The 55,275-nt window shown below is 66.6% G+C and carries 58 protein-coding genes and 1 tRNA gene (1 of these 59 only partly in view); 33 read left to right on the forward strand and 26 right to left on the reverse strand.

Annotated features, from left to right (window positions below; genetic code table 11):
• The 7 genes from glnA to FJ386_04345 all read left to right on the forward strand — a co-directional run.
• On the forward strand, positions 1-121 hold a 121-nt coding region (glnA, locus tag FJ386_04315), incomplete at its 5' end, for a glutamine synthetase (GenBank protein MBM3875930.1).
• 201 nt (positions 122-322) lie between these two features.
• A tRNA-Met gene (locus FJ386_04320) sits at positions 323-395 on the forward strand.
• 24 nt (positions 396-419) lie between these two features.
• A complete protein-coding gene (locus FJ386_04325; protein MBM3875931.1) occupies positions 420-1,196 on the forward strand; it encodes an ABC transporter permease in 777 nt (258 codons plus the stop codon).
• Complete coding sequence (locus tag FJ386_04330) at positions 1,193-1,945, forward strand: ABC transporter ATP-binding protein (GenBank protein ID MBM3875932.1); 753 nt, start codon at positions 1,193-1,195, stop codon at positions 1,943-1,945. Before FJ386_04325 ends, FJ386_04330 begins: the two co-directional genes overlap by 4 nt.
• Positions 1,942-3,111 carry an MCE family protein gene (locus FJ386_04335; protein ID MBM3875933.1) on the forward strand — a complete coding sequence of 390 codons (1,170 nt, stop codon included), beginning with the start codon at positions 1,942-1,944 and terminating at the stop codon, positions 3,109-3,111. The genes FJ386_04330 and FJ386_04335 overlap by 4 nt, the downstream gene beginning before the upstream one ends.
• Before the next feature lies 1 nt (position 3,112).
• Positions 3,113-4,159 carry a TRAM domain-containing protein gene (locus FJ386_04340; GenBank protein ID MBM3875934.1) on the forward strand — a complete coding sequence of 349 codons (1,047 nt, stop codon included), beginning with the start codon at positions 3,113-3,115 and terminating at the stop codon, positions 4,157-4,159.
• On the forward strand, positions 4,156-4,377 hold the full coding sequence (locus FJ386_04345; protein MBM3875935.1) for a DUF2007 domain-containing protein: 222 nt from the start codon (positions 4,156-4,158) through the stop codon (positions 4,375-4,377). Before FJ386_04340 ends, FJ386_04345 begins: the two co-directional genes overlap by 4 nt.
• A 15-nt stretch (positions 4,378-4,392) precedes the next feature.
• On the opposite strand, the gene FJ386_04350 is transcribed toward FJ386_04345, so the two are convergent.
• Complete coding sequence (locus tag FJ386_04350) at positions 4,393-6,132, reverse strand: tetratricopeptide repeat protein (protein ID MBM3875936.1); 1,740 nt, start codon at positions 6,130-6,132, stop codon at positions 4,393-4,395.
• A gap of 30 nt (positions 6,133-6,162) precedes the next feature.
• Between FJ386_04350 and FJ386_04355 the strand changes: the two genes are divergently transcribed.
• The gene (locus tag FJ386_04355) at positions 6,163-7,242 is read left to right on the forward strand and encodes a DUF362 domain-containing protein (GenBank protein MBM3875937.1); all 1,080 of its coding nucleotides are present in this window, start codon (positions 6,163-6,165) and stop codon (positions 7,240-7,242) included.
• Positions 7,243-7,251: 9 nt separating this feature from the next.
• Here FJ386_04355 and FJ386_04360 read toward each other — a convergent pair whose 3' ends face one another.
• Positions 7,252-8,583 (reverse strand): divalent metal cation transporter, encoded by a 1,332-nt coding sequence (locus FJ386_04360; protein MBM3875938.1) that lies wholly within the window; start codon positions 8,581-8,583, stop codon positions 7,252-7,254.
• 52 nt (positions 8,584-8,635) lie between these two features.
• On the reverse strand, positions 8,636-9,964 hold the full coding sequence (locus FJ386_04365) for an N-acetylgalactosamine-6-sulfatase (protein MBM3875939.1): 1,329 nt from the start codon (positions 9,962-9,964) through the stop codon (positions 8,636-8,638).
• Positions 9,965-10,182: 218 nt separating this feature from the next.
• On the opposite strand from FJ386_04365, the gene FJ386_04370 reads away from it, so the two are divergent.
• From FJ386_04370 to FJ386_04385, 4 genes are all read left to right on the forward strand, one after another.
• The gene (locus FJ386_04370) at positions 10,183-10,590 is read left to right on the forward strand and encodes a response regulator (GenBank protein MBM3875940.1); all 408 of its coding nucleotides are present in this window, start codon (positions 10,183-10,185) and stop codon (positions 10,588-10,590) included.
• Between the two features lie 28 nt (positions 10,591-10,618).
• Positions 10,619-11,431 carry a heme peroxidase gene (locus FJ386_04375; GenBank protein MBM3875941.1) on the forward strand — a complete coding sequence of 271 codons (813 nt, stop codon included), beginning with the start codon at positions 10,619-10,621 and terminating at the stop codon, positions 11,429-11,431.
• A gap of 47 nt (positions 11,432-11,478) precedes the next feature.
• Positions 11,479-11,691 (forward strand): cold-shock protein, encoded by a 213-nt coding sequence (locus FJ386_04380; GenBank protein MBM3875942.1) that lies wholly within the window; start codon positions 11,479-11,481, stop codon positions 11,689-11,691.
• 371 nt (positions 11,692-12,062) lie between these two features.
• The gene (locus tag FJ386_04385; GenBank protein MBM3875943.1) at positions 12,063-12,743 is read left to right on the forward strand and encodes an efflux RND transporter periplasmic adaptor subunit; all 681 of its coding nucleotides are present in this window, start codon (positions 12,063-12,065) and stop codon (positions 12,741-12,743) included.
• 282 nt (positions 12,744-13,025) lie between these two features.
• Here the strand turns inward: FJ386_04385 and thiS are convergent, their stop codons facing one another.
• The 4 genes from thiS to FJ386_04405 all read right to left on the reverse strand — a co-directional run bounded on the left by thiS (position 13,026) and on the right by FJ386_04405 (position 15,994).
• The gene (gene thiS / locus FJ386_04390) at positions 13,026-13,250 is read right to left on the reverse strand and encodes a sulfur carrier protein ThiS (GenBank protein ID MBM3875944.1); all 225 of its coding nucleotides are present in this window, start codon (positions 13,248-13,250) and stop codon (positions 13,026-13,028) included.
• The gene (locus tag FJ386_04395) at positions 13,247-14,428 is read right to left on the reverse strand and encodes a protein DA1 (protein ID MBM3875945.1); all 1,182 of its coding nucleotides are present in this window, start codon (positions 14,426-14,428) and stop codon (positions 13,247-13,249) included. The genes thiS and FJ386_04395 overlap by 4 nt, the downstream gene beginning before the upstream one ends.
• 10 nt (positions 14,429-14,438) lie before the next feature.
• Positions 14,439-15,635, reverse strand: a complete 1,197-nt coding sequence (thiH, locus tag FJ386_04400) for a 2-iminoacetate synthase ThiH (GenBank protein ID MBM3875946.1) — start codon at positions 15,633-15,635, stop codon at positions 14,439-14,441.
• Positions 15,636-15,733: 98 nt separating this feature from the next.
• Complete coding sequence (locus FJ386_04405; GenBank protein MBM3875947.1) at positions 15,734-15,994, reverse strand: hypothetical protein; 261 nt, start codon at positions 15,992-15,994, stop codon at positions 15,734-15,736.
• Between the two features lie 27 nt (positions 15,995-16,021).
• Between FJ386_04405 and FJ386_04410 the strand changes: the two genes are divergently transcribed.
• The gene (locus FJ386_04410; GenBank protein MBM3875948.1) at positions 16,022-16,504 is read left to right on the forward strand and encodes a MogA/MoaB family molybdenum cofactor biosynthesis protein; all 483 of its coding nucleotides are present in this window, start codon (positions 16,022-16,024) and stop codon (positions 16,502-16,504) included.
• 84 nt (positions 16,505-16,588) lie between these two features.
• Positions 16,589-16,933: a hypothetical protein gene (locus tag FJ386_04415; protein MBM3875949.1), complete on the forward strand. Its 345-nt coding sequence runs from the start codon at positions 16,589-16,591 to the stop codon at positions 16,931-16,933.
• Positions 16,934-17,011: 78 nt separating this feature from the next.
• On the opposite strand, the gene FJ386_04420 is transcribed toward FJ386_04415, so the two are convergent.
• Together FJ386_04420 and FJ386_04425 are read right to left on the reverse strand one after the other, a co-directional pair.
• Positions 17,012-18,325 (reverse strand): 4Fe-4S dicluster domain-containing protein, encoded by a 1,314-nt coding sequence (locus FJ386_04420; protein MBM3875950.1) that lies wholly within the window; start codon positions 18,323-18,325, stop codon positions 17,012-17,014.
• Positions 18,325-19,365 carry an FAD-binding oxidoreductase gene (locus tag FJ386_04425; GenBank protein MBM3875951.1) on the reverse strand — a complete coding sequence of 347 codons (1,041 nt, stop codon included), beginning with the start codon at positions 19,363-19,365 and terminating at the stop codon, positions 18,325-18,327. The genes FJ386_04420 and FJ386_04425 overlap by 1 nt, the downstream gene beginning before the upstream one ends.
• 86 nt (positions 19,366-19,451) lie before the next feature.
• On the opposite strand from FJ386_04425, the gene FJ386_04430 reads away from it, so the two are divergent.
• Positions 19,452-19,667: a hypothetical protein gene (locus FJ386_04430; protein MBM3875952.1), complete on the forward strand. Its 216-nt coding sequence runs from the start codon at positions 19,452-19,454 to the stop codon at positions 19,665-19,667.
• On the opposite strand, the gene FJ386_04435 is transcribed toward FJ386_04430, so the two are convergent.
• Both FJ386_04435 and FJ386_04440 read right to left on the reverse strand, forming a co-directional pair.
• On the reverse strand, positions 19,660-20,142 hold the full coding sequence (locus FJ386_04435) for a DUF4864 domain-containing protein (GenBank protein ID MBM3875953.1): 483 nt from the start codon (positions 20,140-20,142) through the stop codon (positions 19,660-19,662). The two genes, FJ386_04430 and FJ386_04435, sit on opposite strands and share 8 nt — an antisense overlap.
• 12 nt (positions 20,143-20,154) lie before the next feature.
• Positions 20,155-20,748: a hypothetical protein gene (locus FJ386_04440; protein ID MBM3875954.1), complete on the reverse strand. Its 594-nt coding sequence runs from the start codon at positions 20,746-20,748 to the stop codon at positions 20,155-20,157.
• A 365-nt stretch (positions 20,749-21,113) separates the two neighbouring features.
• Between FJ386_04440 and FJ386_04445 the strand changes: the two genes are divergently transcribed.
• Positions 21,114-21,314, forward strand: a complete 201-nt coding sequence (locus FJ386_04445; protein ID MBM3875955.1) for a hypothetical protein — start codon at positions 21,114-21,116, stop codon at positions 21,312-21,314.
• Between the two features lie 19 nt (positions 21,315-21,333).
• The gene (locus tag FJ386_04450) at positions 21,334-22,236 is read left to right on the forward strand and encodes a prepilin-type N-terminal cleavage/methylation domain-containing protein (GenBank protein MBM3875956.1); all 903 of its coding nucleotides are present in this window, start codon (positions 21,334-21,336) and stop codon (positions 22,234-22,236) included.
• Positions 22,237-22,266: 30 nt separating this feature from the next.
• Here the strand turns inward: FJ386_04450 and FJ386_04455 are convergent, their stop codons facing one another.
• A complete protein-coding gene (locus tag FJ386_04455) occupies positions 22,267-22,677 on the reverse strand; it encodes a hypothetical protein (protein ID MBM3875957.1) in 411 nt (136 codons plus the stop codon).
• Positions 22,678-22,681: 4 nt separating this feature from the next.
• A complete protein-coding gene (gene mntR / locus FJ386_04460; GenBank protein MBM3875958.1) occupies positions 22,682-23,113 on the reverse strand; it encodes a transcriptional regulator MntR in 432 nt (143 codons plus the stop codon).
• Positions 23,114-23,613: 500 nt separating this feature from the next.
• Here mntR and FJ386_04465 point away from each other — a divergent pair, with 500 nt between their 5' ends.
• Together FJ386_04465 and FJ386_04470 are read left to right on the forward strand one after the other, a co-directional pair.
• Positions 23,614-24,318 (forward strand): prepilin-type N-terminal cleavage/methylation domain-containing protein, encoded by a 705-nt coding sequence (locus FJ386_04465; GenBank protein ID MBM3875959.1) that lies wholly within the window; start codon positions 23,614-23,616, stop codon positions 24,316-24,318.
• Between the two features lie 127 nt (positions 24,319-24,445).
• The gene (locus tag FJ386_04470) at positions 24,446-25,252 is read left to right on the forward strand and encodes a type II secretion system protein (protein MBM3875960.1); all 807 of its coding nucleotides are present in this window, start codon (positions 24,446-24,448) and stop codon (positions 25,250-25,252) included.
• Positions 25,253-25,273: 21 nt separating this feature from the next.
• Here the strand turns inward: FJ386_04470 and FJ386_04475 are convergent, their stop codons facing one another.
• Together FJ386_04475 and FJ386_04480 are read right to left on the reverse strand one after the other, a co-directional pair.
• Complete coding sequence (locus tag FJ386_04475; protein ID MBM3875961.1) at positions 25,274-25,666, reverse strand: hypothetical protein; 393 nt, start codon at positions 25,664-25,666, stop codon at positions 25,274-25,276.
• Between the two features lie 19 nt (positions 25,667-25,685).
• Complete coding sequence (locus FJ386_04480) at positions 25,686-27,020, reverse strand: twin-arginine translocation signal domain-containing protein (GenBank protein ID MBM3875962.1); 1,335 nt, start codon at positions 27,018-27,020, stop codon at positions 25,686-25,688.
• A 239-nt stretch (positions 27,021-27,259) separates the two neighbouring features.
• On the opposite strand from FJ386_04480, the gene FJ386_04485 reads away from it, so the two are divergent.
• Positions 27,260-28,279 (forward strand): DUF3500 domain-containing protein, encoded by a 1,020-nt coding sequence (locus FJ386_04485; protein ID MBM3875963.1) that lies wholly within the window; start codon positions 27,260-27,262, stop codon positions 28,277-28,279.
• 242 nt (positions 28,280-28,521) lie between these two features.
• Complete coding sequence (locus FJ386_04490) at positions 28,522-29,202, forward strand: class I SAM-dependent methyltransferase (GenBank protein MBM3875964.1); 681 nt, start codon at positions 28,522-28,524, stop codon at positions 29,200-29,202.
• 692 nt (positions 29,203-29,894) lie between these two features.
• Here FJ386_04490 and FJ386_04495 read toward each other — a convergent pair.
• Positions 29,895-31,313 carry an arylsulfatase gene (locus FJ386_04495; GenBank protein MBM3875965.1) on the reverse strand — a complete coding sequence of 473 codons (1,419 nt, stop codon included), beginning with the start codon at positions 31,311-31,313 and terminating at the stop codon, positions 29,895-29,897.
• A 77-nt stretch (positions 31,314-31,390) separates the two neighbouring features.
• Here FJ386_04495 and FJ386_04500 point away from each other — a divergent pair, with 77 nt between their 5' ends.
• On the forward strand, positions 31,391-32,188 hold the full coding sequence (locus FJ386_04500; GenBank protein ID MBM3875966.1) for a hypothetical protein: 798 nt from the start codon (positions 31,391-31,393) through the stop codon (positions 32,186-32,188).
• 12 nt (positions 32,189-32,200) lie between these two features.
• On the opposite strand, the gene FJ386_04505 is transcribed toward FJ386_04500, so the two are convergent.
• Together FJ386_04505 and FJ386_04510 are read right to left on the reverse strand one after the other, a co-directional pair.
• Complete coding sequence (locus FJ386_04505) at positions 32,201-33,637, reverse strand: YihY/virulence factor BrkB family protein (protein MBM3875967.1); 1,437 nt, start codon at positions 33,635-33,637, stop codon at positions 32,201-32,203.
• A 64-nt stretch (positions 33,638-33,701) separates the two neighbouring features.
• Complete coding sequence (locus FJ386_04510; GenBank protein ID MBM3875968.1) at positions 33,702-35,279, reverse strand: IMP dehydrogenase; 1,578 nt, start codon at positions 35,277-35,279, stop codon at positions 33,702-33,704.
• On the opposite strand from FJ386_04510, the gene purL reads away from it, so the two are divergent.
• From purL to FJ386_04550, 8 genes are all read left to right on the forward strand, one after another.
• On the forward strand, positions 35,278-37,926 hold the full coding sequence (gene purL / locus FJ386_04515; protein ID MBM3875969.1) for a phosphoribosylformylglycinamidine synthase subunit PurL: 2,649 nt from the start codon (positions 35,278-35,280) through the stop codon (positions 37,924-37,926). The genes FJ386_04510 and purL overlap by 2 nt on opposite strands.
• On the forward strand, positions 37,926-39,389 hold the full coding sequence (locus FJ386_04520) for an amidophosphoribosyltransferase (GenBank protein ID MBM3875970.1): 1,464 nt from the start codon (positions 37,926-37,928) through the stop codon (positions 39,387-39,389). Before purL ends, FJ386_04520 begins: the two co-directional genes overlap by 1 nt.
• Positions 39,390-39,470: 81 nt before the next feature.
• Complete coding sequence (locus FJ386_04525) at positions 39,471-40,535, forward strand: phosphoribosylformylglycinamidine cyclo-ligase (protein MBM3875971.1); 1,065 nt, start codon at positions 39,471-39,473, stop codon at positions 40,533-40,535.
• Positions 40,536-40,547: 12 nt separating this feature from the next.
• The gene (locus tag FJ386_04530; protein ID MBM3875972.1) at positions 40,548-41,036 is read left to right on the forward strand and encodes a hypothetical protein; all 489 of its coding nucleotides are present in this window, start codon (positions 40,548-40,550) and stop codon (positions 41,034-41,036) included.
• A gap of 83 nt (positions 41,037-41,119) precedes the next feature.
• On the forward strand, positions 41,120-42,412 hold the full coding sequence (gene purD / locus FJ386_04535) for a phosphoribosylamine--glycine ligase (protein ID MBM3875973.1): 1,293 nt from the start codon (positions 41,120-41,122) through the stop codon (positions 42,410-42,412).
• On the forward strand, positions 42,409-43,464 hold the full coding sequence (locus FJ386_04540; GenBank protein ID MBM3875974.1) for a hypothetical protein: 1,056 nt from the start codon (positions 42,409-42,411) through the stop codon (positions 43,462-43,464). Before purD ends, FJ386_04540 begins: the two co-directional genes overlap by 4 nt.
• 89 nt (positions 43,465-43,553) lie before the next feature.
• A complete protein-coding gene (locus FJ386_04545; protein MBM3875975.1) occupies positions 43,554-44,246 on the forward strand; it encodes a hypothetical protein in 693 nt (230 codons plus the stop codon).
• Entirely contained in the window at positions 44,243-44,698 is a 456-nt protein-coding gene (locus FJ386_04550) for a DUF1844 domain-containing protein (GenBank protein ID MBM3875976.1), read from the forward strand. Before FJ386_04545 ends, FJ386_04550 begins: the two co-directional genes overlap by 4 nt.
• A gap of 33 nt (positions 44,699-44,731) precedes the next feature.
• Here FJ386_04550 and FJ386_04555 read toward each other — a convergent pair whose 3' ends face one another.
• From FJ386_04555 to FJ386_04585, 7 genes are all read right to left on the reverse strand, one after another.
• Positions 44,732-45,538: an undecaprenyl-diphosphate phosphatase gene (locus tag FJ386_04555; protein ID MBM3875977.1), complete on the reverse strand. Its 807-nt coding sequence runs from the start codon at positions 45,536-45,538 to the stop codon at positions 44,732-44,734.
• A 177-nt stretch (positions 45,539-45,715) separates the two neighbouring features.
• Positions 45,716-47,191 carry a Gfo/Idh/MocA family oxidoreductase gene (locus tag FJ386_04560; protein MBM3875978.1) on the reverse strand — a complete coding sequence of 492 codons (1,476 nt, stop codon included), beginning with the start codon at positions 47,189-47,191 and terminating at the stop codon, positions 45,716-45,718.
• A gap of 265 nt (positions 47,192-47,456) precedes the next feature.
• Entirely contained in the window at positions 47,457-48,731 is a 1,275-nt protein-coding gene (locus FJ386_04565; GenBank protein MBM3875979.1) for an FtsX-like permease family protein, read from the reverse strand.
• A 4-nt stretch (positions 48,732-48,735) separates the two neighbouring features.
• Positions 48,736-49,959, reverse strand: a complete 1,224-nt coding sequence (locus FJ386_04570; GenBank protein MBM3875980.1) for an FtsX-like permease family protein — start codon at positions 49,957-49,959, stop codon at positions 48,736-48,738.
• Positions 49,956-50,615, reverse strand: a complete 660-nt coding sequence (locus FJ386_04575) for an ABC transporter ATP-binding protein (GenBank protein ID MBM3875981.1) — start codon at positions 50,613-50,615, stop codon at positions 49,956-49,958. The genes FJ386_04570 and FJ386_04575 overlap by 4 nt, the downstream gene beginning before the upstream one ends.
• Before the next feature lie 85 nt (positions 50,616-50,700).
• Complete coding sequence (locus tag FJ386_04580) at positions 50,701-51,990, reverse strand: efflux RND transporter periplasmic adaptor subunit (protein ID MBM3875982.1); 1,290 nt, start codon at positions 51,988-51,990, stop codon at positions 50,701-50,703.
• A 37-nt stretch (positions 51,991-52,027) separates the two neighbouring features.
• Positions 52,028-52,852, reverse strand: a complete 825-nt coding sequence (locus FJ386_04585) for a YIP1 family protein (protein ID MBM3875983.1) — start codon at positions 52,850-52,852, stop codon at positions 52,028-52,030.
• Positions 52,853-52,974: 122 nt separating this feature from the next.
• On the opposite strand from FJ386_04585, the gene FJ386_04590 reads away from it, so the two are divergent.
• Positions 52,975-53,439, forward strand: coding sequence for an adenylyltransferase/cytidyltransferase family protein (locus FJ386_04590; GenBank protein ID MBM3875984.1), 465 nt, complete (start codon positions 52,975-52,977; stop codon positions 53,437-53,439).
• Positions 53,440-53,445: 6 nt separating this feature from the next.
• Here the strand turns inward: FJ386_04590 and thrH are convergent, their stop codons facing one another.
• On the reverse strand, positions 53,446-54,027 hold the full coding sequence (thrH, locus tag FJ386_04595; GenBank protein MBM3875985.1) for a bifunctional phosphoserine phosphatase/homoserine phosphotransferase ThrH: 582 nt from the start codon (positions 54,025-54,027) through the stop codon (positions 53,446-53,448).
• 195 nt (positions 54,028-54,222) lie between these two features.
• Between thrH and FJ386_04600 the strand changes: the two genes are divergently transcribed.
• Together FJ386_04600 and FJ386_04605 are read left to right on the forward strand one after the other, a co-directional pair.
• Positions 54,223-55,104, forward strand: coding sequence for a prephenate dehydrogenase/arogenate dehydrogenase family protein (locus FJ386_04600; protein ID MBM3875986.1), 882 nt, complete (start codon positions 54,223-54,225; stop codon positions 55,102-55,104).
• Between the two features lie 15 nt (positions 55,105-55,119).
• Positions 55,120-55,275, forward strand: partial view of an O-antigen ligase family protein gene (locus FJ386_04605; protein MBM3875987.1) — the beginning only. Its footprint extends 1,380 nt past the window's final position; 156 of the gene's 1,536 nt are visible here — the first part of the coding sequence; its start codon is at positions 55,120-55,122; its stop codon lies beyond the right edge, outside the window.

A 55,275-nucleotide genomic window follows, 5' to 3' on the forward strand; every position in this document is an offset into this window, starting at 1 on the left:
CAAGGGCGACGTGTTCACCAAGGACTTCATCGAGATGTGGATCGGCCACAAGCGCAAGGAACACGACGCCATCCGCCTGCGCCCCCATCCCTACGAGTTCTTCCTCTACTACGACGTGTAAAACAAACGACCTTCAGGGCGGCCTCCCCGGCCGCCTTCGGTAACCAACGGCGCGGACCGCAAGGTTCGCGCCGTTTTTGCATTGGACGAGCACTGAGACTCGCGCACGCCCCACAATCCGCTTGCCGCCACCGCGACGCAGCGCATAGTTCCTGCGGTGGCTCCTGGCGCAGTCGGTGCCGGCGCGGGCCGCATCCCACACGGGCCCATAGCTCAGCGGTCAGAGCAGGCGACTCATAATCGCTTGGTCACTGGTTCAAATCCAGTTGGGCCCACGCCGCGCCGGCGCTTCTCTCCGGATGAACAACATCGCCCAATGGGTCGGCAACTGGCTGCGCGGGCTCGGCAGCATCACACTGCTCGCGGTCGAAGTCGTGCGCTCGCTCGGCACGCTGCGGTCCGCGGGCCGTGAGTTCCTCGACCAGCTCTATTTCATCGGCGTCAAGTCCCAGTCCGTGGTGCTCATCACGGGCGCGTTCACCGGCATGGTGCTTGCCGCGAACACCTACTTCCAGTTCGCCAAGGTCGGCATGGAGAGCGCCACGCTCGCCGTGGTCGGCGTGTCGATGTGCGGCGAACTCGGTCCCGTGCTCACGGCGTTGATGGTTGCCGGGCGCGTCGGCGCGGCGATGGCCGCGCAACTCGGCACGATGAAGGTGACCGAGCAGATCGACGCGTTGCGAACGCTTGCGACGCACCCGGTGGATTACCTCGTGGTGCCGCGCCTGGTGGCCACGTTGCTGGCGATGCCGCTGCTCACCGCCGAGGCCATTGCGCTCGGCATCGCGGCGGCATTCGTCGTCGGGACCTACCTGCTGCAGATCGAGCCTGCGTTCCTGTGGTGGAACCTCCTGCGCCGGACCGACGTGTCGGATGTCGTGATGGGGCTGATCAAGGCGGGCATCTTCGGCGGCGCGATCGCGTTGATCAGCTGCCAGAAAGGCCTGCACTGCGGCGAGGGCGCCGAGGGCGTCGGCCGCGCGACCACGGAGGCGGTCGTGTATTCCTCGATCACCATCCTCGTGAGCAACTTCTTCCTCACGCTCCTGCTGACCAAGCTGCTGGCGCTGTTATGATCGAGGTGCGTTCACTGCGGAAGTCCTTCGGCGCGCATCGCGTGCTTGACGGCGTGAGCCTGCGCATCGAGCCGGGCGAGTCGGTCGTCATCATCGGCCGGAGCGGCTGCGGGAAGAGCATCCTCCTCAAGCACCTGATCGGCCTGCTGCAACCGGAGGCGGGCGAGGTGCTCGTGGGCGGCGAGAACATCTCGCGCCTGGGCGAGCGCGACTTGCTGCGCGTGCGGCGCAAGTTCGGGATGCTCTTTCAGGGCGCGGCGCTGTTCGACTCGCTGTCGGTCGAGGACAACGTGGGCTTCCTGCTCCGGCGCGAGGGCAACCACACCGCGGGCGAGATTGCGCAGCGCGTGGCCGAGGCGCTCGACATGGTCGAACTCGCCGGCACGCAGCGCAAGAAACCCGGCGAGCTTTCCGGCGGCATGCGCAAGCGCGTCGGCCTCGCGCGCGCGATTGTTTACCGGCCGGAGATTGTGCTATATGACGAGCCGACGACCGGGCTCGACCCCGTGGTGAGCGACAGCATCGACAAGCTGATCGTGCGCGTCTGCGAGCGGCTCAAGGTCACGTCCGTGGTGGTCACGCACGACATGCGCAGCGTGCGCACCGTGGCGCACCGCGTCCTGATGCTGCACCAGGGCCGTGTTTACACCGAGGGCGCGCCGGACGATTTGTTCAACGCCACGGACCCGCTCGTGAAGCAGTTCGTCGAGGGCGTCTCGGATCCGAAGGAACCCGTGTTCCAGTCATGAGCAACCAACGCACTGAAATCAAGGTCGGCCTGTTCGTCGTGATCGGCCTCGTTGCGCTCGTCGCGCTGGTGATCAACTTCACCAAGGGCGTGACCGCCTTCCGCCCGACCTACACGCTCACGCTCGAGACGGCGAACGTCGGCGGGCTCAAGCGCAACGCGCCCGTGCTGCTCGCCGGCGTCGAGGTGGGCAAGGTGCAGGGCTACGACCTGAGCCCCGACAACAAGTCCGTGCGCGTCGCGCTGCGCATCTTCTCCAACTACTCGATCCACACGGACGCCAAGTTCACCATCGAGGCGTCGGGCTTCATCGGAGACCAGTTCGTGTCCATCGCGCCGATGAAGAACCTCGGCCCCTTCCTCAAGGACGGCGACGTGGTCCGCGCCGAGACCCCCTTCAACATGCAGGACGCCGCCCGCACCGTGCTCGTGACGATCGGCAAGGTGGACCGCGCGGTCGAGACGTTGCAGGGCGCCGTCGCCCGCGTGGACCGCACGGTGCTGTCGGATGAAAGCCTGACCAACGCGAGCGCGGCCGTGGTGAACTTCCGGCGGCTGTCCGACCAGATTCGCACGCTCGCCGACGACGCCACGACGCTTGTGAAGAAAGCCGACGCTGCGGTGGGACGCGTGGACCTCCTGCTCGTCACGAACGCCGCGCCCGCCAGCGGCGCCGTCAGCAACTTGTTGATGTTCTCAACCCAACTCAATAAGGTGGCCACCGAACTTGAGGCACTGCTCACCACCAACCGCATGGACGTCGCCGACGCCATCCGCAACTTCCGCACCGCCACCGCACAAGTCACCAACCTCATGGCCGACCTCAACGCCGGCAAGGGCGTCGCGGGCGTGCTGCTCAAGGACGAGCGGGGTGCGGCGGATTTGCAGCGGTTTCTCGCCACGCTTCCCGCGCTCGGGAGCAACGCCAACACCGTCCTCACCAATCTGAGCGTCCTCGCCACCAACGCCGGCACGGTGTTCGTGAGCGCCAACCAGATGTTTGACCGCAGCGGCCGCGTGGTGGATGACGCCGGCGTGCTCATCAGCAACCTCAACCGCTACGGGCTGTTTTATGGGTTCCTCGTGAAGCCCAAGGCCGCGAAGACCAACGCGCCCGCGCGCGCGGCACCCCTGTTCATCCCGCGCGAGAAATCCAGCCTCGACTAGCATGTCACTTTGGGCCATCCGCATCTTCTTCCTCGGGCTCTGCACGCTCGGCGGCTATGCCGTGAGCCAGGTGACCCCCGACCTGCTCGGGGCGGGCGCGTGGTGGACGCTCGCGGGCTTCGGACTCGGCGGGCTGCTCATCGCGGTGGACGAGATGCTCAAGGGGTTTTCGCTTCGCGCGTTTTCCGCGGCCACGGTCGGCCTCGTGCTTGGCTCGCTCATCGCGTGGATGATCGAGCGCTCGCAGCTGTTCCGCTACGTGCAGGATGAATCCACGATGTGGCTCATCCGGCTGATGCTGTTCGTCAGCTTCGGCTACATCGGCATGGTCATGGCCATGCGCAGCAACAAGGAGGACTTCGCGCTGATCATTCCCTACATCCGCTTCCAGTCCCACACCAAGCCCCACAACACCCTGCTGCTCGACACGAGCGTGATCATTGACGGCCGCATCGCCGACCTCATCGAGTCCGGCTTCGTCGAGGGCACCGTCATTGTGCCGCGGTTTGTCCTGCGGGAATTGCAACAGGTCGCCGACAGCGCCGACATGGTCAAGCGCGGCCGCGGCCGGCGCGGGCTCGACATCCTCGCACGGCTCCAGCGCAGCCCGCGCACCGAGGTGAAAATCCACGAGGCCGACCCCACCGGCGAAACCGAGGTGGACGCCAAGCTACTGCACCTTGCCAAGCTCCTCGATGCGCGCCTCTACACGAACGACTACAATCTCGGCAAAATCGCCGAACTGCAGGGCGTGCACCACGTCTCCATCACCGCGCTTGCCGCCGCGCTCAAGCCCGTGATCCTTCCCGGCGAAACGCTCTCGCTCCGCGTGAACCGCGAGGGCAAGGACAAGGGACAGGGCATCGGATACTTGAGCGATGGCACGATGGTCGTGATAAACAATGGTTCGCCCCACGTGGGCCAGCAGGTCGAGGTGCAGGTCGGAAGCCTCCTTCACAACGCGACGGGCGTGATGATCTTCGCCGACATCAAGGCCGCGCCGCCGGCGAATCCGCCAAGAACCCCCGCCGAACGGAGCCCGGCGTGAAACTCGTCACGGTGTTCACCGCGTTCAATCCCGCCGAGGCCCAGCTCGTGCGCTCACGCCTCGAAGCCGCTGGAATCCCCGCGCTCGTCGCGAGCGAACTCTCCGCGCTCAGCACCGAGGGCTACGCGATGGCCGTCGGGGGCGTCCACGTGCAGGTGCCGGAGGACGAAGCGGCGGACGCGCGCGAACTTCTCAGCGCGCCGCCCGAATCGGAATAGCGGCACGACCTGCGCTCACTGCGGATTGGCGCGAAGCCAGAACCGGATGTCCGTGCCCATCGGATGCTGCGGATTCAGATCGAGCACCCGCTGGTAATGCCGCCGCGCCGCGCCGATGAGGCCGAGCCGTTTCGCGTAGACGTTCGCGAGCGCCAGATGCGCGCTGCCTTCGTCCGGATAATCCGTCAGCACCCGCTCGAGCTCGGACGCGGCGTCGCGATAGTAACCGGCCTTCTCGAGCGTGAGCGCGAAATTATACCGTGCGTTCAGCGAGGCAGGCTGCAACGCGAGCGCGATCTCGCAGGCATAGAGCGCGCGCGGCAACTGGTTCACGTTGCCGGCCATCAGTGCGAGATAGTGATGCGCTTCCGCGAAGGACGGGTCGGCCTGCACCACCTTCTCGTAATGCACGAGCGCCTCGGCCCAGCGGCGGCGATCGCGCTCCAATTCCGCCTGGGCGTAGTGCGCCTGGGCGGTGGCCCGGTTTCCCGCCGGCGGCGGCGATGGATTTCGATAGGCGTAACGCGGGATTGCTCCGGATGGCGTCTCCACAGCGACGACCGCGGGCACGGAGACCACGGACTTCGGCGGCCCGGGCGGCGGCGGCAGAACGCCCACCGGATTGGTCGCAGCGGGCGGCGCCGGGCTCGGTTGCTTTGCTGCGCTCGCAACCTTGGACTTCGTCGCGTCATTCGTCACGGGCCGTGGTGTCGGCGGGGAGTCCACGATGACCGGGGCGGGCGGTGTCACTGCCGGCGGCGCGACGACCTTCGGATTGAACGGCGGCAGTTCGCCGGGCCGGGTCTTCGCCGGCGCAGGATTCGCCGAGGCCACCAGCACCGTGCCGGTGCTCGCGACTGGTTTCGGCGCGGGAATGTTGGTCTCAACAGTCGGGGTCAAGCGGGGCGTGACGGCGACCACCGCCGTGGGCGGGTTGGTTGCCGCGGACGGCGGCGGGCGCGCCGCGACGACCTTCGGCGGCGGATTCAATTCGGCGTCGAGCGCGCGGGCGAGTTGGTCGACAGCGTCGCGATAGGGAACGCCGGGCATCGCCGCGTAATCGCGATACTTTTGCAGGGCGAGCGGGCGATACTCGGGCTGGCGCGGAGCGATGTGCTGGTGCGTGACGACCGCGAGATTCAGCGCGGCGGGCGCGAAAGCCGGCTGGAGCTGGTTCGCGGTGTAGAGGCTCTGGAACGCCTCGGACGCGCGGTTCTTGTAGAGCTGGACGATGCCCAGTCCGTTGAGCGCCTCGGCGAGCCGCGGATTCAGGTTCGTCGCATTGCGAAAGCTGCGCTCGGCCGAATCGAACTGCCGCGAGCGGAGTTCCGACGAGCCGCGCTTCACCCAACCCTCGGGCGAGCCCGGCCGCTGGATCGTGTAAGACGCCAGCTCGGTGGCGGCGGCGGACGGGCTGTTGTTCTCAAGCAAGAGGCAGCCGAGATTGAAGCGCGTCACCGCGAGGTTCGGATCGAGCGTGAGCGCCTGCCGGTAGGCGCGCGCAGCGTCGGCGACCTGCCCGAGCGCGTGGTGCGCGAGCCCGAGGTGATTCCACGCCTGCGCGACCTGGGGCAGATGCGTCGTCGCCACCTTGAAATCCTCCGCGGCGGCGGCGGCGTTGCCTTCGCGAAGCAGTTTTTCGCCGCGGAGCAGCGCGCGCGGCCCGGGCGGCACGCATCCCGCGCCGAGCAACGAGACGGCTGACGCGACGGAGAGAACCCACCGGACACGGCCCCCTTTTTTTGTCGTCAGCATCGGTCCCGCTGGTAACACTCGCCGCTCGCAGTGTCAAGAAACGCGCAGGCTTATCGCATCCGCCCCGCTCCGTTCCAATCCAAGTTCGCGGGCGCGGCCCTGCTCGCACTGGCGGCCGCCGGCCTTGCGTGCGGCGCCGAGCCGGAACCCTCCACCGTCCGGCCGCCCCAGCGCGCGCGCGTGGTGATCGTCGAGGATGCGCGCGCGACCGGGACGTTCGTCCCCAAGCCGGAAGTCGTCCGATCGCTTGTGGAACGCGGCCTTCGACAGTGGACGGGCAGGCCCACGACGACGGCCGCGTGGCTGAGCTTCGTCTCGACCAACGATTTCATCGGCCTGAAAGTTTACTCCGCGCCGGGCGCGACGGGCGGCTCGCGGCCGGAGGTTGCCGCGGCGGTCGCCTCGACGCTCATCGCCGCGGGGGTGCCGGCGGGGCAGATCATCGTGTGGGACAAGCACGCCGCCGACTTGCGCTTGGCGGGCTTCACCGCGCTGCGCGAGCGCCTTGGTGTGCGCGTGGAATCCGCGCTGGACGCCGGATGGGATGAAAAGGCGGCCTACGATCGCTCGCTCATCGGCTCGCTGGTGTTTGGCGACTTGGAATTCGGCCGCAAGGGCGACAACGTCGGCCGCAAGTCGCATCTCTCCAGGCTCATCACGAAGACGGTCACCAAGCACATCAGCATCGCGCCGCTGCTGAATCACAACCAGATGGGCGTCTGCGGCCACTTGCAAAGCCTCGCGCTCGGGGCGGCGGACAACACGATCCGTTTCGAGAACCACCCGGCGCACTTGTTCGAGGCCGTCGCGGAACTCTACGCCATGCCCGAACTCGGCGACCGCGTGGTGCTCAACATCACGGACGCGCTGCTCTGCCAGCACGAGGGCGAACAGCGGCCGCTGTTGCATTATTCCGTCGCGCTCAACCAGCTCCGCTTCAGCAGCGACCCGGTCGCGCTCGACATCTTGTCGCTCGAGGAACTCCAGCGCCAGCGGCGGAAGGCGGGATTTGCGGCGGCGAAGGTCAGCCTCGCGATGTTTCGCAACGCGTCGTTGCTCGAACTCGGCATCTCGGAGCCGGCGAACATCCGCATCGAGTGGGCGAAGTAGCGGCGCGGCTTACTTCAACAGCTTCGAGATTTGCGCGAACGCCTCGTGCACGCCGACCGCGGACATTGAGAGCGCGGCGATCCAGAGAAAGACGTTCCACGCGGGGCCGGAGCGCAACGCCGGGTCCGGCTCCTGCGAACGGAACCACAGCGCCGCCAGCGCGAGGAACGGCAGCATCACCCCTTGCGCTACCGCGCCTACCAGGACCAGTGCCACGGGCGCGCCCCAGATGATGAACACCACGAGCGCGCCCGTGGGCAGCGCCACGCAGCACCACTTCACCGCCGTCGCGCCCCGCTCGGGCGTTTCATACTTCACCAAGCGGAACATCTGCAAACCGTCGGCCATGAGGCGCGCGTTGGAAGCCGTCGCCGCGAAGACGGTCGAGTAGAGCACGTTGAACGCGCCGATGAGGAAAATGGCGAGTCCCCACGTGCCGAAGCTCTCGCGATACATGTGCGAAAGCGTCGCGATCATGTCCTTGTTCTCAACGACGAGGCCCTTCGCGTGCAGCACCGCGGCGCCGAGCAGGTAGAACGCGACCGTGGCGGTGGTGTAGATGATGCAGGAGAACCACGCGTCGAACTTCATCACGCGCACCCAGCCCCGCGCGCGCGCGCGCCAGCCGTCGCTCCCGTCGCGCGGCCCGACCGCGCCGGCGTAGCCTTTCTCGAGGCACCAGTAGGGATAATAGATGAGCTCCGACGCGCCCACTCCGATGATGGCAAACGCCGCGAACGCCGTCGTGAAATCCTTCGGGAAGCCGAAGCTGAACCCCTCCCGCAGGTGCGCGGCGGTGATGCGATAGTCCGACCACTGCAACGCGGCGACAGCGACGACCGTGCACAGCGTGAAGAGGACGACCATGGACGTGGAGATGTTCTCGACCAGCCGGTAGCGGCCGAAGAAAAGCAGCAGCGCGGTGAGGCCCGCGGCGATGGTGGCCCACAGCCATCCGGGGCCGCCGAAGCCCGATTGCGCCGCGATCTGCGCCACGCCACCGAGCATCCCGGCCACTTGAAACGTCAGCGCGAAAAACATCCCGAGCCACAACCACACGAGCCACGAGACGATGAACCTCGGACCCGGGATGGTGTTCATCGCCGCGATCGTCGTCAGCCCGCGCGCCACGGCGAAGCGGCCGAGCTCGACCTGCACGAAGACCTTGACGATGCAGCCGAGGATGATGAACCACAGCAGCGTGAAGCCCGCGGACGCGCCCAGCTTCGGCGTCACGATCAGTTCGCCCGACCCGACGATGGACGCGGTGAGGATCAATCCCGGTCCGACGTGTTTGAAGACATCGCGCCAATGCACCGGCGCGGGACGGGGCGTGGACATGGCGGAGCGTGGGTGTTCGGCGCGGGCCGAGTCAAGCGCGGCGCGGGCGGGCTCAGTAATCGCGGAATGGCCCGCGTGGTTCGGCGGCTTCCATCTCGCGCCGCCACGCGGACCAGCGGGCCGAGATCATTTCGAGTGTTGCGGCTTGCGAGGCGGAGAGGTCGTTCTTCTCGGAGATGTCCGCCGTGAGATCGAACAGGCCCTTTCCTTTCGCTGAATCCACCCACTTGAGATTGCCGATGCGCGCGGCTTTCTCGCCGCGGAATTCCCAGAACATCTCGGTGCGCTGTGACTTCGCCCTGCCTGCGAGCACGGGCAGCATGTCGAAGCCGTCGAGCACGACACCGGCCGTCGGTTTGGCGCCGGTCGCAGCGAGCAGCGTGGGAAACAGTTCGAGCGTGGTCAGGAATTCGTCGGTGACCGCGCCCGCCGGGATGCGCGCGGGCCAGCGGGCGATGAACGGCACACGCAGTCCGCCTTCCCACAACGAGCTCTTCGCACCCCGAAGCGGCGCGTTGCCGCCGTTGCCGCTGCCGCCGTTGTCGGACAGGAACAGCACGATCGTGTCGCGCTCGGCGCCGAGTTCGCGGATGGCCGAGAGCACTTCGCCGATCGCGGCGTCCATGCACGTGACGGCGGCGAAGTATCTGGTGAGCTTGTCGGCGGGGTCTCGCGCGGGATAGAGACGGACGAATTCTTGGGGGACCTGCACGCCTTCCTTCTCAAAGGTCGATGCGGAATGCGGCGCGTTGAAGCAGAGGTGGAGATACCACGGCCGGCCGGCGCTCTCGCGGATGAACCGCAGTGCCTCGCGCTGGAAGAGGGTCGTCGCGTAAATGCCCTTGTCGGCCTCGGTGCGGTCGTTGCCGCGGAAAAGCGAGGGCACGCCGTAGCGCTCGTGCGTGTAGTAGTCGATGCCGTTGTTCCCGTGGCCGTAGAAGAAATCGTAGCCGCGCTGGAGCGGCAGGAAGCGCTTCGCCTGCCCCATGTCCCACTTGCCGACGAGGCCGGTGCGGTAGCCCGCGCGCTTGAGGGCGTCGCCGAGCGTGACTTCGCGCGTGTCGAGGCCGAGCGTCATCTCGGGGGAGACGGCGTATTGTTGCGGCGTGAAGCGATGGCCGAAGTTGACCATGTCGTTTCGAATCATGTCGTAAAGGCCGTTGCGAAGCGGGTGACGCCCGGTGAGCACGCTCCCGCGTGACGGCGTGCAAGCGGGCCACGTGACGTAAAAGCTGGTGGCGCGGACGCCGTCGCGCGCGAGGCGGTCGAGATTGGGCGTCTGGATTTCCGCGCGCCCGAGACAGGCCGCATCGCGCCAGCCCTGGTCGTCGCTGACGATGAGGAGCACATTGGGGCGCGCGGACTCCGGCGCGGCTTGCAGAAAGTGAGCGACGCCGGCCAACGCCACGAGCAACGCGACCCGAAGCACCGGGATTCGGGAACGCGGCTTTGCCGGGCAGAGCGTGGTAATCACAAATCAGGTCACCCGGGAATCGCGCGGGCCAAGTCCAGCCGGTTCCGAGGGTGCGGCAATTGAATCCGGATTTCTCCCGCGGTCAAGCCCCGCCCCGCGCGAATCCGGCGCGCCAATGACTTTGCATTTTCCAGTCGGCTGTCCCACTCTCACGCCCCGTGAGTGCGCCGCTGGCCATCGTCGTGTATGAGCACCTCGTGCTGGGCAACCAGCTCGGGAACAAACTGCGCGACATGGGCTATCGCGTCACGATGCTCAAGGAACCCGGCAAGGTGATCGAGGTCGCCGGGAAGGAGAAGCCGCTCATCGTGCTGGTAGACCTCGATTGCACGGTCACGGATGCCGTGGCGCTCATCGGTCAGTTGAAGCATACCGACGGCACAAGGCACCTGCCCGTGCTGTGTTTCACCAGTCACGACGACAAGAAGCGGCAGGAAGCCGCTGTGGCCGCGGGCGCATCGCTCGTCGTGGGCGACCAGGCGATTCTCCACCAGTTTCCGCACCTGCTCGACCAGGTGCTGCAAGTCGAATGACCGAGGTTCCGCAGATTCCCCACAGCGCATGGCCATCCCGAACGTAACCCTCTCGCAAGGCATCCATGTGATGCACGTGTTCCACCGCGTCAACCGCGTGCGCTGGGCGGCGCTCGGCTCCGGCGAGTCAGCAGCTGCGAAGGCAAATCTCGGCCGACTGTGCGCCGCGAACCCGGGACCGGGGCATCCGCGCCTCTGCACCTACGCCAACGTCGGGGGCAAGGCGGATTTGGCATTCATGCTGTATCACGCCGACCTCGCCGGGCTTGGCGCGATGCACCGCGCGCTCGAGGCGTGTTTTCCGCCGGGCACGCTTGAGCCGGTGTATTCCTACCTGAGCGTGACGGAGCTCACGGAATACATGAGCACCGAGGAGGACGTGATTGCGCGGCTGAAGGGCGAGGGCTTGCAACCGGGGAGCGAGCCATTCGAGAAGCGGCTGGGCGAGGAGAAGCGCCGGCTCGACGACTACAAACAGTTCCGCCTCTATCCCGAACTGGAGGATTGGGAGGCGATGGGCTTCTACCCGATGAACAAAAGGCGTGACCTGTCCGACAACTGGTATATGCTCGACGCCGTCACCCGGAAGAAGCTCATGGCGGGGCACGCCCGGGTCGGGCGCAAGTATCATGGGCGGGTTTCGCAGCTCATCACGGGCTCGGTCGGTCTGGATGACTGGGAATGGGGCGTGACGCTCATCGCGCACCAGGTGGATGCCTTGAAGGAAATCGTATACGAGATGCGCTTCGACGAAGTGAGCGCCCGATACGGCGAGTTCGGACCCTTTTATGTGAACCTCCGGCTTGATCCCGCCGACTTGTGGGATCATCTCCGGCTCTGATCCGCGTCGACCCCGGTTTTGTTCGCGCACTCAACCAATTCTCGAGTATGGCAAGCGGCAAAGTGAAGTGGTTCGACAACAAGAAGGGCTTCGGCTTCATCCAGCAGGAGTCGGGGCAGGACATTTTCGTCCACCACACCTCGATCCAAGGCGAAGGCTACAAGACCCTCAACGAGGGAGAGATCGTGGACTTCGAAGTCATCCAGGGCGGCAAGGGACTCAAGGCTCAGAACGTCCACCGCTCCGGGCAATCGAGCTAGTCCGCGGAGCGTCTCGCGGGACGATTCATCGAGCCGCCCTGCGCATGGACCAGGACATGGCGTCGCGACCCCTTGTGGTCGTCGAGCACGGGCGAGATGTGCGGCGACCGCCCGATCATGCAGGTGCCGATCCGCGGGAGGCGGTCGCCGCGCACCATCTCCAGCCACGCCTTGATGGTGCGAGCCTAGCGGGGCCGGTGTGCCGCTGCCCTGTCGAATTCACGCGAGCGAACGCGCCGCTTGCATTGTATTCCACACGCCACTTAGGATGAACACGGGTCGCGTGACCCGTGCATTGTGAAGATGCCCGCGACTGGCGGCGTCAGAGTCGCGGCCGCCGAAGTCAAACCAACCCCCCACGAACCCCGCGCATGGAAACCGAGCCTACGATCCCGACACCCGCTTCCGTCAAGTTGCGCGAGTTCAATTACGCGTGGACACCGGTCATCGTCTTCGTGCTGGTGCTGATCATCGCCGCCGTTCTCTTCCAGCGCCGCCTCGGTCCGTATTATCTGCAGGGCGAAGTCGAAACCGTGGAGTCGTCGGTCTCAAGCACCCAACCCGGCACGCTGGCTGAGGCTCCAAAGCCGATCCGCACGCTGCAAAAAGTCTCTTCCGGCGAGATCATCTCCCGTGTCGTCGGTCCCGACCCAAAGAACCCCATCCCGATCACCTCGCCGATCGAGGGCGTGGTCACGAGCATCCGCAAGATTCCCGGCGACATCGTTGCCGCCGGCGAGCCGATCATGACCGTGAGTTCGGACAAGCCCGACCGCATCATTGCGTTTCTCCGGCAGCCCATGGTCTTCACGCCGGAGCCCGGAATGGTCGTCGAGTTGCGGCCGCGCGGGCGGTCCAAGAAGATGATCGAGTCCAAGATCGCGAAAGTCGGCTCTCAACTCGCGCCCATCCGCGGCTCGCTTCTCCAACCTGGTCAGACCCGCACCGAGCTCGGCTTGCCGATCATCATCGACGCGCCGCAGGGCGTTGCCCTGTTTCCCGGCGAAACCATCGACATCAACATCCGCCCGGAAAAGGTCCGCGGGAAATAGCCCGACCCGGCGGCGGCGCCGAGCGGCTCATCGAGAACATCTTCGACCCCTGCTTCACCACCAAGGAAGTCGGCAAGGACGGCGTCGCCATGACACGCGTGCTGCGAAAAATGGACACGGAAATCCCCGTCCATCCTCGCGTCCACCGGCCTCGACGACGATGAAAGGATCCAGGAATTGAAGGGCCCCGGCGTCCGGACATTCCTCGTAAAACCCTACACCGTGGGAAAACTCCTCTTCGCCCTCCGCGACGAACTCGCGCCCCAATAGGCGTCGGGACGCTCACCCGCCCGCCACAATCCGCACGATCTCCAGCCGGTCCCCCGCGTGGACGGTCCGCCGGGAGAACTCCGACGGCGCGACGGCCTCGCCGTTGTGCTCCACGACGACGCTTCGCGGGGGAAGTCCCTGCGCAGTCAGCAACGCCTCGATCGTGCAGGGGACCGCGGCGGCGAGCGGGCGCCCGTTCGCGACGATGCTCCCGGCGGCATGCGCGGCATCGCTCATCGGCCGACGTGCCAGAGCGTCACGTGGTTCGTCGAGCCGTCCACCGAGAGCACGACAGCGTTGGTGCGAATCTCGATGCACTTCACCATGGCAATTTTCTCGCCCAACTGGATCCGCCGCACGTCACCCGGCTCGAAGAGCTGGTCGTTGACCTGCGCCGCGCGCTTCTTCGGGGTGAGAAACAATCCGATGAGTCGCAGTGAAGCCACGGGCGGCGGCTTCGCGGCCGGGTTGAGCACGGGGGGCGCCTTGGCGGGGACGGGTGACACGAGCGACGGCGCCGGGCGCGGGGGATTTTTCGCGCTGAACGCGGCCAGCGAGGCATCGTCCGCGATGGCGTTCGTGCCGCGGCGCGCCCACTCGAGCAGCGCGAACATGCCGTGCCGCTGTTCGGCGGCGATGAGCGTCTCGATGCGGCCGGCGGTGTAGGTGTTGCGGCGGATGCGCGTCTGCTGCGTCTCAAGCTGGCGGGCCGCGGCGAGCTTGAAGGCGACCAGTTCGCACAAGCCCTCGATGGTGTTCTGCTCCATCGCCCGCAACTCGGGCATGTTCTCGTTGAGCCACAGGTGCGTGTGCTCGTGCGCGCAGACGGACGCAAGGTCATCCCGCGGCACGCCGCTGAGCAGCAGGATGGTGTGCTTCATCTCGCGGCCGGCCGTGATCGTCTGCGCGAAGCCGGGCCGCCTCATCGTCTCTGCGACCGGTCTGCCCGAGCGATGGTTCCAGTAGTCCACGTCAAAAACCTGCACGTTCAGGTTCGTGAACTTCAGGTCCAGCACGCCGCCGAGCAGGCGGCGGAGGTCCAGCACGGTCTCGTCATAAACTTTCCGCGCCTCCTCCTGCTTGAAAACCAGCGTCGCAAACTCGAACTTGCAGAACGCGCGGCCGTCGGCGGACTTTCCGCCCGGCTCGCGCATCGGGATGCCGCAGTTGGCGCAGGTGCGTTCGAGCGGACGGCACTGGTCGCACACGAGCCCGAACTTGTGCCTGTAAATCGTGCCGGTGAGTCCGGTTTTCTCGCACACCACGCACTTGAGCGGGCCGGGCGGGACTTCCGCCGCATCGGGCGGCGGCGGGGCCGGGGCTTTCGCTTGCCCCGCGGACGGGGCGGCCGCCGCGAGGAACAGCGCCGCCGTGACAAGCAGCGCGCCGTTTCGGATCAGGTTCTTCGCTTCCACGATGTCCGCATCAGGCGCTCAAGGCCGCGTCCCAGTCCTTCCACACCGGCTCGTATCCGAGCCGGCCCAACCGCGCGGCAACTTCCGCGGGCGAACGTCCGTCCGCAATTTCGAATTGTCCAGTCGCATTCGTTTCGCCCGGCGCGGCCCGCGCGCTGGAATTCGCGGCCCGCGCGATGATCCGTCCGCGCCCGGTTCGATGCGTCTTCTCGCGGCCCGCGCCCGTGTAGCCGCCGGGCTCGGTGTGGCTGCCCGCGCTCATCAACGTGATGCCCATCGGGATCAGCCCGTCGCGCAGCCGCGCCGGCTCGCGGGTCGAGAGCACGAGGCCCGCATCCGGCAGGAACAGCCGGAACGCGCAAACCAGTTGCGCCAGCTCGCGGTCGGCGAGGGTCGTCAGCGGTTCAAAATCCCCGGCGCACGGGCGCAACCGCGGCATCGAAACCGTGAGTTGCGCCTTCCAGCAATGTTTCAGCAGGTGCCCGGCGTGAGCCGCGACGCACAAGGCTTCGCGCCGCCAGTCCGCGAGCCCGAACAGCGCGCCGATGCCGAGCCGCCGGAATCCCGCGGCGTAGCCGCGCTCGGCCGTCGCGAGCCGCCAGTCGAAATCGCGCTTCGGCCCGGCCGTGTGCATCGCCGCATAGACTTCGCGATCATACGTCTCCTGATACACCACGAGCCCCTCCGCGCCCGCCTGCACGATCGGCGCGTAGTCCGCCGTTTCCATCGGCCCGACTTCGAGCGAAATGCCGGGCACCTCGTCGCGCAATGCGCGGACGCACTCCGCGAGGTAGCCGCCGGAGACGAACTTCGGATGCTCGCCCGCCACGAGCAGCAGGTTGCGAAACCCCTGCGCCTTGAGCGCGCGCGCCTCGCGCAACACCTCCTCCACCGAGAGCGTCACGCGCAGGATCGGATTGTCGCGCGAAAATCCGCAGTAACGGCAGTTGTTGATGCACTCGTTGGAAAGGTAGAGCGGCGCAAACAGCCGGATGACTTTCCCGAACCGCTGCCGGGTGACGGCCTGCGAGCGGCGGCACAAGTCCTCGAGCACCTCGCCCGCGCCCGGCGAGACCAGCCGCGCGAAGTCTGCAAGCGTGAGCCGCTCGCGCTCGAGGCACTCGCGCGCGGCGGCAGCGCCCGTGCGCGACGCGATGCGGAGCAAATCCTCCAACGGCAGAGCGTTGAACTCGCTAACGAAGCTCACGCGGCGAGTGTAGCGCGCGGGATGGCGACGGCAAGGTTGGGAAGTTTCGAGCCGCGGACAGCCGGAGCGGACGGCGGAGCGACTGATTGATCCCCGGCTCACGCGGCGGCAGCGCTGCCATCCCCGAGTTCGCCAAGGTTCGGAGGCGGGGCCGCGGGATTGAACAGCGTGTTCACCGATGGCCGCGGCACCACAGTCATGTTCGAGCCGTGGTGATAGCGGTCGTCGTAGTCGTCCTTGTAAAGCATCGCGGCGAGGCCGAGCTGCCGGTTGTTGTCCAGGCAATGGGCAGGCCGCGCGCGCTGCTTGGCCTTGGAGAGCGGCCGGAGGGGCGATCCGCCGGATTGCGGCTTTCCCACCCGGCGCGGTTGCGGTAAGACGCTCCCATGCAAATCGAGACGGGCATCATCACCATCAGCGACCGTGCGTCGAAGGGGCTTTACGACGACCTCGGCGGCCCCGCGCTCAAGAAGGCCGCGCTGGGTTACGGTTGGAAGGTCTCCGCTGAATCCCTCGTGCCGGATGAGAAGTCCGACATCCAGCGCGCCGTGCGCGAGCACATCGCCCGCGGCTGCCATCTCGTGCTCACAACGGGCGGCACGGGCGTGGCGTTGCGCGACGTGACGCCCGAGGCGGTGCGTGACATCGCGGTTCGCGAGCTGCCGGGCTTTGGCGAGGTGATGCGCGCCGAGTCCATGAAGATCACGCGCAACGCCATCCTCTCCCGCAACCTCGCGGCTGTCGTGGACCGCGCGCTGGTGCTCTGCCTGCCGGGCAAGCCGGGCGGGGCGGTGGAATGCCTCGGGTTCGTCGTCGGCGCGATCCCGCACTGCGTCGAAGTGCTGCAAGAAGTGCCGACGAGTTGCTGACCATTGCCCATGTCCAATCTCCGGTTGCCGGAAGTGCTGACTTCGACGGATCCCCGCCCGGACATTGGCGGTTGGAAATCGGCAATGTTCCCCCTCGTCCTCCTCGCGTGCGGTTGCGTGTCAGAGTCCGCCTCGGACACGCGCGCGCGCGAGGCGTTTCAGCGCGGACGCAACAGCGTCATCCAGCTCGCGCCCGTGCCCGTGACGGTCACGGTCGTGGGGCCGGTGAAGCACCGGAGTCTGCTTTGGGCTGATGGCCTGACACTCGCGCGCGCGATCATCGCGGCGGAATACCTCGTGGAAAAGGAGCCGGGCGTCATCTTCCTGACGCGGGGCGGCCAGACGATGTCGTTCAGCGCCGCGCAATTGCTCAGCGGCGACGAGGGGCCGTTGCTCAAGCCCGGCGACGTCATCGAAATCCGGCCTTGAGGCCTAGACGGCGGTGCGGCGGCCCGTTCGTTTCCCGCGCGGCGCATCGATGGCCCCCCGGCGGCGGGATGCCTGCCGCTACACGTTGAGCTCGCGGGCCGGTTGCGCCGGATCCGCGGCGGAATCCGCCTCGGCGAGATAGTCGGCGATGTGCAGGACGCGCACGTGTCCCGCCCCGGCGCGCGCGAGTCCGGCGCGAATTTGCAGGAGGCAGCCGGGATTCGTGGTGACCACGATGCGCGCGCCCGTGCGGAGGATGTGCTCGACCTTGCGCCGTTGCAGGCGCGCGGCCATTTCGGGTTCCGTCAAATTGTAGCTGCCCGCGCTGCCGCAGCAGACATCCGACTCGGCGAGTTCGATGAATTTCGCGCCCGCGACCGCCTTCACAAGGTCGCGCGGCTGCCGCGTGATGCGCTGCGGGTGCGCAAGGTGGCAGGCGTCGTGGTAGGTGACGGGCGAATGGCGGATTGAAGCAGCCCCGTCGCCGGCCTTGGGGACAACCGGCAACCGGCAATCGGCGACGGGCAACACTTCCGTCAAATCCTTCACCTTCGCGCTGAACGCCGCCGCGCGGTCGCGCCACGCGGGGTCGTCGTGCAAGAGGTGGCCGTATTCCTTGAGCGTCGAGCCGCAGCCGGCGGCGTTGATGACGATGGCGTCGAGGCCGCGCGGCTCGAAGACGGCGATGTTCCGGCGCGCGCACGCGCGGGCCCCGGCGAGATTGCCACCATGCGCAAAGAGCGCGCCGCAGCACCCCTGCTCCGCGGGGGTGACCACGTCGAACCCCGCGCGGTTGAGCTGGCGCACGCTGCTTGCGTTGGTTCCGCCGAACATCACGCTCATCACACAGCCGGAGATGAATCCGACCTTGCCGCGCGCCGGTTGCGCGACTGCGGGCGATTCGGCGGGCAGCTTGGACTCGCTCGCGTCGTCGGGAATCAGGTCGAGCGCATCCCGCACGAAGCCCGGGAGCAACGGCGACGCACCGAAGAACTTGACGAGCTTCGCCGGCAGGAGCGCGCGTTTCATCCGCCGCGGGTGCGGGAAGATCTTCTCGATGACGAACCGCCGCAGCACGCGCTGCAATAAAGGCCGGCGATGATGGCGCTCGATGTGATCACGGGAAGCCTCGAGCAGCGCGCCATATTGCACGCCACTCGGGCAGGCGGTCTCGCAAGCGCGGCAGCCGAGGCACAAGTCCACGTGGCGCACGGCCGCGCCGTCCGCCGGCAGTCGGCCGGACTGCATCGCGCGCATGAGGTAGATGCGGCCGCGCGGGGAGTCGTTCTCGTTGCCCGTTTCGAGATACGTCGGGCACGCGCCGAGGCACAGCCCGCAGTGGACACACGCGAGTGCCTGCCTCTCGTCGAGAAATGATTCCGGGGTGGGCATCAGAAGCCGGGGTCGGGGAGGATGTGCTTTGGGTCAAACGTGTCCTTCATGCGACGCACCAGCGCGGAAGGCGGCCCGGGCGGCGGCGGCGAGGGTCCGCCGCGCGCGTAGAGGATCCCGTTCGCCGCGCGCGCGACGAAACGCGCCTCGCCAAGCGCGGCGAGTGTTTCGCAAAGCTTCGACGGGAGCACCGACCACTTGCGCGCCGCGGAGCTGCCGGTCCAAAAACGCGCCTCGTGTCCGAGGCTTGAAGCCGTGGCGAAACCCATCGCGCCTGCGTTCGCGAGCTGCCAGTCCACCTCCTCGCGCGCGCCGGAAAAGCCGAGCACTAGTGTGATCGCTGCCCGCGGACCGCCCGCGCCCGGAAGGTTGTGCATCTCAAAGGCGACCGGCGTGACCGGGGATTCCTGCACCGCTTCGATCACGCCCGCCGCCGCGCCGGCGTTTGGGACGGACTGCTCGACGAACACCTCGGCTTCGGGGAGCGGCCGGAGCTTGAACACCGCCTCGACGACGATGCCGAGGGTGCCGCGGCTGCCGATGAACAGTTTTTGCACATCGTAGCCCGCGACATTCTTCACCACGTTGCCCCCGGAGTGGATGACCCGCCCGTCCGCGAGCAGCGCCGTCAGCCCGATAAGGTGCTCGCGAATCGTGCCGAAGCCGCAGCGGCGCGGGCCGCTCAAATCGTGCTCGATGACGTCGCGGATCAACACGCGGTCTGCGCGCGGCGGGTCCACGGGAAGCCACTGGCCGCGGGTCGCAAGTTGAGCCTGCAACTTCGCGAGCGTGAGGCCGGACTCGACCTTCACCGTCATGTCCTCCGGCGTGTGCGCGAGGACGTGGTTGAGCGCGCCGACTTCGACCGACGGCAACCGCGCGCCACGCGCGTGGTGCTCCGCCATCATCGCGGCAAGATCAGCGGTGGAGGCGGGCGCGAGGTTCATGGCGGAAACGCGGCCGCATCTTGCCCGCGCGGGCGGCACGGGCGCAAGACGGCGGGCGAGCCTGGGCAGCGGAACGGCGGTTTTCATTCCCATTTCACTGGTCACGCCTAGGCGCCGGCCGGCGCCAGACACCTGCAACCCGGGAGCAGCCCGCGGGGTTTCCCGTCTCAAACACACCCATGAGCGACACCGTCTCCGCCTCCGTGCTCGACGGCCTCATCCATCCCCAACTTGCCTCGCGCATCCTCGTGGCAAACCTGTTGCGCGACCGGCTCGGCGACGAGTTTGAATTCGACCCATGGGCTTCGCCCAAGGCGCGCGAGGAAGCCGCGAGCGGGACGCGCGCGAGGATCGCGGCGATGTTCCCGCGACGAGTCCTGCGCGGGTTCAGATGACCGGCTCGCCGGGTTTCGCGACGAAGACGCCGTTGACCTTCCAGCCATCGCGCTCGCGAAGCAGCATGTAGTTGTAGCGGAACACGCGCTTGTCGCGGCCGTGGAAGGAGACGACCACGAGCGCCTCGCGGCCATTGTCGAACGCAATTCCGAAGGTGGCGGACACCGACTCGGCAATGAGCGGGTAGCCCTGCTTGACCATCGCCTCGAAATCAGCGAGCAGGAATTGCTCGCGAATGCCCGCGGCCGCGAATGTATAGGCGCGCGCGTAGTCGTCGGCCCGGAACGCGGCGAGCTGGGACTCGATGACGTTTGTGAGCTGTCCGCGCACGGCGTCGCGGCTGAATTGAAGCCCGTTCCGCGGCTCGGGCCACCCGACATAGGTGATGCCGGCGAGGACGAGGAGAAGGAGAACCGGAACGAAAACCGGGAAGCCCCGTTTCGGCCTCTTGATGACGAACGGAAGCACGCGAATCCCAGCGGGCGGCTACTTCTTGAAGCTCAGCACCTCGGCAAACACAGACTTGAAGTCGTTAAGGATGGCCTGCAACTCCGTCTTCGCCACGCCCGCGGCCTGAAGGATGTCCTTGATGCCGTTGAGGGCGGCTTGCGCGTCGGCCACTTCAACCTTGGCCCCGTTGATCATCGTGGCGATGTCGCGCGCGAGCCCCACCTGCTCCGCCATGGACATTTTCTTGTCGAGCAATGCGGCGCCGAGATTCGCGCCGAGTTTGTTGACCACGGCTTCGGATGGCTTGGCCGGTCCCTCGGCGCAAGCGGCAATGTCGGCGCAGAACTGCTTGAGCAAGTCGGCGGGCATTTCCTTCCTGGCGCGGATGGCGGCGATGTCGGCCACGAGACGGGACATCGCGGGTGTCGCTGCGGGGGCGGCCGCCGCCGCCGTCGTGCCCTGCGCCGCCGGCGAGGCCGGAGTCGGGCCGATCTTGCCGGGGCCCTTGTTGTTTGGATCGCCCGGGCGCGCGATTTCCTTGGCACGCTGCTTGACGATGACGGCGCTGCCCTGGGTAACAGTGGCGCAAACGACGAGCAAACCGGCGAGGGCAAGTGGGGTGGGATTCATAGGCTCTGGATCGAAGTGTGGCCAACAGTGTGAACGCCGGCGGGCAAAGTCAATCACTCTTCTGGCGCGCGCCGCGCGGCGCAAAGTATCGGCTTGCAACACGGGGGCGCGGGGACAACCTTGCAGCCATAGAACCCATACCATTCCATCCGATGAGAGTGTCCCTGTCGCTTTTACTCTGGGCCGCAGCATGGGGGGCGTGCAGCAAGAATCCTCCGGCAGAGACCCCGCAGGTGCAGGTCGCCAGACCGCCGGCACAATCAGCGCCGGAAGCCGCGCCAGCAGCCGCCCCGCAAGCGGCGTCGCCGGTTCCACCGACTGCGGCCGGACCCGCCTCTCCAGCCGCCGCGAGCAGCGCCGCTCCCATGCCCGCTTCCGCCTACGAGACGGGCGGCGCGGGGGACGCCGCAGCCAAGAAGTGGGACCGCCAGCGCAAGTGGATGGACCAACTCAAGTCAGGCGGTTCGCAGCGCGACCAGGCCATGCGCGAAATCAATGCGCTGACGCCCAAGGACCGCGCCGACTTTGTGCGCATCTGCAAGGCATACGGAATCGAACTCAAGTAACACGACTCAAACCCATGCCATGCCCATGAAGCCGACCGCGCCCGCCCGAGATTCGCGCTCCCGCAGCGCGGCGTTCACGCTCATTGAATTGCTCGTGGTCATCGCGATCATCGCGATCCTTGCGGGCCTGTTGCTGCCCGCCTTGGCGAAGGCCAAGGCCAAGGCGCACGGCGCGGCCTGCATGAACAACACGAAGCAGATTGGCATCGCGCTGAATCTCTACATCTCGGAGTTCGAGGACCGCGTCCCCGGCCGCACCTGGGCCGCGCCGCCGTATGTGAACAGCAACAATTTCCGCTGCGGCGGTGAGTGGCAGCGCACGCCGGCGTTCCTGCTCGAACGATACCTCGGCGGCACGATGTCGTTCGTCTGCCCCGCCAAGCGGCGAGGGATCACCTACTCGACGCAACAGGGGAACTACGACCCGAAATACACCGGGTTCCTCTCCTATGGTTTCAACTACTTCGGCGTGTTCACGGGCGACACCAACTCGGCGGGAGTTGTCACGCCGCCGCGGCGGCTGGAGCAGATCCAGCAACCCGTCCGCACCGTCGGCATCGCCGAGTGCGGCGGCAACGATAATGTGAACGACATGAACGACGGCAAGGGCGACGCGGCGTGGCTTGACTCGTGGTGGTCCGGCCGCTCGTTCCCGATCAACCCCAATCCAACGCCGGCGGGCCCGGCCAACGGGTTGCAGATTGGGAACTACCGTTTCCAGGATCAGCCGCGCAAACACAACATGCGGATGAACGTGATCTTCATGGATGGGCACGCCGAGCAACTGCTCGGCAGCCAGCTCACATGGGGGCAGTTCCGGGCGAGCTACATTCTGAATGTCACGCTGGCCGCGGGTGTGGTCGTGCCACCGTCCGAACCGGTGAGCAACTCGCAACTCGATGGCGCCGAGATGAAGCCTTGAGCTCGCGACGCGGGCGCAGATCGCAGCCGCTCAATCCAGCCCGCGTTCCTCGAGGTCGCGCTCGTCCAGGCCGAGGTAGTGGCCGAGTTCGTGAAGCAGCGTGGTGCGGACTTCCTCGCGGAAAAACTCCTCCTCGCCATCCGCCATGTCCCAGATGTTCTCGAGAAACAGGATGATCTGCGAGGGCATGCCACCCGAGCCGAGCTCGGCGTGCGCGTAGTCGTCGCCGACGAACAACCCGAGCGTGTCCTCGTCCACGCCGTCCGCAAGCAGCGCGTCGTTTGGCTTGGGCTCGTATGTGACCGGCAACGCGCGCGCCCCGGCCTGCAGGCGCGCCGGGAGCGAGTCGAGCGTGAGGCGGACTTCGTCCTGCGCCACGGCGAGCCGCTGGAGAAAAGCCGGCGGGACGCAAGCGTTCGATGTGGGGCGTTTGCGGGGCATGGCTTCAAGCCGGTTTGGCGGTGCGGCGGAATTTCTTGAAGCGCGCGATCACCGCGGGATTTCGCTCGAGGAATTCCGACAAGTCTTCGAGGCACGCGAGCGTGTCGGGGCTCAGGTGGTGTTCAATGCCCTCGATGTCCATCCGCTGCGTCTTCTGGTCGAGGCCGAGCAGCGAAAAAAAACGCGCGAGCGTTGCGTGACGACTCTGGATTCGGCGCGCGACATCGCGGCCCTTCGCCGTGAGCCGCAACCCGCGATACTTGACGTAGTCGAGGAAGCCGAGTTCGCCAAGTTTCTGGACCATCACGGTCACGCTGGCCTGCTTGACGTCGAGCGACTCGGCGATGTCCACCACGCGCGCGTAGCCCTTCTCCTCGATCAACTCGTGGATGCGCTCGAGGTAGTCCTCGGCGCTCTGGCTCGGCGTGTTCGGCATGTCGGGGCCGATTAGAACCGAAGCCCTCGATTGAACGCAACGCCGGATCGAGTCCTCGCGGGTTCGTTCGTGACACCGCCGCCGCGCGCGAATATTTTCCCGCCGCGCCCCAACGACCCCGATGGCCCACGCAGAAATCGTGCACTTGCGCGAAAGCGACGGCTCGATCGCCATGCTCGCGCCGGAGCTGGCAGCAGTGTGCCGCCCGCGCCCAAGCAGTGACTCCGCCATAGCTGAAAACCCCGACGCCGCGCGGCACGAATGCGGGAAACGGATACGGCGGAAGGTTGCGGACGCGGCGGCAGCCTGCAGACTCATCGGCGACGCGCGAACTGCGATTCAACAAAGACACGACAAACTGAAAACCAATCCACTTCACTCATGAGCAAAATCAAAATGGTCATGTTCGACCTCTCCGGCACCACGGTGTATGACGACACGGGCGTGCGCGACTGCCTCTTCAAGTTGCTCGCCTTGAATGCCCGACGACTCCAACGCCCATGACACCGGCCCATGTCCCTGCGCCGCGCGCGGCCCGCGCCTTTACGCTGATCGAGTTGCTCGTGGTCATCGCCATCATCGCGATCCTCGCGGCGCTGCTGCTGCCCGCGCTCGCGGGGGCCAAGGACCGCACCAAGCGCACCTCGTGCATGAACAACCACCGGCAGCTCCTCGTGGCCAGCATGCTCTACCGGGATGACTTCCCGACCTGGTTTTACTGGACGACGGCGAATGCGGACGACCGCGCGCCGGTCTCCTACTATCCCAACTACATCCCGGCGCTGAAGTCATTCCTGTGCGCGGGAACCAAGAACATCATCCGAACAAATCGCAGCACGACGGCGGGCCTCACGACGTATCTGGCCGACTTGGTGAACACCTCGCAAGGCGACCGCGAACGGACCACGGGCGGACACAGCTACGAATACTTCGGCTACTTCGAAACACCCGCGCCCGCTGTGCGCAAGACTCCCGAGAGTGCGCTCTACGCGCCGGAAAAAGTCGTGATCGTGGTGGACGCCGACGACAACCTCGCGAGCCTGCCGAATGACGTGAACAACTTCCCCGACCCGCACAACAACCACGGCCGCGCCGGCTGGAATTGGGGCTTCACGGACGGCCACGCCGAGTGGATCACCCGGCAGAACACGGTGCGCGCGTTGGTGGACAGCCGGCACGCGACCAATGCGAGCATGATCCCCTGAGCGAGTTCGGGCGGTTGAACCCGGTGAACAATCCCCCACCGGGGCCGCGTCTTTCTTCGGCTTTGATTTTTGGGGATTCGGCCGTAACATTGCAGCCGCCGTTCATGACCATCGACCAAACCAACCTGTGAATCCAACCTCGCGCCAGCTCAGGTCCGCCGTCGCGTTTACGCTTATCGAATTGCTCGTGGTCATCGCGATCATCGCGATCCTCGCCGGATTGCTCCTGCCCGCGCTGGCCAAGGCGAAGGACCAGTCCAAGACGATCAAGTCCACGAACAACATCCGTCAGTTGGGCACGAGCTTCGCGCTCTACGCGGGGGACTTCGAGAAAGTGATGCCCTACGCGGACGTCAGCGGACTGAACAACGCCAACTTCTGGATCCCGCTGATTCGGACCGGCTACCTGCGCGACCCGTTGGTCTGGCTTTGCCCCAAGACCACGCACAATCCAAGTTTCAACTTCCCGGCGGACTGGGAGAACTCGACCGCAACTCCGCCGAATCCGTATCCGGCCTATCTGGCGTGGTTCGGATCGGCAGGCGGGTTCATCGGCGGAACCACCGGCAGTTACACGCTCAACGGTTGGGCCCAACCGCGGCAGAGTGGCGGCGGCGCCAACGCGGCCAAGTATTTCCAACGACTCGAGGATGGCCGTCCCGACTCGCAACCTCTCCTGACCGATGGTGGCTGGGTGGACGCGTGGCCGGAGCCGACCGACACGCCGCCGACAGACGTGCGTTTCGGCGGGAACCGCGCATTCCCCGGTTCTCCGGTCGGCATCAGCATGCGGCGTGTTTGCATCGCCCGGCACGGCCGCGCGATCAACATCACCTACATGGATGGGCACGTGAGCCTCACGAAGGTCGAAAACCTTTGGTTCCAAAACTGGCACGCGATCTGGACCAATCCGCCGCAGCCCGTTGTCCGCTAGCACGGAATCAGGCCACCCTGCTCACTGCCGGACAATCCGCACCTGCTTGTTCTTCGCGTCGAAGACGAACTTCGTCCCCGCCGGCGGGATCGGCTCGACGCGATAACGCAGATACTTCGACAACTCCTTCATGTCCGCGGGAAGCCGGCCCTTCTCGCTCATGAATTCCTGCAGCCCGAGCGTGAGCAGCGAAGTGTTCGACATTTCCCCCGGTGACACTTCCGCAAGCACGCCGAGCGACGGATCCATCCCGGTGTCCTGAGCCGCGACGGGCGCAGGTTGCGGTGCCACCGGTGTGGCGGCTGCCTTCGGCGGACGCGCCGTCACGAGAGGCGGCGTCGCGGGTTGCGGCTCTTTCTTGCACGCCGTGAGCGCCAGCAGCGAGAAGCCGATTGAGGCAGCGATTCGTTTCATCGGGTGAAGCGGGGACTTGTCACGACATCTTCGTCCGCCCCGGCAACGCCATCGGCGTGATCGGAAGCGGTGCCTTCCAATCAAGCGCGGCGAGGTCCACGGGGCACTGCCGCTCATTGGACTTCATCATGTGCTCCCATGTGACTTCCTGCCCGGTGTAGCCGGCCATCCGGCCCATGATGCCCATGAGCGTGCTCTGGCACATGCGCACTCCGGAGTTGAGCGGCCGGCCCTGCCGGATCGCGGCATACATCTCGTTGTGTTCCACTTGATACATGTCCGGCACCGCGCCCTCGTGCCGCCACGTGATCTTGCCGTCGAGGTCCTTGATGAACACGCCGCGCGTGATGTAGGCGGAGCCCTTCGTGCCGAGGATGTAGTCGTTGTTTTCGTTGTGGCAGCCGGTGGTCTGGCGCTGCGCCATGAACGCCCGCGCACCGTCCTCCCATTCGTAGTTCACGGAGATGTGGTCCCAGATGTTGCCTTCGTGATTCGGAATCTGCCGGCCGCCCGTGGCGGTGCACTTGAGCGGCGGCACGTCCTTCATGCCCCACGCGATCTTGTCCACGCTGTGGATGGCCTGCTCGACGAGGCCGTCGCCTGAAAGCCACGTGAAGTTATACCAGTTGCGCACCTGCCACTCGGTGTCGCTCATGCCCTCGGGCCGCGATTCCTTCGCGGGCATGGGCTTGACGGGTCCGGTGAGGTAAGTCGCGTAAATCGCGCGGATGTCGCCGATCGCGCCGTCGTGAATGCGTTTGTAAAGCTCGCGCCGCGCGTAGTTGTAGCGCCAGCAAAAGCCGTCCACCACGGACAACCCCTTCTTCTGGGCCTCGGCCGCCGTGGCCATGATTTGCTTGCAGCCGGTGGCGTCCGTGCCCATCGGCTTCTCGAGGAAGACGTGCTTGCCGGCGTCGATCGCGGCCTTGAAATGCAGCGGCCGGAACCCCGGCGGCGTCGTGAGGATCACCACATCCACGCCGCTCTGGAGGACTTTCTGGTAGCCATCGAGCCCGACGAACTGGCGCGACTTGGGCACGTCAAACTTTTGAGCCTCGCCGACCTCCTTGTTCACGCTCGCGAGACTGCGGTCGAGCGAGCTTTCGTAAACGTCCGCCATCGCGTGCAGCACCACGTTGCTGTCCGCCTTGAGCGCCTGGGCCGCCGCGCCCGTGCCGCGCCCGCCGCAGCCGATGAAGCCGATGCGCAACCGGTCGCTGTTCGCCTGCGCGGAAAGCACGGCGGGAAATCCTAGCTTCGACGCCAGTGCGCCCGCGGCGACTGCGGTGGTCGAGGCCTTCAGGAAATCCCGGCGGGTGGCGGCGGTGTCGGTGGATTCGGGTCTTGTTTGCATGGCGATGTAACGGGTTGCCACTTCCATTTATTCAGCGGCAAGGTCGCGTTCAAGCCCAAACTCCCGCACCCACCATGAAGTCCATCCGCCTCGTTCTCCCGCCCTGCCTTGCCGCCGCCGGAAAGTCGCAGCCCTGCTGCTGAACTTCATGAAGTCCGACGCCGATGCGAAGAGTTGGTTTGTGAACCCGTGAACAATCTCCTGTTGTCGTCCTCCCGCGCCTGTGCTACCAACCTCCCATGACTACCCGCCCGTCTCCTGATTGGGACTGCTGCCCCACGGTCAGCCGTCGTGACTTCCTCAAGTCCAGCGTCGCCGGAACGATCGTCGCCGCGGCCGGTTCCGTGCCGCTGTTCAAGAGCGACACGCTCAGCGCCGCCGAGAAGGCGGCGCGCGCGAAACCCGAGACGCTCGTCACGACCCTTCACAAGAGCCTCACCGAGGCGCAACGCAAGGAGCTTTGCTTCGGCTTCGACCATCCGTTGCGCTCGGCAGTGAACAACAACTGGCACATCACCAAGCAAAGGATCGGCGCGTTCCTGACGAAGGACCAGAACCAGCTGGTGAAGGACATCTTCCTGGGGCTGCACAGCCCCGAATACGCGGACAAGGTCTACGGGCAGGTCGTGCACGACTCGGGCAAGGCGGGCTTCGAGGACAGTTCGATCGCGCTCTTCGGCGAACCGGGCACGGGCAAGTTCGAGTTCGTCCTCACCGGCCGCCACTGCACGCGGCGATGCGACGGCGACTCGGTCGCGGGCGCAGCGTTCGGCGGGCCGATCTTCTACGGGCACGCGGCCGAGAGCTTCAACGAAAAGGCCGATCACAAAGGCAACGTCTATTGGTTCCAGGCCAGGCGCGCCAACGAGGTCTTCGCGATGCTCAGCGAAAAGCAGCGCGACGTCGCCCTGCTCGGCGAACCACGGCCGGAAAAAGGCAACGACACCGTCAAGCTCACCGGCAAAACCGACGGCCTGCCCGGCATCCCCGTTCGCGATCTCTCCAAGGACCAGCAGGCGCACGTGCAGAAAGTCATGGCCGACTTGCTCGCGCCGTTCCGCAAGGACGACGCCGACGAGGCGATGAAGCTCGTGAACAAGAACGGCTTTGGCAACCTGCACCTCGCGTTCTACAAGATGGACGACATCGGCGGCGACGGCGTGTGGGACATCTGGCAGATCGAAGGCCCGGCGATGCTCTGGTATTTCCGCGGCGCGCCGCACGTCCACACGTGGGTGCACATCCGCGACCAGGCGTGAGGACGGATCGCACCGGGGCGGCGCACAAGCTTCGATTCAGCCGCATCGCGTCGGTTGCGTGAGCAACGGTGGAGGCGGGATCAAGCACGTCGAATACGCCAAACCTCGGCGAGCATGAGGCTGGCGATACGTGTTCTCCGGGCAATCAGCTCGCGAGGGGAGCTCGTCCTCCGCTCGTGGAGCCATTCTCACACCCGTTCGGTTGATGGACTGCGCTTCGCTTTCGATCTTGATTGAAACGCATGAACACCGAACCGGGCCTCTCAGGAGTCCACGACTTTTGGAACACGGAGGCTTGCGGCACGCACTTCGTCGAGCACACGGCGGATGAAAGCCACTTCTTCGAGCAATTCCGCGAATACCGCTACCGCACCGAGTGGCACATTCCGAGGTTGGTTCCATTTGCAGAGGCCAGGGGACTGAAGGTTCTGGAAATCGGCACGGGCAACGGTGCTGCCGGGGTGATGTTTGCCCTCAACGGCGCCCATTACACCGGCGTTGACTTGACGGAAGCGGCACTGGAGGCGACCCGCAGACATTTTGCGGTGATGGGGCTGACAAGGACCTTCAAGAAGGAGAACGCTGAGCAACTCAGCTTCCCAAACGAGAGCTTCGACTGGGTTTACTCCCACGGCGTGTTGCACCACACGCCCAACACCCAACGGGCGATGGATGAAGTCCACCGGGTTCTCAAGCCGGGCGGCCGCGCAATCATCATGCTCTACCACAAGCACAGTTTTAACTATTTCATCCGCATCATGACTTTCATGCGGTTGCGGGTCCTGCTCAAGATTCTCTCACGCGCGAGGCGGTGGAACCGCGACAAGGCTGGAGCCTCCTCCGGACCACTTCGCGGAATCCGCGGGAATCAAGATGGTCGGGTCTGGGATGTTCACTACTCGAATTTCCTCGTGCAAGGCTGAGACTATCTGCGGGCTGGAAACTTCGTTCACCGCTGCACTGATGGCCCTGAATGCCCGGTCGCTTGCGCATTCACCAAGGCGGACGCGCGAAAGTTGTTCCTCGGGTTTCGCGATGTGCGGATGACCGTCGCGCATTTTCCGCTCAGGAGATATTCGGGGAGCATCCCATTCGGGGTGGAAGAATTCCTGGCGAAGAGCATGGGATGGTATCTCTTCATCTTTGGCCGCAAGTGAATCGACCTCGCAGGCAGGCGTGGAAATGGACCGACAAACGCCGCGAGGGCGACCACGTCGCCGGACCCGGTTACCCGGCCTTGTCCGCCGTCTCGCGGCGGGTCTTGGCCCCTTCGCTTGATGGGGCTTGGAGCTGGGCGCCCGAGCGTTCGAGCGCGCCGGTCAACCCGCCGATGCACCAGCGCGTGCCGCCGGGCGCCGAGATGAGGAACCCGGCAATGATGGCGGTGAAGATGCCGGCCTCGGGCTTGGCGACCGGGTTCAGTCGAAGTCAGAGCAACTCATGAAATAGTGGCAGCGCGGGCAGCGCAGTTTGCACTTCTCATTGTGCAACTCGTGTCCGCACCGCGGGCACCAGCGCCACGGTTCGCCTTCGGGCGGGCCGGCGTCCCCCGACGTCGGACGGTCTGCGGGCTTCGGTTGGTTTTCCCCGGTCGGCACGTCGTCTTCGCGGTTGCTCATCGTCCGCGCAACGGCCAGCGCGGATCGTCGTTGCGGGCGCGATGCATCAGTTGCTCGAGTCGCACGACGACGTCGGGATGCTTCGCGGCGACGTCGGATCGCTCGACCGGATCCGCGGCAAGATTGAAGAGTTCCAGCGGTTTGTCGGGCGCCGGGCGGACACCCTTCCACTCGGCGGCGCGGATGGCCTGGCGCACGGAGCCTTCGTGCAATTCCCAGTAAAAGAACTCATGCCGGTTCGTCTGCGACCTGCCGAGCAGCGTGGGGAGAAACGAAATCCCGTCCGAGTCCGCCGGCGGTTTGACGGCGGCGAGTTCGCACGTGGTCGCAAACAAGTCCCAAGCCGCGAAAGGCTCGCCCGACACCGCGCCCGCTTTGATGTGACCCGTCCACCGAACGATCAGCGGCACGCGGATGCCGCCTTCGTGGAGATCGCCCTTCGCGCCGCGCAAGCCGCCGGCGCTGTCGAAGAACTTCGGGTCGTTGCCGCCCTCGGCGTGCGGACCGTTGTCGCTCGTGAAGATCACGACCGTCTGCTCCTCAAGACGGTGATGCCGCAACGTGTCGAGCACGCGGCCGATGTCGGCGTCGAGCCGCGTGATCATCGCGGCCTTGTCTTTCTCCGCCTGCGGCCACGGCTCGCGCGAGTAGGGCGCGTCGGACGGCACCTGCATGCCGTTGCCGGTCTTGAGCGCGAGCGCGCGATTCGCATGCGGCAGCGTGGAGGCGAAGTAGAAAAAAAACGGCGTGGCGTTGTTGTGGCGCGCGGGCAGGTTGATCCGGATGAAGTTCGTCGCCATCGTGGTGAACACGTCGTGCGCGTAAGTGCCCTGCGCCCCGGCTTGATTGGAGTGCAGCCGAAACTGGCTCATGTTCCGCCAGATGAGCGCCGGGTAGGCTTCCTCCGCGTGGCGCCGGTCGAGGAAGCCCGCCCATTCCTCGAAGCCCTTGCGATTCGGCTCGCCGCCGGTGCCCTCGAGTCCGAGCGCCCATTTCCCGGCGGCGCCCGTCCGGTAGCCCGCCTGCCGCAGCAACTGCGGCAGCACCACGTCGGATTCCGCGAGCGACGCCGCGCCATTCGAGCGCAACGCCGCGCGTCCCGTGTGCCGCCCGGTCAAGAGCGCGCACCGCGAAGGCACGCCCAGCGCGCTGCCCGCGTAGAATTGGGTGAAGCGCAACCCCTCGGCCGCAAGCCGGTCGAGGTTCGGCGTCTTGATCTTTTTCTGCCCGTAACAGCCGAGGTCGCCCCAGCCGAGATCATCCGCGACAATCCACACGAGGTTCGGCGTCTTCGGAACGGGCGGGGGCGGCGGCGTGACGGTCTGCGCGCCCGCGGAGGCGAGTGCGAAGAACACGGCCGCGACCGCTGCCGCGGCGGCCCGCAGAAAACACGCGCACTTGTTCACGCGCAAGATTTAGCCGCGACGCACGCGGCTTGGCGAGTCACAAGCGGCGGCCTTGCAGCAGGGCGCGCCCGCGTTACGATGCGCGCGTGACCCTGACCGCAGAGTTCCGGTTCGGCGCGGCCTCGCTGCTCGCGGCCGCGGTGCTGTGCGGTTGCGCGCGCGAACCGATGCACGGGGGACGGCCGGTCGCCGATTGGCTTTCGGACACGGCGGCCAGCGACAACGCGGTGCGACTGCGCGCCCACCAAGCCTTCCGGCAGTGGGGCGATGCGGGCGTGGCGAATCTGCTGAAGGTCATCCGCGCCGCGAACGGAAAGGTGGACGACGAGGCGACCCCCGAGGGTCTGCAGGCGCAGCGGGCGCTCAATGTCCTCATGCAATTGAGCCCCGACAACCGCGCCGCGACGGATGCGCTCGTGACCCTGGTGAACGAATATCACACCGCCGGCGAAGCGGCGCTGTATCTCGCGGGCACCGGGCCCGGCGCACTTCCGCTGCTCACGAACGCCCTCGCGAACGGCGAGCGCATCACGCGCGTCGCCGCGACGGCGGCCGTCGGGACGTTCACCAACGACACCGGGTCCGCCGTGCCCGCGCTGCTGCGGGCGTTGCACGACGAGCATTACACGGTGCGGGTGATGGCCGCGAGTTCGCTGTCGGGTTTCGAGCCTTCGCCCGTGGTCGTCGCTGCGCTCGCGTCCGGCCTCACGGACCGGAGCTTCACGGTGCGGACCACGTGCGCAAACACTCTCGGAACGTTCGGCCCCGCCGCGCAGTCCGCGCTGCCCGCGCTCACGAATGCGCTCCCGGACAGACCGGATTCGATTCACGTTCAAGCCGCGGAGGCGCTGAAGAAAATCGCGCCGGGAATCCGCCGACCGTGAGTCCGCCGCGGCTCATCCCCGCCGGTTCGCGTGCGTGAGGGTGGCGAGGGTCACTTTGGCGGACGCGGCGCGCTCGGCTTCGACGATGCGCTCGAACTCGGCCTGCACGCGGCCGATGGTCTGCGTCTCCGCGCTCATGAAGGCGCCGTCGTTGCCGCGCACGGCCTGGAGCACATCGTGGCACGAGATGGATTCGAGGGGCCGCCCCGGTGTGAACGCGGGGTCGGAGTCGGGAATCTCCACCAGCAACCGCGCCTCGGTGAGCACGGTGAGCAGCGCGCCCACGAGCCTTTCGCTCGCGGCGAGAGCGAGCGCGATCTGCGGGCGCGTCATCGGACGCTCGCCGCGCATGAACCGTTCCGCGACGCACGTCATGAGCTGGATGGCGAGAAACTCGCGCTCGCGCTGGCCGGTCTGCCCGGCGGCTTCCTCGCGGCCGAGCCGGTTCCGGTGCTGGAAGGCGTGCGCGACCTGGCCGCCGAAGAGGATGATCATCCAGGCCAGATACAGCCCGACCATGAACACCGGCACCATGCCGAGGCTGCCGTAGACTTTGTTCTGCGTCGCCACCTGCGACACGTAGAGCACGCTCAGCGAGTTGTTCGCCTGCCACAACAGCGCGCCCACGAAGCCGCCGACGAACGCCGCGCGCCACGGGACCTTTGAGTTGGGCAGCAGCATGTAGCCGAGCGTGAAAGCGATCGTGACGATCGCAAACGGCACGATCACACTGAACAACCAGCCGATGCGCGCACCGATGCCCCACGGAAGGTCGTCCAGCAGGTGGCGTGTCGCGTCGAAATGCGGCCCGCTCGAGAGCGCGAGCGCGACGATCAACAGCATCGGCCCGAGCGTGAGCGCCGCCCAATACTGGCCGATGCGCATGAACCAGTTGCGCCCGCGCGTCACGCCCCAGATGTCGTTGAAGGTGTCCTCCACGCGCGCGAGCATGGCGATCGCCACCACCACGAGAACGATCGTGCCGGTGACGCCGAGGGCGCCCGTCCGGATTTCAGTGATGAAGCCGTTGATCTTCCGCGCCATCTCCTTGCGCGACGCCGCGGCCTGCACCTCGGCGGCTCCCACGGGCGCATCGGGCGGACGCGATTCGTCGGCGGCGGCGGCGGGTGCGACGTGGACGATCAACTGCTCGACGAAGCGCGAGACCGTCTCCTCGCCCTGGGTCCGGAGGAATGCCGCCGAAACACTCGCGACCACAGCGAGCATCGGCACGAGCGCGAGCAGGCTCGCGTAAGCCAGCGCGGCGGCGCGCACCGGACAGCGGTTGTGGACGAACGCCCGGCCGGCGTGCTTGCAGAACCGCACGAACTTCCGCCACCGCGAGCGCCAGCGGGCGCCGGTGGGGCGCGGCGCGGCAGTCGTGAGCGGGTCGTCCTCGGCTTCAATCCCGCCGGCTCCGGCGGACATCGCTGGGGGTTCTTCGGGCATGGATGCGAGAGTAGCAGGCGCGGGCGTCAACCGGCAATCCGCCCTTTGCGGCCGAACCAGCGCGCTACGCGTCAGCTCCGTCGCCAGTCTTCACTTCAACCACGTCGTGTGCGCCGGCTTCGCGCTGGCCCGCGGGGCTCACGCGCGCGTATCGGGCGCGGGCGCGGAGTTCGGGAAGTGTCGCCGCGCCGAGATAGCCCATGCCGGATTGGATGCCGCCGATGAGCTGCGTAAGCACGCTCTCAACGGAGCCGGAGACTTCCTTGAGCGCCTCGACGCCCTCGGGCGCGATCTTCTGCGTCGTGGTGCTGGAATGTCCGTAGCGCGCGGCGGAGCCGGCCTTCATCGCCGCGAGGCTGCCCATGCCGCGGTATTGTTTGTAGAGCTTGCCGTGGATTTCCATGATGTGCCCCGGCGCCTCGGGGCAACCGGCGAAGATGCCGCCGCACAACACCGCTTGCGCGAGGGTGAGCGCCTTGACGATGTCGCCGCTCTTGGTGATGCCGCCGTCGGCGATGAGGGTGACGCGTTTTTCGGCCGCGGTCCGCGACGCGACGTAAAGCGCGGTGAGCTGCGGGATGCCCACGCCCGCGACGACGCGCGTCGTGCAGATGGAGCCCGGTCCCTGGCCGATCTTCACCGCGCTTGCGCCGCAATCGGCGAGGAACTCGACGCCCGTCGCGCTCGTGACGTTGCCTGCGATGATCGGAAGCCGCGGCAGCGCACTGCGGATCACCTTCACGGTCTCGCCCACGCCCTTGCTGTGTCCGTGCGCGGTCGAGACGGCCACGACGTCCACGCCGCGGTCCGCGAGCGCGCCGACGTGGTTGAGCACGCGGTCGCGGTCAAGCTCGCCGAAGGCATTGCGCGTGGCGCTCACGGCCGCGCCGCAGACAAGCCGGAAGTTCGCGTCGCGCGCGGGCTTGAACTGCGCGAGCCGCTCCTGGCTGATGCGCTCGATGTCGCTGAGCGTGAAGAGCCCGTGCAAATGGTCGTGGTCGTCCACGACGAGGAGCTTGTGGATGCCGAGGTGCTCGCTGAAGAACCGGTCCGCGCGCGCGATGGGGTCGGGCGCGAGTTCGCGCGCGTTCAGGGTGTGGATTTGTGCGCGCGGCGTGAGCGACTCGGTGACCTTGCGCCTTGCGTAGCGCGGCTTGACCACGTGGCCGGGCAGGAGCCCGAGGAGTTTGCCGGAGGAATCCACCACGGGAAAGGTGCTGAACGCGAACTTGCGCTTCTCGATGATTTCGAGCACGTCGCCGATGAGCTGGTCGGGCGAGACCTTGATGGGGTCCTGGATGAGGCCGTGGACGTGGTTCTTGACGCGGCTGACTTCGGAGAGTTGCTGGCGTTCCGGCATGTTGTAGTGGATGAGCCCCAGCCCGCCGTTGAGCGCCATGGCGATGGCCATGCGCGCCTCGGTCACGGTGTCCATGTCGGAGGAAAGAACCGGGATGTTCAACGCGAGCCCGTCGGCGAGCGTGGTGGCGAGTTGCGTGTCTCGCGGGAGGACTTCGGAATAGAGCGTCGCGAGCGTGACATCGTCGTAGGTGAGCGCAAGGTCGGCTTGCGAGAGGAAAAACTCGTCGGCGGGCTTGTAGAACCGCCGGTCGAGCTCGGAGAGGACTTGCGAATCTGCCATGTCCGAAAATGCCCGACCCCCCGCGCAGATGGCAAGCGGGAATCCGGACCCGGCGCGGCTTCGATTTGCTTGTCACGTCCCGCGCCACGCCGCATCCTCGCGCCGCCTTGTGGAACGCCAACGACCGACCGCGATGACCGAGCCCGCCATCACGCCCGCCCTGATCCAGAAGCATAACCTCACGCCGGAGGAATTCTCCAGGCTCAGGGAAATCCTCGGCCGCGAGCCCAGTTACACCGAGCTCGGCATTTTCTCCGTGATGTGGAGCGAGCACTGCTCCTACAAGAACACGCGGCCCCTGCTGAAGACATTCCCGACCCAGTCGCCGCGCATCCTCGTCGGCGCGGGCGAGGAGAACGCGGGCATCGTGGACATCGGCGACGGGCTTGCCATCGCGTTCAAGATTGAGTCTCACAACCACCCGAGCGCGGTCGAGCCGTTTCAAGGCGCGGCCACGGGCGTCGGCGGCATCGTGCGCGACATCTTCACGATGGGCGCGAGACCGGTATGCGCTGTCAATTCTCTCAGGTTTGGACCCATCACGGCAAACGGTGTGGCGGGCGAGAACGGGAGCGAGGGTGAAAGGGGCACGCAATCTCCCGCGGCTGACACCTCCCCTGCTTCCCAGCCCACTTGCTCCCCTGCGGCCACGCCTTCAAATGTGATGACCAACCGCCGTTTGTTCGCCGGCGTCGTCAGCGGCATCGCGCACTACGGCAACTGCTTTGGCATCCCGACCATCGCGGGCGAGGTGTATTTCGACAAGAGCTACGAGGGCAACCCGCTCGTCAACGCCTTCTGCCTCGGCGTGCTGCGGCACGAGCAGATCACCCGCGGCGCGGCGCGCGGCGTGGGCAACCCGGTCTTTTACGTCGGCCCCGCGACGGGACGCGACGGACTCGCGGGCGCGGCATTCGCGTCGCAGGATTTGACCGACGAATCCGCCGAGCAACAGCGGGGCGCGGTGCAGGTCGGCGACCCGTTCATGGAGAAACTTGTGTGCGAAGCGTGCCTCGAACTCCTCGCGACCGGCGCCGTCGCCGGCATGCAGGACATGGGCGCCGCCGGGCTCACCTGTTCCACGTGCGAGACCGCGTCGCGCGCCGGCACCGGGATCGAGATCGAGCTCGACAAGGTCCCGCAGCGCGCACCGAACATGACAAGCTACGAGATCATGCTCAGCGAGTCGCAAGAGCGCATGCTCATCGTCGTCCACAAGGGCCGCGAGGACGAGGTGAAGAAAATTTTCAACAAGTGGGATTTGCCGTGGGCGGAGATCGGCGTCGTGACGGACACGGGGCGAATGGTCGTAAAGCATCACGGCGCGGTGGTGGCGAACATCCCGGCAAAGGCCATCGCGGACGAATCACCCATCTACCAACGCGAGGCGGTGGAGCCGGCGTATCTGGCCGACGTGCGGGCGTTCAGGCTCGAAGGCTTGGCCGATGTGACCCATGGGACGGATGCGATCGGGGCGCTGAGGAAGCTGCTCGCCTGGCCGACCATCGCCTCGAAGAACTGGGTCTATCGCCAATACGACCACATGGTGCGCGACGGTTCCGTCGTTTGCCCCGGCAGCGACGCCGCGGTCATTCGCATCAAAGGCGACTCCGTTCCACAAGGCCGGCCAGGCGTCAGTGCTTGCGACCCTCCGCACTCCGACATCCGCCCTCCGCAATCAGAGCGCCTCATCGCCCTTTCCGTGGACTGCAACGGCGCCTACTGCGCGCTCGACCCTTACGAGGGCGGGAAGGCCGCCGTGGCCGAGGCGTGCCGCAACCTCGCGTGCTCCGGCGCGCTGCCGCTCGGCTCGACGGACAACCTGAACATGCCCAGCCCGCTCAAGCCCGAGCTGTTCTGGCAGATCAAGGAAAGCGTGCGCGGCCTCGCCGACGGCTGCCGCGCCTTCAACGCGCCCGTCACCGGCGGCAACTGCTCGCTTTACAACCAAAGCCCTGCCGGGCCGATTGATCCCACGCCGACGGTCGCCGTGGTCGGGCTCGTCGAGAAGCCCGAGCACGTCACGACGCAGTGGTTCAAGGATGACGGTGACGTCATCATCCTGCTCGGCGCGCCGGTGGACACGGCCGACCCGTTGCAAGGACTCGGCGGCAGCGCGTATCTGCAAGTCATCCACGGCAAAAAGACCGGTTCGCCGCCCCGGTGCGACCTCGACCAGGCCGCGACACTGCACACGACGCTCGTCGGACTCATCCGCGCGGGCGGCGTGAAGAGCGCGCACGATTGCAGCGACGGCGGCCTTGCGGTGGCGCTTGCCGAGTGCTGCATCAGCCAGCTCGTCGCGCGCAACACACCCCGGCTCATCGGCGCGACGGTGGACTTGTCCGGCTTCGGGCCGCAGAGCTCCAGCCCCGCGAGTCCCGGCGAAACGGCGGCCCCGCGCCCCGCTGTCCGCCTCGACGCGCTGCTCTTCGGCGAGACTCAGTCGCGCGTCGCGGTGACCTGCGCGCCGCTCGACGCGAACAAGATCATCGAGCGCGCGAAGTTGATGGGCGTGCCCGCCGCGCGCATCGGCACCGTCGGGGGCGACAAGCTCACCCTCAAGGCTGCCGCGGGCGAATCGACTTGGCCCTTGCCCGGGTTGCACGACCTCTGGTGGAATTCCATCTCGCGCGCAATGAGTTGATGTCAGCCGAACACCCCAAACATTACTGCGGCGTCTTCGGCGTCTTCGGACATCCGAACGCGGCGGAGCTGACTTACTACGGGCTCTTCGCGCTCCAGCATCGCGGGCAGGAGAGCGCGGGCATCGTGACGAGCGACGGCCGGCAGTTCCGCGTGCACCGCGGCATGGGGCTCGTCTCGCAGATTTTCGACGGCGCCACGTTGCACGGGCTCGTGGGCGACACGGCGGTCGGCCACACGCGCTACTCGACCACGGGCAGCTCGCACCTGCGCAATGCGCAGCCGCTCACGGTGGATTGCGGCCGCGGCCAGATCGCCATCGCGCACAACGGCAACCTCACCAACGCCGCGCAACTCCGCGAGGAGCTCGAGTCGAAGGGCTCCATCTTCCAGACCACGGTGGACAGCGAGATCATCCTGCACCTGATGGCGCAGCCGATGCTCGGCGGCGTGGAGAACAACCTCATCCAGACCATCCGGCGGATCGAGGGCGCGTATTCACTCGCGATCATGACGGAAAACGAGCTGATCGGCGTGCGCGACCCGCACGGTTTCCGGCCGCTGTGCATCGGCAAGCTCGACCACGGCTGGGTGCTTTCGAGCGAGTCGTGCGCGCTCGACCTCATCCACGCGAAGTTCGTCCGCGAGGTTGCGCCCGGCGAGATCGTCATCATCGACAAGGAAGGCCTGCGCAGCGTGCAGGCGTTCCCCGGCCACCAGCGCGAGGCGTTCTGCATCTTCGAATACGTCTACTTCGCGCGGCCCGACAGCACGATCGGCGGGCGGAACGTCTACAAGGTCCGCGTCGAGATGGGCCGCCAGCTCGCGCGCGAAAATGGCGTGCCCGCCGACGTCGTCGTGCCCGTGCCCGACAGCGGCAACTGCGCCGCGCTCGGGTATTCGCTCGAGACCGGCCTGCCCTACGAGATGGCGTTCGTGCGCAACCACTACATCGGCCGCAGCTTTCTCCAGCCGTCGCAACTCATCCGTGACTTCAACGTGCGCGTGAAACTCAACCTCATCCCCGAGCTCGTGAAGGGAAAGCGCGTCATCATCGTCGACGACTCGATCGTGCGCGGCACCACGTGCAAGGCGCGCGTGAAATCGCTCAAGGAAGCCGGCGCGAAGGAAGTCCACGTGCGCGTGAGCTGCCCGCCGCACATGAACCCGTGCGTCTATGGCATTGATTTTCCCGACCGCAACAAGCTCATGGCCGTGAACCATTCGCACGAGGACATCCGCCGCTACATCAACGCCGACTCGCTCGCGTATCTGTCGCAGGACGGCATGGTCGCCGCGACGGGCCGCCCGCGCAGCGAGTTCTGCATGGCGTGTTACGACGGTCATTATCCGGTGCCTTACGACCCGCTCGTGGACAAGCACATCATGGAACGCCGCCGCGCCCGCGTCGAAAGCCTCGGCGAAGCGCTTGCCAAGGAGGAACTGCAGCCGCGGCTGCTCTAATAATTGTTGAAGGCCCGGTCCCCCGCCAGCCCCGGCTGATTTGCCACCCGGTCGCGCATCGAACCGCCCCCCGAACGAACGATGAAACAGAAAGCCTACGCCGCCGCGGGCGTTGACATTGATCTCGGCAACCGCGTCAAAGCCACCCTGCCGCAATTGCTCGCCTCGACGCATCGCCGCGAAGTGCTCGGCAAGGTCGGCGGCTTCGGCGGCCTCTTCGCGCTCGACACCCGGCGATACAAGCAGCCCGTGCTCGTCTCTTCCGTGGACGGCGTCGGCACCAAACTCAAGATCGCCTTCGCGATGGACCGCCACGACACCATCGGCGCGGACCTCGTCAACCACTGCGTCAATGACATCGCCGTGCTTGGCGCCGAGCCGCTCTTCTTCCTCGACTACCTCGGCACGGGCAAACTCGAGCCGCACGTCTTCACCGACATCATCAAGGGCTTCGCGCGCGCCTGCGCGGAAAACCGCTGCGCGCTCATCGGTGGTGAGACCGCGCAGATGCCGGGCTTCTACGCGCCCGGCGAATACGACCTGAGCGGAACCATCGTCGGCGTGGTCGAAAAGGCGCGCATGCTCAACGGACAGAAGTCCGTGCGACGCGGCGACGCCATCATCGGCATCGCATCGAGCGGCCTGCACACCAACGGCTACTCGCTCGCACGGAAGATTCTGTTCGAGCAGATGAAGCTCAAGCCCGCGAACCGCGTGGCCGGGTTGGACAATTCGATCGGCGACGAGTTGCTCAAAGTGCACGTCAGCTACGGCCCGCTCGTGCAGAAGTTGCTCAAGCGCTTCAATCCGGTCCGCGCGTCACGCGTCACGCATCATGTCCGCGCCCTCGCCCACATCACCGGCGGCGGCTTCGTGGACAACATCCCGCGCGTGCTCCCGAAGGACTGCGACGCCATCATCCGCAAAGGAAGTTGGGACATGCTTCCCATCTTCCGGCTCATCGCCTCGAAAGGCGGCGTGCCCGAGGCCGAGCTGTATCAGGTGTTCAACATGGGCATCGGCATGGTCGCCATCGTCGCGGCAGACAATGCGGAGGCCGTTCTCAAATCAATCCGCGCCGAGAAGCATGGCGCCTGGCTCATCGGCGAAGTCGTGAAGGGGACGGGCGAAGCTCGCGTGGAGTAAGCCATTCGCCCCATGAAGCAGCCGATTGAACCCGTTTCCGCGCGCGTCTTCATCCGCTTCGCGACGGGAGCCACAATGCTGGGCTTTGGCGTGTTCGCGCTCGTGGTCGAGGCGATCCAGCAGACGCCGACCGGCGCCGCGTTCAACTGGACCCGGAAGTCCCTCGCGGCCTTTCTCGCAGGCGCAGCGCTCGGTTGGGCTTACTGGCTTGTCATCGGCCGCATGGTCGCATCGGACGCGGGCGACGAACCGTCGCGCCGGAGGAGGTTCCTCACGCTGTCTCTCCCGCTTGTGGCCGTCGCGCTCGGGGTTTATCTCGTCTTCCCGTTCAAGCTCACCGCCGGCGAAAAGCTGCGCGACATCATCGTCGGGCTCATCCTCGCGACGCTCGCGCTCGGCGTGGTGGGTTTCGCCATGTGGCGCGTGATCAAGTTCCTCAACGAAGACAACGAGAACCCGAATCCGCCTCCCTCCGCGCCATCAACACGCGACGACCCCTGACGGGCACCGCGGCCGGGGCTTCACGGCCGTCATCGAAAAAGTCCTTTCCGCCGCTCGCGACTTTCCTGTTTGATTCGCCGCGCATGAAGCTCCTCGTCATCGGCTCGGGCGGACGCGAACACGCGATGGTGTGGAAGCTCGCGCAGTCGCCGCTCGTCACGCGCATGTGGTGCGCGCCGGGAAACGCGGGCGTTGGCGGCGAGCGGTTGGCGAAAAACGGCGCGCTGGTCGAGTGCGTCGCCATCGGAGCGGAGGATTTGGCGCGGTTGCTCGACTTCGCCAGACGGGAGCTGCCCGACTTGACCGTCATCGGCCCGGACAACCCGCTCGCCGCGGGCATCGTGGATTTGTTCCAGTCCCACGGCCTGAAGATTTGGGGGCCGAACCGCAAGGCGGCGCAATTCGAGGCGAGCAAGGCCTTCTCGCAGGACTTCATGGAACGGCACGGCATCCCGACGGCACGCAGCGGGACGTTCAGTGAGCCGGCATTGGCGAAGCAGTTCGCCGCGAGCCTCGATGGCCGCTGCGCCGTGAAGGCCGACGGACTCGCTCTCGGCAAGGGCGTGCTGCTTACGGCGAGCGTCGCGGAGTCGGCGAGCGCCATTGACGAGATCATGGTCGGGAAGGCGTTCGGCGCCGCCGGCCAGCGCGTCGTGATTCAGGAATTGCTCGAAGGGCTGGAGATTTCCCTGCACGCGCTCTGCGATGGCAAGGTCGCAAAGCTCTTTCCCACATCGCAGGACCACAAGCGCGCGCTCGACGGCGACCTCGGCCTGAACACCGGCGGCATGGGCACCTACTCGCCCGCGCCGTTCCTGAGCGACGACGAGTTGCAGCGCGCGGGCGACGCGATCCTGCAGCCGTGGCTGCGCGGCTGCGCGGCGGAGGGGATTGATTTCCGCGGCATCATTTATCCCGGCGTCATGCTCACGAAGTCCGGGCCCAAAGTGCTCGAGTTCAACGCGCGCTTCGGCGACCCGGAGACGCAGGTGTATCTCACGCGAATGAAGAACGACCTCGTCGAACTCCTCCTCGCGAGCGTGGAAGGCCGCCTCGCGCCCATTGTGCTGGAGTGGTCCGCGAACGCCAGCGTGTGCGTGGTCATGGCCAGCGGCGGGTATCCGGGAAACTATCCCAAGGGCAAAGTCATCACCGGCATTGACGCCGCGAACGCGCTGCCAGCCACAAAGGTCTTCCACGCCGGCACCGCGATGAAGGACGGCGCGGTGGTGACCCACGGCGGCCGCGTGCTCGGCGTCACCGCGTGGCGGCCGGCGCTCGGCGCCGCGCGCGATGCGGCCTACGCGGCGGTGGACACGATTAGGTTTGAAGGCGCGCATGCCCGCAGGGATATTGCCGCGAAAGCACTCCAATGAACTGCCGATTGCCGGTTGCCGGTTGCCGATTGAGTTGCGTGGTCGCGTCCGCCGCGATGCATCTCGCGGGTTTCTTTCCGGGCGCCCTCCGCGCGGCGGAGCCCGCCAGACCCGCGCCGTTTCAAGAGGTGCTTGGGCTCATCCGGTCGAATCTCCCGGGCGCGAAGGCCGAGGAACTCGACCACGCGGCGTTGCAAGGCCTGCTCGAACGTCACCGCGGCCGCGTCCTGCTCGCGAATGCCGCCTCGGCCGCTGCTTCGGCCGGAGGCATGGCTCGGACAAACGTCTTCGACGAGGCATTTGCCAGCTTGCGCATCGCGACGGTGGGGGCGGGCTCGGCGGAGCAGGTGCGCGGCGCGTTCGACCAGCTAAACGCCGCGAAAAAACTCAAAGGCCTCGTGCTCGACTTGCGCGGGGCGAAGGGCTCCGATTATTCGGCGGCCGTCGCGGTGGCGGATTTGTTTCTCGACGGGGAAAAGCCGCAGCTCGAAGTCGCGGGGAAGACGCTCCGGTCGACCTCGAAAGCGACGGCGATCTCGCTGCCCGTGGCCATCCTCATGAACCGCCAGACCTCGGGCGCGGCCGAGGCGCTGGCGGCCTTGCTCCGGCAGAATCGCACGGGGCTCTTGATCGGCGGCGTGACCGCGGGCGAGGCGTTTTTGTTCAAGGACTTTCCGCTCAGCACGGGGCAGCAACTGCGCATCGCGACCGGTTCGGTGCGGCTCGCGGGCGGGGCCGCGCTCACGGGCGATGGCCTTCGGCCCGATGTGCCGGTGCTCGTGAGTCTCGAGGATGAGCGGTTGTTCATGGAGGACGCGTTTCGCGAGGCGAAGCCCGCCGCCGAGGCGGCCGGACCGCTTGTCAGCGCGAATCCACCGCGCAAGCGGCTCAACGAGGCGGAACTCGTCCGCCGCCAAAAGGAAGGCGACTCCGGTGACGGGCCCCCTGCGGTTGCGGAGCCTGCGAAGCCGCTCGTGCGTGATCCAGCGCTCGGCCGCGCGCTCGATCTGCTCAAGGGGCTCGCCGTCGTGGGCCGGGCCCGGCCGCTTTAGCCCTGGCCGTTCGTTCGCCCCGGGTTTCTCGCACGGGGTGGAGCTTCCGACACGCTTGAATTCGCCGCCGCGGTTCATACATTGACGCCATGAAGCTGCCCGATGAGGCGCCGGTGATGATTCTCCCCGACGCCACGTTGTTTCCGCAGGCGATGCTGCCGTTGCGGATCTTCGAGCCGCGCTACCGCCGGATGCTGCACGACGTGTTGCATTCGGGCCGGATGTTCGTGGTGGCGATGCAAAAGCCCGGGCGCGTCTTCGAGAAACCCTCGCGCATCGCCGGGCTCGGCCTGGTGCGCGCGTCGGTGCGAAACCGCGACGGCACGTCGAACCTCATGCTGCAAGGCATCGCGCGCGTTGAACTCGGCCGCGCCACGAAGCGCCGGCCATATCGCGTCCACGCCATCTGTCCGGTTCGGGAAACACCCGCGGACAGCCTGCACGTGGAGGCGTTGATGGCGAAGGTCCGCGAACTCGTGGATGAACTTGCGAGCCATGGCCTGGCCGCGGGGAAGCTTGCCGCGACGGCCCCCTTGCCGGAGATGCTCGCGGATCCCGGCATTCAGGCCGCGCTCGCGAAGTCCATCCGACACTTGAGGCGCGCGCTGGCGAAGACGAATGACCCGGCGAAGTTCGCTGACCTCGTGTCCTGCGCGATGCTGCTTCACCCGGGGCAGCGGCAGTTCATCCTTGAGACCGCGGACGTCGAAAGGCGGCTCGGGGCGCTTGTGAGATTTCTCATCGCCGAGGCGCGAGGCCGCCGCAAACTCCAGCAATCATGAGCGAGTCCAGCGATTCAATCCCCGCAGGCGGCGGCGAGATGGCTTCGGCCCTCTTCGCAAGCCTCGTCATGCAGCAGTCGGACATCGCGTTCATGCTGCTCGGGCGCACGCCCAATCCGCAGTCGGGCAAGGTCGAGCGCGACCTGCGCGGCGCGAAGATGTTCATCGACATGCTCGAGATGCTCGAATCCAAGACGCGCGGCAACCTCGACCGCCACGAGCAGGTGATGCTCAAGCAGACCCTGATGGAACTTCACCTCGCGTATGTCGAAGCCGTGCAACAGCCCGATACCGCAGCGTCCGCGCCCGAAGCTGTCGCGGCGCCAGCGTCCGCGCCCGCGGCGCCGCCCCCCGGCGAAACGACGGAGGCTTCGCAACCGGAGGCCGTCCCGGCAGCGGCCACACCCGCCCCGGACGACGACTCGAAGAAGAAGTTCAGCAAGAAATACTGAGGAGGGGCGGGGCATCCGGCAGCCGGTGCGCGATTACTTCGCCGCGCTTGAAGCCCACGCCAGCGTCGCAACGCCCAATGCGATGCGATACCACCCGAACGCGATGAAGGTGTGCGTCTGCACGAACTTCAGCAGCCACTTCACGGTGAGAAACGCCGTCAGCGCGGCCACGGAGCCGCCCACAAGCAGCAGGGTCTTCTCGTCACCGATCGCCCGCAGGCCGCCGGTTTTCAGCGTCTTCAGCAGTTCGAGCGCGCCCGCGGCGGCAAGCGTCGGAATGCCGACGAGGAACGAGAATTCCGTCGCCACCGGCCGGCTCGCGCCGAGCAGCAGCGCGAAGAGAATGGTCGTCCCGGAGCGCGAGGCGCCCGGGAACGCCGCGGCGACGAGCTGTCCCACGGCCACGGCGAGCGCCACGCGCCAGGTGATCGTGTCGGACGCGGGCCGGTCCAGCAGCCACTCCTCGGCGAGCAGGAACGCGACGCCGCCAATCAACGTCGCCCACGCGATGGGCATGGCTTCGTCCGGCAGTTCGAGCCCGGCCTTTTTCATCCACAACCCGCCGAGGCCGGTGAGGACAAATGCGACGCCGAGTTTCAGGAGGTAGTCCCGATTCGCGGCGTCGCGAAGGCCGAAGAGCAGTTGCTGGATGCGCTCGGAGAAGACGCCGAACACGGCGAACACCGCCGCGCATTGGATGAGGATGTTGAAGAGGTCCGACTGCCGCGGCACCCAGCCGAGGTTCTCGACGAGAAGCAAATGTCCCGTGGAGGACACGGGGAGAAACTCCGTCACGCCTTCGATGAGACCGAGGATGGCGGCCGCGAGCCAGTCGGGCATGCGGGGTTTAGACTCGAATCACCCGGTGAAGACAAGAGCGGACTGCCCGTTTCACGCGGCGGGCGCGGGAGCATTCGCGGGCACCGCCGCTTGCGGCTTCATGAGCCACGCGAGGAACAGGCCGATGAACGTGAAGCCGATGGTGTGGTCGGCGTTCCAGCGCGCGTTGCGCGGCGGTTACAGCGCCCAGCCCTTGCGATACTCGCGCTTGACGAGGCTGGCGATGTTCGCGTTCTTCGCCTTCATGCCGGGGCCGTCCCAGTCGAGTTTCTTTCCTGTGCCGTGCTGGACGGCGACGCACCCGAGCAGGATGACTTCAGTGAGGTAGGCCGCGATGTCGAAGTTGCTGAATGCCATCGCGGGCTTGTTCGCCCGGATGGCGTCGAGCCATTCTTTCTTGTGGCCGTCGTCGCCGCTGTTGGCGAGGCGCGGGATGGTCTGCGCGATGCCGCGGATGGCCTCGTCCTCGACGTCCTTGCCGTCCACTTTCGTGACCTGCGGTCGCAGGGTTTTCTCGTCGTTCATGCGGAAGTGGAACGTGAACCCGTAGTCGTCGCCGGAGAACAGCCGGCCCTTGTCGCCAATCACGAGGCAGCCGCTCGCGGGCAGGCTGCCGCGCAGCGCGATGATGTCTTGCGTGATGTCGGGCGAGGGACGCAGCAGCCTGACGGACTTGTCGCCGGGGTTGCCGTCATACCACCAGAACTTCAGCGGCGGCAGTCCCTCGCGCGAGGGGAACTCAAATCGGATGCGCGAAGTCTTCGCGTAGGTTTCCTTCCTGGATTCGGAGACTTCCTCGCACTCGACGGCGGTGGGGTAGCCGAGCTTGAGCGCGCGGAAGGGCATGTTGACGGTGTGGCACGCCATGTCGCCGAGCGCACCCGTTCCGAAATCAACCCACCCGCGCCATGCGAAGGGATGATACGGGCCGCCGCCACGTCGCTTCTTGCCTTCCTTGTCCGTCGTCTCCGCGCCCGCCTTGAACGGCCGGAAGGGGGCGGGTCCGAGCCAGACGTCCCAGTCGAGATGCTCGGGCACGGGGTCTTCGCCCGCGGGCCGGTCAATGCCCTGCGGCCAGATGGGGCGGTTGCTCCAGACGTGAAGTTCGAGCGGCTTGCCGATGATGCCGGCATGGATGACCTCGACGGCGCGTCGCAATCCGGGGCCGGCGCTGCCCTGATTGCCCATCTGCGTGCAGACTTTCTTTTCCTTCGCGAGAGTGCGCAGGTGGCGCGCCTCGAAGACGGAGTGCGTGAGCGGCTTTTGCACGTAGGCGTGCTTGCCCATCTTCATGGCCATCGAAGTGGCGATCGCGTGGTGATGGTCGGGCGTGCTGACGATGACGGCGTCGATGTGGCTGCCGACTTCCTCGAGCATTTTGCGATAGTCCGTGTAACGGCTCGCGCCCTTGTAACGGTTGCCCGCGCCCTCGAGCGTGTTCTTGTCCACGTCGCACACCGAGTAAATCGTCTCCCCGTGGCCGGCGACCTGCGACGTGTCGCTGCCGCCCTTGCCGCCGACGCCGATGGCGGCGACGGAGAGTTTGCTGTTCAAGTTCTGCGCGCGCAGGAACGACGGCGCGGCGCCAAGCACTGTGGCGGTGATGGCCGAGTAGCGGATGAATTGGCGGCGGCCGAGGCGGGACGTAACCATGCTGCGCGCCGGCGAAGGGGTCGTGTTCATGGGCTGGGAGCAAACCCCCGGGCCGTCCCCGGCGCAAGGCTTTTTTGGAAACGCGCGTCCGCGCGGGCTCACTCCGGTTTTTCGGGCGCGGCGTTTCGGGCGAGGCCGAGTTTTCGATCTCGGGCTTGACAACGGTTTCGAGGCAGCGCGGACAGACGCCGTGGGTGAACGTCACATCCGCATGTTCGCCCCGGCGTTCAAGCCCGCGACCGCGGCGAGTTGAGAACCCGCGCCATTACTCATAACGCAACGACTCGACCGGGTCGAGGTTCGCCGCGCGCCAGGCAGGATAAGTGCCGAAGACGATCCCCACGACGGAACAAATCAGCAGGCCAATGATCGCCCAGTCGAGCGGAAAGACCGGCGCGGTCTTGAGCACGAGCACCGCGGCGTTGCCCCCGGCGATTCCGAGGGCGACACCGATCACGCCGCCGACCTGGCAGATGACCACGGCTTCCATGATGAATTGCGTCATGATGTTCCGCTTCTTCGCGCCGACCGCGCGCCGCACGCCGATCTCGCGGGTCCGCTCGGTGACGCTCACAAGCATGATGTTCATGATGCCGATGCCCGCCGCGATGAGCGCGATGCTGCTGACCACCGCCACGCCCATCCGCACGGCGAACGTGAGGTCGCGAAACTGCTCGACGAGCGAATCGTTGGAAAACATCTCGAAGTCGTCCTCCTCGCCCGGCGGCACCTTGCGGAGCGTGCGCATGACGCCGCGAACCTGCTCCGCGGTGTCTTCAAGCATCGCGGGACTTGGCGCCTCGACGAACAAGCTGAGGCTGCGCCACGGCTGGAAGCCAAACCTCCCGAACCCCGTCGTCAGCGGCACGGCGATGAAGTTGTCCTGCGACTGCCCGCCCATGCCGCCCTTGGCCTCGAGCAGACCGACGACCGAGTAGCGGTGCCCGTTGAACTTGATGCTCTCGCCGACGGGCGAGCCTTGAGGGAACAGCTTTTTCGCGAGCGCGTTCCCGAGCACGCATACCGCGCGCAAGCCGTCCACGTCCCCCTGCTGGATGGCGCGGCCTTCCTCGATGATCCACTTCTTGGCGCCGAAAACCTCGGGCGTCACCCCGATCATCCCCACGTCGGGGTTGGTTGTCTCGAAGCGCGAGACCACTTCCGCATTCCACAGGAAGGCCTCGGCGCCGACGCTCACCGCAAGCGTGGCGCGCTCGCGCAAGGCCGTTGCCTGCGCGAGCGTGATGTTCTTCCGGCGCCGGAATTTCTCCCACCCGCGCGGGCCCTCGGCGTTGATCGCGGGCCACTTCTCGACCATGAACGTGCTCGCGCCAAGACCGGTCATCTCCGTCTCGATGTTGTTCTGAAGCGCGCGCATGGCCGTCATGACCATGATGATCGAGAAGACGCCGACCATGACGCCGAGCAGCGTGAGGGCGGAGCGCAGCTTGTGCGAACCGAGCGCGGCCATGGCCATCACGAAGCTCTCGCGAGCCTCGCCCCAAAGGAGGGCGCCGCGTTTGGGCGTTGCCGGCATCATGGCGTCATTCCGCGCGGAGCGCGTCCACCGGGTTCATGCGCGCGGCGCGCCACGCGGGCAGGAAGCCCGCGACCACGCCCGTGAGCACCGAGACGCCGAGCGCGAGCCCCACGATCGGCAGCGACATGGAGGTCGGCAGGAACTGGTTTATCATCAGGCTCACCGGCCATGCGATGCCGAGCCCGAGCAATCCGCCGAACAGGCAGATCGTCGCCGCCTCGATCAGGAACTGCAGCAGGATCGTCCGCCGCTTCGCGCCGATGGCCTTGCGGATGCCGATCTCGCGCGTGCGCTCGGCCACGGACACGAACATGATGTTCATGATGCCGATGCCGCCGACCGCGAGCGACAGCCCCGTGATGAACAGCCCCACGCCCGCGATCACGGTGCTCACGCGCTTGGACATCTTCACAAAGGCCTCCTGCGCGTTGATGGAGAAGTCGTCGTCCTTGCCCGGGTCAATCCGCCGCACCCGGCGCATCACGCCGCGGAGTTCCTCGCGCGCCTCGTCGAGCTGCTTCATGTCGCGGACCTTCAAGCGGATCGTCACGCCCGGGCGCATCTGGTGATCGGTGACGAAGCGCGTGATCGGCACGTGCACCTGGTTGTCGAGGCTCTCCATGCCCATGAACTTGCCGCGCTTCTCGATCACGCCGATCACCTCGTAACTCGTCTCATCCACGCGCACCTTCTTGCCGAGCGGCGTGTCGTAACGGAAGAAGCTCGTCGCCAGATCCGCGCCCATCACGCACACGGGCCGCGCGCCCCCGACCTCCGCCGTGGTGAACCACCGGCCCTCGCGCATCGTCATGCCGGCGATGATCGCGCCGTCCTCGTTGTTGCCGATGATGGTGATGCCCGTCGCGGTGCGGTCCTGAAACTTCACGTTCTTGCGCCAGCCGGCCTCGATGCTGACGGCGTCGGAGAACTGCTGCTGGGCGCGCAGCGCGCGGCCATCCTGCAGCAACAGGTCGCGGCGGTTGCGGACCTTCCACCACGGCTCCTCGCCGAACCACGGGTATTTGGACACGAACAGCACGTCCGCGCCGATCGCGGAGATGCTCCGCAGGAAGGCCGCGTTCAAGCCCTCGATGGCCGTGCCCATGAGCGTGACGGTGACGATGCCGATGACGATGCCGAGCGTGGTGAGTCCCGCGCGCAGCTTGTTCGCGCGCAGCGCCTCGAGGGCGATGAGCAGGCCCTCCCTCAATTCGGTGAAAAGGTTCACGCCAGCGCCTCCTCCTTCGCCAGCCGGTCGTCGCTCGCGATGAGGCCGTCCAGGATGCGGATGACCCGGCGCGAGTGGCGGGCGACGGCTTCCTCGTGCGTGACGACGATGATGGTGTGGCCCTTGCGCGCGAGCTCGTCAAAGAGCGCGAGGATTTCAACGCCGGTCTTGGAGTCGAGGTTGCCCGTCGGTTCGTCGGCGAGGAGGATCGAGGGATTGTTCACCAGCGCCCGCGCCACGGCGACACGCTGCCGCTGGCCGCCGGAGAGTTCGTTCGGCTTGTGGGTGACGCGGTCAGCAAGGCCGACGGACGCGAGCGCAGCCAGCGCCTTCTCGCGGCGTTCGTCCGAGCCGACGCCGGCATAGACCATCGGCAGCTCGACGTTGCGGAGCGCGGTGGACCGGGCGAGGAGGTTGAAGGTCTGGAAGATGAACCCAATCTCGCGGTTGCGGACCTCGGCGAGGTCGTTGTCCTCCATGCGGCTCACGTCGGTGCCGTTGAGTTCGTAGGAGCCGCTCGTGGGCGTGTCGAGGCAGCCGATGAGGTTCATGAGCGTGGACTTGCCGGAGCCGCTCGGTCCCATGATGGCGACGTATTCGCCGCGCTCGATGTCCAGCGAGACATCTCGGAGCGCATGCACAGTCTCCGCCGCCATCTGGTATCGGCGCGAGATGTTGCGGATGCGGATGAGGCTCACGTGGGAAATGCGGATTGGACCAAGCCCCGGTTCGCCGGTTGCGTCACTTCTTCTCCGCCGGCTTCTTCTTCTCGTTGTCCACCTTGACCAGCTTGCCGTCCTCGAGCTCGCGGTTGATGGCTTTGTAGCTGCCGGTGACGACTTCCATCCCCTCCTGCAGGCCGTCGCGAATCTCGGTGTGGTTGTCGTCGCTGATGCCGCGGGAGACTTTGACCATCCGGACCTTGTCGCCTTCGATGATGAACACGACCTCGGCGGGTTTGTTCACGGCCTCTTTCTTCGGCTTGTCCTTCTTGGCCACGCCGTCGTCGCCCGCGTCGCCGTTCGCGGCGGATGGGTCGTTCTTCGGCACGCGGGTCGTCACGCTTTGGATGGGCACGGAGAGCACGTTCGTGCGGTAGCGCGTCTCGACTTCGGCCGTGACGGACATGCCGGGGCGGAAGAGTTCCCTTTCCTTCACGCGGATGCGGACCTCGAACTTGGTCGCCTCCTGTTGCGTGCCCTGGCCGCTGGTCTTGGCGGTGTTCGCGATTTCGGTCACGGCGCCGGTGAACTTCTTGTCGCGGTAGGAATCCACCTCCAGACGTGCCGTCTGGCCGGCGCAAATGAGCACGACGTCCACCTCGCCGAGGTCCACGCGCGCCTCCATCTCGCTGAGGTCGGCGATGGTCATCACATCGGTGCCGGCCATCGTGGCGGTGCCGACGACGCGTTCGCCGAGCTGCGAATTGAGGCGCGTGATCGTGCCGTCGAGCGGCGAGACGATCGTGGTCTTGCGGAAGTCCTCCTCGGCGCGCGCCAGCGCCGCCGCGGCGACCTCGGCCTGGTGCTGCGACGCGGTGACCTGCGCCCTGGCGACCTCGAACGCCGTGCGCGCCTCGACGAACTGGGTGTCGCTGATGAGCTTCTCATCAAAGAGCTGCCGGGCGCGCTTGAACTCAATGTCGGCCTTCGCGCGGTTCGCCTCGGCGAGCGTCTGGTTCGCGATCGACGCCTTGTGGTTTGCGGTCGCGGAGTCGCGGCTCGCTGCGTAGAAGTCCGGCTTGATCTTGAGCAGCAGGTCGCCCTTCGTCACGGTCTGCCCCTCCTTCACCGGCAGGTCCACGATTTCGCCGCTGACCTCCGGGCTGATCTTCACCATGACGACCGGCTGGATTTTTCCGTTGGCGACGACGAGTTCGGTGAGCGATCGGGACGTGACTTTCTCCGTCTGCACGATGATCGGCACCTCGCGCTTGCGGAAGTAACTCCACGCGCCGAGGCTGCCGAGCGCGAGGAGCAGCAGGGTGAAGACGACGACTTTGCGGCGGGTTTTGGACTTGGGGGCAGCCATCAGGTTCGGTTAAGCACACCGCGAAGGGCGGAAGGTTTCAGTGTGCGCGCGCCCCCAGATACGCGACGGCAGCCATCCCGGCGGCGAAGACGAGCCAGATGGCATAAAGCCACGCCGCGGCGCGCCACCACGGCTTGCCGCACACGCGCGCAAGCCCGGCCGACAACACCGCCACATACCAGATCATCGAGAGGTCGAGGATGCCGAGCAACGCGTGTGTGTGATTGCCGGGGTCGAAGTCCTCCACGAGCGCGGCAGGCGAGACGCCCAGTTCCATCCGGCCCGTGGCCATCACCACGAACATCTTTGCCACCGTCCCCACCAGCGCGATCATCGCGGCCAGGCCGCTGACTTCCGCCATCTTCATGAACTCCACCTCCGCGTTCAACGCGTAGCGGCCGAGCAGCATCAGGATCAACGCCACGAAGAACACCCCGCCCACGGTCGCGATGAGCGAACCCACGGAGCCGAACGCGGCCATGATCGTCGGCGACATCCACTTCCTTGCGGCCTCGACGATGTCGTCGGCCTTGTCCGCCGGGACCTTGCCGGCCTTCACTTGATCGCGGATCGCCTGCTCCTGCGTCTGATGGAAGTTGCGCATCACGTTCTCCTGCGAGAAGACGACGAAGCAGAACACCACCGACATGATCGCCGTGAGGATGAGCGGGAGCACCCAGTTGCCGTTGTCGCGCGGCGAGCGCGCGACCTCCTCGAAGACGTCTCCCGGTGTCGCGTAGACATTCACCAGCCGCGCCGCCAGCGAACTTGGCGCGGGCGGCGGCGCAGGCGGTTGCGGACTTTCGGGTGCGGACTCGCTCATGACGACCAGGTTTTGCGCCGCATCAGACATTAGAATCACTCCGACTGCAACCCCGGCGCGCACAGAAATGTCCGTTGCCTCACCGGTTGCCACAGCAGGCAAGCGCTTGCATCCGGCCGGGTGATGGCGAGAATCGGGGCGTGGACTGCCGCGAGAAATTCCTGTCCATCGAATCGCTTGCCGGGTGGCGCGCGGCGTTCCGCGCGTCCGGCCGAAGGCTCGTCGTCACCAACGGCTGCTTTGACATCCTCCACGCGGGCCACGCGGTGTATCTCGAATCGGCGCGCAACCTCGGCGATGCGTTGCTGGTCGGGGTGAATGCCGATGCGTCAATCCGCCAGCTCAAGGGCCCGGAACGCCCGCTCAACGGCGAGTCGGACCGCGCGCTCGTGCTGGCTTCGCTCGCGTGCGTGGATGCGGTGTGCGTCTTCGGCGAGGTGACGGCCGCGCGATTCCTTTCGCTGGCGCAGCCGGACATTTATGCGAAGGGCGGCGACAACACGCTGGACTCCATCAACCAGGAAGAACGCCGGCTCGTGGAATCGCTCGGGGGCCGTGTGGAGATCGTGCCCGGTTTGCCCGGGCGATCCACCACGGGACTCGTGGACAGGATCAAGGCCGCCTGACCGCGATCATGGCCGCATCGCACCGCGGATCGCCGCGATGAATTCCGCGTAGGACTCGACCGCACGGAACTTCGGGAACTCGCGCTTCACGTTCCCGGGCGCGTGAAACAGGATGCCGGTGTCCGCCTCGCCCAGCATCGCCGTGTCGTTGTAGGAATCCCCGCCCGCGATGACGCGGTAATTCATCGCCTTGAACGCCGCGACGGCGCAGCGCTTCTGGTCGCGCAGCCGCAGTGCGTAATCCACGATGCGGTCGTTCTCCACGACGAGCCGGTGACAGAGCAACGCGGGCCAGCCGAGCTGTTTGAGAAGCGGTTGCGCGAACTGCTCGAAGGTGTCGGACAGGATGATGACCTGCACGAACGAGCGCAGCTCGTCGAGGAATTCACGGCCGCCCTCGAGCGGGCGCAACGTGCCGATCACCGCCTGGATGTCGGAGAGCTTGATGCCGTGCCGGTCAAGGATGCCGATGCGCTGGCGCATCAGCTTGTCGTAGTCCGGTTCGTCGCGCGTCGTGCGGCGGAGCTCGGCGATGCCGGTCTTCTCCGCGACGGCGATCCAGATTTCGGGCGTGAGCACGCCTTCCATGTCAAGGGTTACGAGGGTCTGCTGGCGATCCTGCACGGCGCGTGAGGGTGCGGAAGGGGCGCGTGGTTGTCGAGCGTGGGGTGAAGGGCGAGGCGCGCCCGGGGAAGCGGCGAGGCCGCACGGTTGCGCGCCTCCCCAAAACACCCGAGATGAAGGCTCTTGGCACTCGGTTGGGACCCGCGCATATTCGCGCGGATGCAGCCTTTCAGGAAAATGGCACTGCTCGGCGTCGGCCTGCTGGGCGGCTCGATCGGCCTCGCCGCCCGCAAGAACAAGCTCGCCGGGCGGGTCGAGGGCTTGGTGCGGCGCGAGGCGTCCATCGCCGAGTGCGAGCGCGGCGGCGTGGTGGACCGCGCCTCGCTTGATCTGGCTTCGGTCGTTTCCGGCGCGGACCTTGTCGTGCTCGGCACGCCGGTCGCGCAGATGCGCGCGCTGGCGGAGCGGTTCGCGCCGTCGCTGGGCAGGGGCGCGCTCGTCACCGATGTCGGCAGCGTGAAGGGTTGTGTGGTGCGGGATTTGGAGCCGGTCGTCGCGGCCGCGGGCGCGCACTTCGTGGGAAGCCACCCGATGGCCGGCGCCGAGCGCATGGGCGTGGGCGCGGCAAAGCCGGACCTGTTCGAGGGCGCGGTGTGCGTGACCACGCCGACGAAGCGGACGAAGGCGGACGCGTTGCGCCGGGTCGAGGAGTTCTGGAAGGCGCTCGGTTCGCGCGTGCTCCGGCTCGCGCCCGAGGCGCACGACGACCTCGTCGGCCGCGGCAGTCATCTGCCGCACGTGGTCGCGGCGGAGTTGTCCAACTACATCCTCAGCCCGGCGCATCCGGCGGAGCAGGCGATGGTGTGCGCGAACGGCTTCCGCGACACGACACGCATCGCGAGCGGGTCGCCGGAGATGTGGCGCGACATCGCGATGGCGAACCGCGAGAAGCTGGCGCGCATCCTCGGCGTGTTCATCGAGGACCTCGACGAATTCCGCCGCGCGCTTGAAGCCGGGGACGCGGCGGCCGTGGAGGAGTATTTTGTAAAGGCGAAGCAGCGGCGTGATGCATGGGTGGGGGGCGGCAAGTCGCCCGAGTGATCCCCGCGATTTCCTATGCGCACGGCGACGCTCGCCCTTCTCTTCAGCGCGGCACTGGCGCTGGTGCTCGGCTACGTGCTGGCGACGCCGTTCGACATGCGGTCGCTGGTGATCGTGGGCGGCGCGCTGGCGGTGTTGTCGGTGCCGGTGCTGCTGCGCTGGCACTATTGG

It is taken from the genome of Verrucomicrobiota bacterium, assembly GCA_016871675.1.
Taxonomy (GTDB): Bacteria; Verrucomicrobiota; Verrucomicrobiia; order Limisphaerales; family VHCN01; genus VHCN01.

Excerpts from the sequence above, each read along its gene's own strand:
- FJ386_04360 (MBM3875938.1), bottom strand. The coding sequence starts at position 8,583 with ATGTCCACGCCCCGTCCCGCGCCGGTGCATTGGCGCGATGTCTTCAAA.
- FJ386_04385 (MBM3875943.1), top strand. The coding sequence starts at position 12,063 with ATGGAAACCGAGCCTACGATCCCGACACCCGCTTCCGTCAAGTTGCGC.
- FJ386_04525 (MBM3875971.1), top strand. The coding sequence starts at position 39,471 with ATGAAACAGAAAGCCTACGCCGCCGCGGGCGTTGACATTGATCTCGGC.
- FJ386_04550 (MBM3875976.1), top strand. The coding sequence starts at position 44,243 with ATGAGCGAGTCCAGCGATTCAATCCCCGCAGGCGGCGGCGAGATGGCT.
- FJ386_04420 (MBM3875950.1), bottom strand. The coding sequence starts at position 18,325 with ATGCCCACCCCGGAATCATTTCTCGACGAGAGGCAGGCACTCGCGTGT.
- FJ386_04565 (MBM3875979.1), bottom strand. The coding sequence starts at position 48,731 with ATGATGCCGGCAACGCCCAAACGCGGCGCCCTCCTTTGGGGCGAGGCT.
- FJ386_04520 (MBM3875970.1), top strand. The coding sequence starts at position 37,926 with ATGTCAGCCGAACACCCCAAACATTACTGCGGCGTCTTCGGCGTCTTC.
- FJ386_04575 (MBM3875981.1), bottom strand. The coding sequence starts at position 50,615 with ATGGCGGCGGAGACTGTGCATGCGCTCCGAGATGTCTCGCTGGACATC.
- FJ386_04560 (MBM3875978.1), bottom strand. The coding sequence starts at position 47,191 with ATGGTTACGTCCCGCCTCGGCCGCCGCCAATTCATCCGCTACTCGGCC.
- FJ386_04350 (MBM3875936.1), bottom strand. The coding sequence starts at position 6,132 with ATGCTGACGACAAAAAAAGGGGGCCGTGTCCGGTGGGTTCTCTCCGTC.
- FJ386_04490 (MBM3875964.1), top strand. The coding sequence starts at position 28,522 with ATGAACACCGAACCGGGCCTCTCAGGAGTCCACGACTTTTGGAACACG.
- FJ386_04465 (MBM3875959.1), top strand. The coding sequence starts at position 23,614 with ATGACACCGGCCCATGTCCCTGCGCCGCGCGCGGCCCGCGCCTTTACG.
- FJ386_04545 (MBM3875975.1), top strand. The coding sequence starts at position 43,554 with ATGAAGCTGCCCGATGAGGCGCCGGTGATGATTCTCCCCGACGCCACG.
- FJ386_04455 (MBM3875957.1), bottom strand. The coding sequence starts at position 22,677 with ATGCCCCGCAAACGCCCCACATCGAACGCTTGCGTCCCGCCGGCTTTT.
- FJ386_04475 (MBM3875961.1), bottom strand. The coding sequence starts at position 25,666 with ATGAAACGAATCGCTGCCTCAATCGGCTTCTCGCTGCTGGCGCTCACG.
- purD (MBM3875973.1), top strand. The coding sequence starts at position 41,120 with ATGAAGCTCCTCGTCATCGGCTCGGGCGGACGCGAACACGCGATGGTG.
- FJ386_04580 (MBM3875982.1), bottom strand. The coding sequence starts at position 51,990 with ATGGCTGCCCCCAAGTCCAAAACCCGCCGCAAAGTCGTCGTCTTCACC.
- FJ386_04430 (MBM3875952.1), top strand. The coding sequence starts at position 19,452 with ATGAGCGACACCGTCTCCGCCTCCGTGCTCGACGGCCTCATCCATCCC.
- thrH (MBM3875985.1), bottom strand. The coding sequence starts at position 54,027 with ATGGAAGGCGTGCTCACGCCCGAAATCTGGATCGCCGTCGCGGAGAAG.
- mntR (MBM3875958.1), bottom strand. The coding sequence starts at position 23,113 with ATGCCGAACACGCCGAGCCAGAGCGCCGAGGACTACCTCGAGCGCATC.
- FJ386_04445 (MBM3875955.1), top strand. The coding sequence starts at position 21,114 with ATGCCCGCTTCCGCCTACGAGACGGGCGGCGCGGGGGACGCCGCAGCC.
- FJ386_04335 (MBM3875933.1), top strand. The coding sequence starts at position 1,942 with ATGAGCAACCAACGCACTGAAATCAAGGTCGGCCTGTTCGTCGTGATC.
- FJ386_04485 (MBM3875963.1), top strand. The coding sequence starts at position 27,260 with ATGACTACCCGCCCGTCTCCTGATTGGGACTGCTGCCCCACGGTCAGC.
- FJ386_04480 (MBM3875962.1), bottom strand. The coding sequence starts at position 27,020 with ATGCAAACAAGACCCGAATCCACCGACACCGCCGCCACCCGCCGGGAT.
- FJ386_04375 (MBM3875941.1), top strand. The coding sequence starts at position 10,619 with ATGGCCATCCCGAACGTAACCCTCTCGCAAGGCATCCATGTGATGCAC.
- FJ386_04505 (MBM3875967.1), bottom strand. The coding sequence starts at position 33,637 with ATGCCCGAAGAACCCCCAGCGATGTCCGCCGGAGCCGGCGGGATTGAA.
- thiS (MBM3875944.1), bottom strand. The coding sequence starts at position 13,250 with ATGAGCGATGCCGCGCATGCCGCCGGGAGCATCGTCGCGAACGGGCGC.
- FJ386_04540 (MBM3875974.1), top strand. The coding sequence starts at position 42,409 with ATGAACTGCCGATTGCCGGTTGCCGGTTGCCGATTGAGTTGCGTGGTC.
- FJ386_04330 (MBM3875932.1), top strand. The coding sequence starts at position 1,193 with ATGATCGAGGTGCGTTCACTGCGGAAGTCCTTCGGCGCGCATCGCGTG.
- FJ386_04325 (MBM3875931.1), top strand. The coding sequence starts at position 420 with ATGAACAACATCGCCCAATGGGTCGGCAACTGGCTGCGCGGGCTCGGC.
- FJ386_04510 (MBM3875968.1), bottom strand. The coding sequence starts at position 35,279 with ATGGCAGATTCGCAAGTCCTCTCCGAGCTCGACCGGCGGTTCTACAAG.
- FJ386_04600 (MBM3875986.1), top strand. The coding sequence starts at position 54,223 with ATGCAGCCTTTCAGGAAAATGGCACTGCTCGGCGTCGGCCTGCTGGGC.
- FJ386_04555 (MBM3875977.1), bottom strand. The coding sequence starts at position 45,538 with ATGCCCGACTGGCTCGCGGCCGCCATCCTCGGTCTCATCGAAGGCGTG.
- FJ386_04415 (MBM3875949.1), top strand. The coding sequence starts at position 16,589 with ATGTTCCCCCTCGTCCTCCTCGCGTGCGGTTGCGTGTCAGAGTCCGCC.
- FJ386_04440 (MBM3875954.1), bottom strand. The coding sequence starts at position 20,748 with ATGAATCCCACCCCACTTGCCCTCGCCGGTTTGCTCGTCGTTTGCGCC.
- FJ386_04530 (MBM3875972.1), top strand. The coding sequence starts at position 40,548 with ATGAAGCAGCCGATTGAACCCGTTTCCGCGCGCGTCTTCATCCGCTTC.
- FJ386_04425 (MBM3875951.1), bottom strand. The coding sequence starts at position 19,365 with ATGGGAATGAAAACCGCCGTTCCGCTGCCCAGGCTCGCCCGCCGTCTT.
- purL (MBM3875969.1), top strand. The coding sequence starts at position 35,278 with ATGTCCGAAAATGCCCGACCCCCCGCGCAGATGGCAAGCGGGAATCCG.
- FJ386_04450 (MBM3875956.1), top strand. The coding sequence starts at position 21,334 with ATGCCCATGAAGCCGACCGCGCCCGCCCGAGATTCGCGCTCCCGCAGC.
- FJ386_04380 (MBM3875942.1), top strand. The coding sequence starts at position 11,479 with ATGGCAAGCGGCAAAGTGAAGTGGTTCGACAACAAGAAGGGCTTCGGC.
- FJ386_04410 (MBM3875948.1), top strand. The coding sequence starts at position 16,022 with ATGCAAATCGAGACGGGCATCATCACCATCAGCGACCGTGCGTCGAAG.
- FJ386_04340 (MBM3875934.1), top strand. The coding sequence starts at position 3,113 with ATGTCACTTTGGGCCATCCGCATCTTCTTCCTCGGGCTCTGCACGCTC.